Origin of the sequence: Geobacillus sp. WSUCF-018B (assembly GCF_002809985.1) — a bacterium.
Taxonomy (GTDB): domain Bacteria; phylum Bacillota; class Bacilli; order Bacillales; family Anoxybacillaceae; genus Geobacillus; species Geobacillus thermophilus.
Genome location: NZ_PIJF01000019.1, coordinates 1 through 48,313, shown reverse-complemented (window position 1 = coordinate 48,313; position 48,313 = coordinate 1). Strand labels below are relative to the sequence as shown.

At 54.2% G+C, this 48,313-nt stretch carries 56 protein-coding genes, 1 other RNA gene and 3 pseudogenes; 11 read left to right on the top strand and 49 right to left on the bottom strand.

Going from position 1 to position 48,313, the window contains the following annotated elements:
* Positions 1 to 626: 626 nt before the first annotated feature.
* The 14 genes and pseudogenes from CV944_RS07890 to CV944_RS07825 form a co-directional block, all read right to left on the bottom strand.
* Positions 627 to 995: a hypothetical protein gene (locus tag CV944_RS07890; RefSeq protein WP_233204981.1), complete on the bottom strand. Its 369-nt coding sequence runs from the start codon at positions 993 to 995 to the stop codon at positions 627 to 629.
* A gap of 190 nt (positions 996 to 1,185) precedes the next feature.
* Positions 1,186 to 1,848 (bottom strand): annotated as a pseudogene (locus CV944_RS07885) (insertion element protein); the annotation flags it as partial.
* Between the two features lie 244 nt (positions 1,849 to 2,092).
* The gene (locus tag CV944_RS07880; protein ID WP_100664031.1) at positions 2,093 to 3,805 is read right to left on the bottom strand and encodes a DHA2 family efflux MFS transporter permease subunit; all 1,713 of its coding nucleotides are present in this window, start codon (positions 3,803 to 3,805) and stop codon (positions 2,093 to 2,095) included.
* 10 nt (positions 3,806 to 3,815) lie between these two features.
* Entirely contained in the window at positions 3,816 to 4,454 is a 639-nt protein-coding gene (locus CV944_RS07875) for an HlyD family secretion protein (RefSeq protein WP_033012202.1), read from the bottom strand.
* 3 nt (positions 4,455 to 4,457) lie between these two features.
* Positions 4,458 to 4,898 carry a MarR family winged helix-turn-helix transcriptional regulator gene (locus CV944_RS07870; RefSeq protein ID WP_060787796.1) on the bottom strand — a complete coding sequence of 147 codons (441 nt, stop codon included), beginning with the start codon at positions 4,896 to 4,898 and terminating at the stop codon, positions 4,458 to 4,460.
* 201 nt (positions 4,899 to 5,099) lie between these two features.
* Positions 5,100 to 5,288, bottom strand: a non-coding RNA gene (ssrS, locus tag CV944_RS07865) — 6S RNA.
* Positions 5,289 to 5,351: 63 nt separating this feature from the next.
* Entirely contained in the window at positions 5,352 to 6,905 is a 1,554-nt protein-coding gene (locus tag CV944_RS07860; protein ID WP_094238640.1) for an acyl-CoA carboxylase subunit beta, read from the bottom strand.
* A gap of 169 nt (positions 6,906 to 7,074) precedes the next feature.
* A complete protein-coding gene (locus CV944_RS07855) occupies positions 7,075 to 7,857 on the bottom strand; it encodes an enoyl-CoA hydratase (RefSeq protein ID WP_020755509.1) in 783 nt (260 codons plus the stop codon).
* Between the two features lie 14 nt (positions 7,858 to 7,871).
* A complete protein-coding gene (locus CV944_RS07850; RefSeq protein ID WP_100664029.1) occupies positions 7,872 to 8,771 on the bottom strand; it encodes a hydroxymethylglutaryl-CoA lyase in 900 nt (299 codons plus the stop codon).
* 14 nt (positions 8,772 to 8,785) lie between these two features.
* On the bottom strand, positions 8,786 to 8,998 hold the full coding sequence (locus CV944_RS07845) for an acetyl-CoA carboxylase biotin carboxyl carrier protein subunit (RefSeq protein ID WP_014195717.1): 213 nt from the start codon (positions 8,996 to 8,998) through the stop codon (positions 8,786 to 8,788).
* A gap of 22 nt (positions 8,999 to 9,020) precedes the next feature.
* Positions 9,021 to 10,373 carry an acetyl-CoA carboxylase biotin carboxylase subunit gene (accC, locus tag CV944_RS07840; RefSeq protein WP_100664027.1) on the bottom strand — a complete coding sequence of 451 codons (1,353 nt, stop codon included), beginning with the start codon at positions 10,371 to 10,373 and terminating at the stop codon, positions 9,021 to 9,023.
* Between the two features lie 64 nt (positions 10,374 to 10,437).
* Positions 10,438 to 12,072, bottom strand: a complete 1,635-nt coding sequence (locus CV944_RS07835) for an AMP-binding protein (protein WP_021322261.1) — start codon at positions 12,070 to 12,072, stop codon at positions 10,438 to 10,440.
* Between the two features lie 59 nt (positions 12,073 to 12,131).
* Positions 12,132 to 13,274: an acyl-CoA dehydrogenase gene (locus CV944_RS07830; RefSeq protein ID WP_100664026.1), complete on the bottom strand. Its 1,143-nt coding sequence runs from the start codon at positions 13,272 to 13,274 to the stop codon at positions 12,132 to 12,134.
* 136 nt (positions 13,275 to 13,410) lie between these two features.
* Positions 13,411 to 14,037 (bottom strand): TetR/AcrR family transcriptional regulator, encoded by a 627-nt coding sequence (locus CV944_RS07825; protein ID WP_063329931.1) that lies wholly within the window; start codon positions 14,035 to 14,037, stop codon positions 13,411 to 13,413.
* 258 nt (positions 14,038 to 14,295) lie between these two features.
* On the opposite strand from CV944_RS07825, the gene CV944_RS07820 reads away from it, so the two are divergent.
* Together CV944_RS07820 and CV944_RS17850 are read left to right on the top strand one after the other, a co-directional pair.
* A complete protein-coding gene (locus CV944_RS07820) occupies positions 14,296 to 14,544 on the top strand; it encodes a hypothetical protein (RefSeq protein ID WP_013145420.1) in 249 nt (82 codons plus the stop codon).
* A 6-nt stretch (positions 14,545 to 14,550) separates the two neighbouring features.
* Positions 14,551 to 14,685: a hypothetical protein gene (locus CV944_RS17850; protein WP_255407743.1), complete on the top strand. Its 135-nt coding sequence runs from the start codon at positions 14,551 to 14,553 to the stop codon at positions 14,683 to 14,685.
* Between the two features lie 49 nt (positions 14,686 to 14,734).
* On the opposite strand, the gene CV944_RS07815 is transcribed toward CV944_RS17850, so the two are convergent.
* Positions 14,735 to 15,523, bottom strand: coding sequence for a GNAT family N-acetyltransferase (locus tag CV944_RS07815; protein WP_033005911.1), 789 nt, complete (start codon positions 15,521 to 15,523; stop codon positions 14,735 to 14,737).
* A 167-nt stretch (positions 15,524 to 15,690) separates the two neighbouring features.
* Between CV944_RS07815 and CV944_RS07810 the strand changes: the two genes are divergently transcribed.
* Entirely contained in the window at positions 15,691 to 15,948 is a 258-nt protein-coding gene (locus tag CV944_RS07810) for a DUF6154 family protein (RefSeq protein ID WP_100664025.1), read from the top strand.
* Between the two features lie 166 nt (positions 15,949 to 16,114).
* On the opposite strand, the gene ilvA is transcribed toward CV944_RS07810, so the two are convergent.
* Positions 16,115 to 17,323 carry a threonine ammonia-lyase gene (gene ilvA / locus CV944_RS07805; RefSeq protein WP_094239943.1) on the bottom strand — a complete coding sequence of 403 codons (1,209 nt, stop codon included), beginning with the start codon at positions 17,321 to 17,323 and terminating at the stop codon, positions 16,115 to 16,117.
* 412 nt (positions 17,324 to 17,735) lie between these two features.
* Here ilvA and CV944_RS07800 point away from each other — a divergent pair, with 412 nt between their 5' ends.
* The 3 genes from CV944_RS07800 (at position 17,736) to CV944_RS07790 (ending at position 21,770) form a co-directional block, all read left to right on the top strand.
* Positions 17,736 to 18,905 (top strand): alanyl-tRNA editing protein, encoded by a 1,170-nt coding sequence (locus CV944_RS07800; protein WP_100664024.1) that lies wholly within the window; start codon positions 17,736 to 17,738, stop codon positions 18,903 to 18,905.
* A 136-nt stretch (positions 18,906 to 19,041) separates the two neighbouring features.
* On the top strand, positions 19,042 to 20,304 hold the full coding sequence (locus tag CV944_RS07795; protein WP_033012220.1) for a two-component system sensor histidine kinase NtrB: 1,263 nt from the start codon (positions 19,042 to 19,044) through the stop codon (positions 20,302 to 20,304).
* Positions 20,305 to 20,402: 98 nt separating this feature from the next.
* On the top strand, positions 20,403 to 21,770 hold the full coding sequence (locus CV944_RS07790) for an MATE family efflux transporter (RefSeq protein WP_100664023.1): 1,368 nt from the start codon (positions 20,403 to 20,405) through the stop codon (positions 21,768 to 21,770).
* A gap of 173 nt (positions 21,771 to 21,943) precedes the next feature.
* On the opposite strand, the gene CV944_RS07785 is transcribed toward CV944_RS07790, so the two are convergent.
* The 7 genes from CV944_RS07785 to CV944_RS07750 form a co-directional block, all read right to left on the bottom strand.
* Positions 21,944 to 22,837 (bottom strand): DUF1028 domain-containing protein, encoded by an 894-nt coding sequence (locus CV944_RS07785; protein ID WP_100664022.1) that lies wholly within the window; start codon positions 22,835 to 22,837, stop codon positions 21,944 to 21,946.
* Between the two features lie 139 nt (positions 22,838 to 22,976).
* Positions 22,977 to 23,105 (bottom strand): YjcZ family sporulation protein, encoded by a 129-nt coding sequence (locus CV944_RS07780; protein ID WP_080729672.1) that lies wholly within the window; start codon positions 23,103 to 23,105, stop codon positions 22,977 to 22,979.
* Positions 23,106 to 23,138: 33 nt separating this feature from the next.
* Positions 23,139 to 23,237 (bottom strand): YjcZ family sporulation protein, encoded by a 99-nt coding sequence (locus CV944_RS07775; protein WP_011231081.1) that lies wholly within the window; start codon positions 23,235 to 23,237, stop codon positions 23,139 to 23,141.
* A gap of 124 nt (positions 23,238 to 23,361) precedes the next feature.
* Positions 23,362 to 24,291 (bottom strand): EamA family transporter RarD, encoded by a 930-nt coding sequence (gene rarD, locus CV944_RS07770; protein WP_100659763.1) that lies wholly within the window; start codon positions 24,289 to 24,291, stop codon positions 23,362 to 23,364.
* Positions 24,292 to 24,501: 210 nt separating this feature from the next.
* The gene (locus CV944_RS07765) at positions 24,502 to 24,591 is read right to left on the bottom strand and encodes a YjcZ family sporulation protein (RefSeq protein WP_100659767.1); all 90 of its coding nucleotides are present in this window, start codon (positions 24,589 to 24,591) and stop codon (positions 24,502 to 24,504) included.
* 92 nt (positions 24,592 to 24,683) lie between these two features.
* Positions 24,684 to 25,640 carry a magnesium transporter CorA family protein gene (locus CV944_RS07760; protein ID WP_100664021.1) on the bottom strand — a complete coding sequence of 319 codons (957 nt, stop codon included), beginning with the start codon at positions 25,638 to 25,640 and terminating at the stop codon, positions 24,684 to 24,686.
* Between the two features lie 281 nt (positions 25,641 to 25,921).
* Positions 25,922 to 26,800 carry a cation diffusion facilitator family transporter gene (locus CV944_RS07750; protein ID WP_050368652.1) on the bottom strand — a complete coding sequence of 293 codons (879 nt, stop codon included), beginning with the start codon at positions 26,798 to 26,800 and terminating at the stop codon, positions 25,922 to 25,924.
* Positions 26,801 to 26,975: 175 nt separating this feature from the next.
* Between CV944_RS07750 and CV944_RS07745 the strand changes: the two genes are divergently transcribed.
* Positions 26,976 to 27,671 carry a class I SAM-dependent methyltransferase gene (locus tag CV944_RS07745; RefSeq protein WP_233204980.1) on the top strand — a complete coding sequence of 232 codons (696 nt, stop codon included), beginning with the start codon at positions 26,976 to 26,978 and terminating at the stop codon, positions 27,669 to 27,671.
* A gap of 182 nt (positions 27,672 to 27,853) precedes the next feature.
* On the opposite strand, the gene CV944_RS07740 is transcribed toward CV944_RS07745, so the two are convergent.
* The 3 genes from CV944_RS07740 to CV944_RS07730 all read right to left on the bottom strand — a co-directional run bounded on the left by CV944_RS07740 (position 27,854) and on the right by CV944_RS07730 (position 30,118).
* Complete coding sequence (locus CV944_RS07740; protein WP_033009202.1) at positions 27,854 to 28,669, bottom strand: M15 family metallopeptidase; 816 nt, start codon at positions 28,667 to 28,669, stop codon at positions 27,854 to 27,856.
* Between the two features lie 51 nt (positions 28,670 to 28,720).
* Positions 28,721 to 29,428, bottom strand: coding sequence for a purine-nucleoside phosphorylase (gene deoD / locus CV944_RS07735; RefSeq protein WP_100664020.1), 708 nt, complete (start codon positions 29,426 to 29,428; stop codon positions 28,721 to 28,723).
* A 285-nt stretch (positions 29,429 to 29,713) separates the two neighbouring features.
* Positions 29,714 to 30,118 carry a hypothetical protein gene (locus CV944_RS07730; protein WP_033009204.1) on the bottom strand — a complete coding sequence of 135 codons (405 nt, stop codon included), beginning with the start codon at positions 30,116 to 30,118 and terminating at the stop codon, positions 29,714 to 29,716.
* 131 nt (positions 30,119 to 30,249) lie between these two features.
* On the opposite strand from CV944_RS07730, the gene CV944_RS17445 reads away from it, so the two are divergent.
* Entirely contained in the window at positions 30,250 to 30,408 is a 159-nt protein-coding gene (locus tag CV944_RS17445; RefSeq protein ID WP_017437412.1) for a hypothetical protein, read from the top strand.
* 45 nt (positions 30,409 to 30,453) lie between these two features.
* Here the strand turns inward: CV944_RS17445 and CV944_RS17440 are convergent, their stop codons facing one another.
* Both CV944_RS17440 and CV944_RS07725 read right to left on the bottom strand, forming a co-directional pair.
* Positions 30,454 to 30,615 (bottom strand): hypothetical protein, encoded by a 162-nt coding sequence (locus CV944_RS17440; RefSeq protein ID WP_162839633.1) that lies wholly within the window; start codon positions 30,613 to 30,615, stop codon positions 30,454 to 30,456.
* Positions 30,616 to 30,731: 116 nt separating this feature from the next.
* A complete protein-coding gene (locus CV944_RS07725) occupies positions 30,732 to 31,049 on the bottom strand; it encodes a hypothetical protein (protein ID WP_100664019.1) in 318 nt (105 codons plus the stop codon).
* A 157-nt stretch (positions 31,050 to 31,206) separates the two neighbouring features.
* On the opposite strand from CV944_RS07725, the gene CV944_RS07720 reads away from it, so the two are divergent.
* Complete coding sequence (locus CV944_RS07720; protein ID WP_047818307.1) at positions 31,207 to 31,491, top strand: DUF2515 family protein; 285 nt, start codon at positions 31,207 to 31,209, stop codon at positions 31,489 to 31,491.
* 50 nt (positions 31,492 to 31,541) lie between these two features.
* Here CV944_RS07720 and CV944_RS07715 read toward each other — a convergent pair whose 3' ends face one another.
* From CV944_RS07715 to CV944_RS07695, 5 genes are all read right to left on the bottom strand, one after another.
* On the bottom strand, positions 31,542 to 31,721 hold the full coding sequence (locus tag CV944_RS07715) for a YozD family protein (protein WP_033015276.1): 180 nt from the start codon (positions 31,719 to 31,721) through the stop codon (positions 31,542 to 31,544).
* Between the two features lie 238 nt (positions 31,722 to 31,959).
* Positions 31,960 to 32,604 (bottom strand): hypothetical protein, encoded by a 645-nt coding sequence (locus CV944_RS07710; RefSeq protein ID WP_100659758.1) that lies wholly within the window; start codon positions 32,602 to 32,604, stop codon positions 31,960 to 31,962.
* A 130-nt stretch (positions 32,605 to 32,734) separates the two neighbouring features.
* On the bottom strand, positions 32,735 to 32,953 hold the full coding sequence (locus tag CV944_RS07705) for a YozE family protein (protein WP_033015279.1): 219 nt from the start codon (positions 32,951 to 32,953) through the stop codon (positions 32,735 to 32,737).
* A gap of 362 nt (positions 32,954 to 33,315) precedes the next feature.
* Positions 33,316 to 34,314, bottom strand: a complete 999-nt coding sequence (bioB, locus tag CV944_RS07700) for a biotin synthase BioB (protein WP_100659757.1) — start codon at positions 34,312 to 34,314, stop codon at positions 33,316 to 33,318.
* Positions 34,315 to 34,471: 157 nt separating this feature from the next.
* The gene (locus tag CV944_RS07695) at positions 34,472 to 35,911 is read right to left on the bottom strand and encodes an NAD(P)/FAD-dependent oxidoreductase (RefSeq protein ID WP_033009207.1); all 1,440 of its coding nucleotides are present in this window, start codon (positions 35,909 to 35,911) and stop codon (positions 34,472 to 34,474) included.
* A gap of 237 nt (positions 35,912 to 36,148) precedes the next feature.
* Between CV944_RS07695 and CV944_RS07690 the strand changes: the two genes are divergently transcribed.
* Positions 36,149 to 36,745 carry a DUF502 domain-containing protein gene (locus tag CV944_RS07690; RefSeq protein ID WP_033009208.1) on the top strand — a complete coding sequence of 199 codons (597 nt, stop codon included), beginning with the start codon at positions 36,149 to 36,151 and terminating at the stop codon, positions 36,743 to 36,745.
* A 23-nt stretch (positions 36,746 to 36,768) separates the two neighbouring features.
* Here the strand turns inward: CV944_RS07690 and CV944_RS07685 are convergent, their stop codons facing one another.
* Both CV944_RS07685 and CV944_RS17435 read right to left on the bottom strand, forming a co-directional pair.
* Positions 36,769 to 37,707 (bottom strand): magnesium transporter CorA family protein, encoded by a 939-nt coding sequence (locus CV944_RS07685; protein WP_033009211.1) that lies wholly within the window; start codon positions 37,705 to 37,707, stop codon positions 36,769 to 36,771.
* Positions 37,708 to 38,017: 310 nt separating this feature from the next.
* Positions 38,018 to 38,164, bottom strand: a complete 147-nt coding sequence (locus CV944_RS17435; RefSeq protein WP_167438907.1) for a hypothetical protein — start codon at positions 38,162 to 38,164, stop codon at positions 38,018 to 38,020.
* A gap of 182 nt (positions 38,165 to 38,346) precedes the next feature.
* On the opposite strand from CV944_RS17435, the gene CV944_RS07680 reads away from it, so the two are divergent.
* A complete protein-coding gene (locus tag CV944_RS07680) occupies positions 38,347 to 38,637 on the top strand; it encodes a HesB/YadR/YfhF family protein (RefSeq protein WP_033009213.1) in 291 nt (96 codons plus the stop codon).
* 25 nt (positions 38,638 to 38,662) lie between these two features.
* Here the strand turns inward: CV944_RS07680 and CV944_RS07675 are convergent, their stop codons facing one another.
* The 14 genes and pseudogenes from CV944_RS07675 to CV944_RS07610 form a co-directional block, all read right to left on the bottom strand.
* Positions 38,663 to 39,070: a hotdog fold thioesterase gene (locus CV944_RS07675; RefSeq protein ID WP_033009215.1), complete on the bottom strand. Its 408-nt coding sequence runs from the start codon at positions 39,068 to 39,070 to the stop codon at positions 38,663 to 38,665.
* On the bottom strand, positions 39,067 to 39,384 hold the full coding sequence (locus CV944_RS07670; protein WP_033009216.1) for a hypothetical protein: 318 nt from the start codon (positions 39,382 to 39,384) through the stop codon (positions 39,067 to 39,069). The genes CV944_RS07675 and CV944_RS07670 overlap by 4 nt, the downstream gene beginning before the upstream one ends.
* Before the next feature lie 14 nt (positions 39,385 to 39,398).
* Complete coding sequence (locus CV944_RS07665) at positions 39,399 to 39,815, bottom strand: acyl-CoA thioesterase (RefSeq protein WP_033009217.1); 417 nt, start codon at positions 39,813 to 39,815, stop codon at positions 39,399 to 39,401.
* 112 nt (positions 39,816 to 39,927) lie between these two features.
* Entirely contained in the window at positions 39,928 to 40,158 is a 231-nt protein-coding gene (tlp, locus tag CV944_RS07660) for a small acid-soluble spore protein Tlp (protein WP_100659756.1), read from the bottom strand.
* 30 nt (positions 40,159 to 40,188) lie between these two features.
* Entirely contained in the window at positions 40,189 to 40,332 is a 144-nt protein-coding gene (locus CV944_RS07655) for an acid-soluble spore protein N (protein ID WP_011231056.1), read from the bottom strand.
* Between the two features lie 55 nt (positions 40,333 to 40,387).
* On the bottom strand, positions 40,388 to 40,519 hold the full coding sequence (locus CV944_RS07650) for an FbpB family small basic protein (protein ID WP_011231055.1): 132 nt from the start codon (positions 40,517 to 40,519) through the stop codon (positions 40,388 to 40,390).
* Between the two features lie 123 nt (positions 40,520 to 40,642).
* The gene (locus tag CV944_RS07645; RefSeq protein ID WP_100659755.1) at positions 40,643 to 41,170 is read right to left on the bottom strand and encodes a TlpA family protein disulfide reductase; all 528 of its coding nucleotides are present in this window, start codon (positions 41,168 to 41,170) and stop codon (positions 40,643 to 40,645) included.
* A 138-nt stretch (positions 41,171 to 41,308) separates the two neighbouring features.
* Positions 41,309 to 41,458: a hypothetical protein gene (locus CV944_RS17430; RefSeq protein WP_015374731.1), complete on the bottom strand. Its 150-nt coding sequence runs from the start codon at positions 41,456 to 41,458 to the stop codon at positions 41,309 to 41,311.
* A gap of 81 nt (positions 41,459 to 41,539) precedes the next feature.
* The gene (locus CV944_RS07640) at positions 41,540 to 42,388 is read right to left on the bottom strand and encodes a sulfurtransferase (RefSeq protein WP_033009220.1); all 849 of its coding nucleotides are present in this window, start codon (positions 42,386 to 42,388) and stop codon (positions 41,540 to 41,542) included.
* Between the two features lie 89 nt (positions 42,389 to 42,477).
* The gene (locus tag CV944_RS07635; RefSeq protein ID WP_100659754.1) at positions 42,478 to 42,744 is read right to left on the bottom strand and encodes a YpbS family protein; all 267 of its coding nucleotides are present in this window, start codon (positions 42,742 to 42,744) and stop codon (positions 42,478 to 42,480) included.
* Entirely contained in the window at positions 42,741 to 42,929 is a 189-nt protein-coding gene (locus tag CV944_RS07630) for a hypothetical protein (RefSeq protein WP_033009225.1), read from the bottom strand. The genes CV944_RS07635 and CV944_RS07630 overlap by 4 nt, the downstream gene beginning before the upstream one ends.
* Positions 42,926 to 46,675 carry a dynamin family protein gene (locus tag CV944_RS07625; RefSeq protein ID WP_100659753.1) on the bottom strand — a complete coding sequence of 1,250 codons (3,750 nt, stop codon included), beginning with the start codon at positions 46,673 to 46,675 and terminating at the stop codon, positions 42,926 to 42,928. The genes CV944_RS07630 and CV944_RS07625 overlap by 4 nt, the downstream gene beginning before the upstream one ends.
* A gap of 149 nt (positions 46,676 to 46,824) precedes the next feature.
* Positions 46,825 to 47,464, bottom strand: a pseudogene (locus CV944_RS07620) (isoprenylcysteine carboxyl methyltransferase family protein).
* A gap of 423 nt (positions 47,465 to 47,887) precedes the next feature.
* Positions 47,888 to 48,313 (bottom strand): annotated as a pseudogene (locus CV944_RS07610) (hypothetical protein); the annotation flags it as partial.

Genomic DNA, 48,313 nt, shown 5'->3' with positions numbered 1-48,313 from the left:
CAAATTCGGGAGTGTGGTATGCTTGTTCATAGAGAGCACCTCCTGGGTTTGTTTGTGTCGCTACTCACATTCTACAGGAAAGGTGCTCTTTTTTCTATACCCTTTGGATTTTATTGGATAATCAACACGCCTGAGTTAAGGCGATTCATCTCCCACTTACTCCGCTTCGCTTCGTTGAAGTGGGAGTCTTCTCGCCTAATTAAGATAAAACAAAAAAAGAAGCGGCTTCTGCTAACGGGTTCGGTTCAGAAGTACAAAATCAAAAAAAACAGTACAAATAACAGCGTAATTAGCACAAAATTCGAACTAAATTTAACAAGGTAAAAAGCACATTAAAACGCTTGGGTTTATTCCAAGCGTTTTAAACTAAAATTATATTGACTTGTTAAATCAAGACTGTTACTAAAAGGTTACTACCGTACTTCAATTACAAAGGCATAACTTGAATCTCCCTTTTCCCATCTTGCTGAAACATCATACACATAAACACCTTTTTCTTTTGGTAATAGTATCACATTATCATTTCACCAAAAGATGTACTTGACTTTTAAAGACAAACATGATAGCAATGTTGCTCAAAGAGACGTGTGGTATAAAAAGGAAAAATGCTGTTTTGATTTTCTTTATCATAATCGTCTTTCTTTGTCAAGTACACTTTGTGGTGAAGAGCCTGTTTTTATATTTGTAAGCCATCTATTTACTACTAATGTATTTTCTTTAGGCTCGTCTTTGAATTCTATTTTCAATTGGGAATTTGGTGGTACAACCACAGGTTTTAGTTCTTGATTTTTAATGAGTTCTGGCGGAGAACTTGTATCAGCACAAACAGAATTAAGTAATCCATTCCAACAATACGAACCTTGTGTCACTTCTACCTTTTTTTCTCCAACAGTTATGGTTGGTAAAGGTGGTTTAGCACTAAATAGTCCAATAACAAAATAACCACCAATGCCTAACACAATTAATACTAATAATGGAATTAAAAACTTTTTCATACACTTCCCTCCTCGTGGGTTAATTTTCCCTTTGCTAATTTTCTAAGTAATCTATATATTTAGTTTAACATAAAATACTAAAATCCTTAAAAAGGATTTCGTCAAAAAATATTGATATTTCAACAAAAATAAAAAACCAAATCGTATGGTGATTTGGTCTTATAAAATATCAAATCCCTTTCAATTATGGTTATTGCATATAAATTATTTCTTTTAAATCAAATCGTTTTTTTGCAATGCCTAATCGTTGAGCAGGTGTTCCTACTGTCTCTTTTGTTTTGTATGCTAAACAAAAATTGTAGTAAGTCCGAAGTATGGTAAGAGCCATTTGAGCATACTTTGGGTTAAAGTTTGAATAGATATAGCTTTTTCCGTCACCACGAGCTGTTGTCAATGGTCTTTCTAAAATAGATAGCCGTCTTCGAATGTGCTGGATAAAGGTATTCGTGGCGTTGTCATTCACATTTAAAACAAGATTGGCAATGTCCTTCGGTTCGAATGATGAAAGATTGGTTGTACAATCAACCCATCGAAATCCTCTGTCAATTGTCGCAAGCGGATGTTCAATCGGATTATCAGCGTATTCATAATGACTGCTGCCATCTGAAATGACTTTTTTATGAAATTGGTGTGTATGAAATAATTCTTCCAGTTTTAGAAAAGCCAATTTTCGCAAAGACTTTGTATCATAACCAGAGTTAATTCCCCAGTTGATTAAATCCACTCTTGCTTGAACAAATTCCTCACGAGCTTGTTTCCGAGATTTTGTTTTATCCGTTTGACAAAGAAAATGGTGGGCATCAGATAAGCGAATTTCTTTGGCAAATACACGATAAAGGGAAGTCATCAATGAATTTATGTCCAATTAGCATCAATTTTAACACATATTTGGAATACTGTCTGTTGGTCAGCAGTCACTTGCTAATTAAGATGCTAATTATAATGCGATTAATGGTCATAAATTAAATAAAACATTGATATATCAAGAAACAAAAGGGAGTCCATTTCATATGCGAATTGGACTCCCTTTTGTATTACTTTTTTTAATTTTGTACTCAACAACCGAACCCGTTAGGCTTCTGCGCCGCTTCCTTTGTTTACGCTGATGGCGATTTATGCTTTTTTCCCTTTAAGAAAAACGCCATCATTAACGCCAATACCGTCAAGCCGGTGGCGACGAAAAAGGCGTCGTTAATCCCTTCGACAGTCGATCTCTGCTGCACGAGCCCATACAGCAGCTGCACCACCGCTTCATCGCTCGGAATCGCCTGCTTCAGCTGGCCGACAAGGCTCATGAAAAACGGATTGTTTTCCGTCATCTCATTTCGGTACATGTCCGCATGGAATTTGGCCCGGTTGGACATGATCGTCACCAAGAACGCCGTTCCGAGCGAAGCGGCCACTTGGCGGATCGTATTGGACATCGCCGTGCCGTGGCTGTACAAATGGCGCGGCAAGGCGTTCAATCCTTCCGTCATAATCGGCATTCCGAGCATCGACATGCCGAACATGCGGAAAATATAAAGCCAAATTAACTGGCTGTACGGTGTATCCATCGTCAGCTTGCTGAATTCCCACGTCGTGACCGCGGTGATGATCAAGCCGACGATCGCCATCGCCCGCGCGCCGATGCGGTCAAACACCCAGCCGGAAATCGGCGACATGATCGCCATGACAATCGCTCCCGGTAGCAACAGCAAACCGGCATCAAGCGGCGTAAAGCCGCGCAAGTTTTGCAAATACACCGGCAGCAACACCATCGCTGCAAACATCGCCATATTGATGACCGATCCGATGACGGTCGCCAACGTAAACACTGGGTAGCGGAACACACGGAAATTGAGCACCGGATGCTCCGAGCGGAGCGAACGCCATGTGAACATGATCAAGAACAAGACGCCGATGATAAGCGACACAACGACTTCCGTCTCGCCCCATCCTTTGCTGCCGGCTTCGCTGAAGCCATACAGAACGCCGCCAAACCCGATCGTGGAGTAGACCGCCCCTTGCACGTCCAGCACCGGATTGCCCTTGCGCGGCGTATGTTTCAGCCAGGCGGAGGCAAGCACAATGTCTACAATCGCGATCGGCAAAACGACGTAAAACAACAGCCGCCATGTATAATGTTCGACAAGCCATCCGGATAACGTCGGCCCGATCGCCGGCGCGAACATCATGGCGATTCCGACCGTCCCCATGGCCACTCCGCGGCGTTCCGGCGGGAAAATCGACAGCATAATGACCATCATCAGCTGCATGATGATGCCCGCCCCGACCGCCTGCGTCAGCCGCCCTGCGAGCATGACGGCAAAGGTTGGAGCGATCGAGCAAACAAACGCGCCGATGGCGAAAAACGACATGCCAGACAAAAACAGCCGTTTCGCTGGAAACTTCGCGATTAAAAACGGGCTGATCGGGATGAGCACCCCGTTGACGAGCATATATCCTGTCACGAGCCATTGAATCGTCGACGTTTCCACGTTGAAATCTTGCATCATATGGGGCAAGGCGACGTTGATCAATGTTTGGTTCAAGATGGCGACAAACGCGCCCAGCATGACCGTCGCCACAACTTTTCCGCGGCTGCCGATATCCCCGAGGCCGCCTTGCCCGGCTGGAGCGGCCGGGCGCCCATCCGTTTCTGCCGCTGGCTCTGCTTTCGTTTCCGCTAACGGTTGAGCGTTGGCTTTCGCCGCTTCATCCGCCGCCTTCCCTGCAGCTGAAGCCGGTTTGCGGCGGCGCAGCGCGATGTTGACCGCCGCCAAAACCAAAACGGCAAACACAATATAACCAATGACAAATGTTGTCATGTCCCATCACCTACTTATGGATGCGGACGGTGACGTTCATGCCCGGCACAAGTCCGGCTCCGCTGTAATTGTCAATGGAAATCGTGACCGGAATCACTTGGGTCACTTTCGTGTAGTTGCCGGTCGCATTGGAGCTCGGCAGCAGGCTGAACGTATTCGCTGTCGCATTGCCAATCTTTTCGACTTTGCCGCTGAATTTGCGGTCCGGATACGCATCGACATAAATATCGACGTCTTGCCCGACTTTCACGTCTTCAATATCGGTCTCTTCAATGTTCGCCGTCACCCACAAATCGTTCAAATCAAACCCTCGGGCAAGCGGCGTCCCCGCGGCGACAAACGAGTCTTTGACCGCGTTTTGCTGCACGATGGTCATCCGATGAGGCACTGTCACCGGCACCGTCGTTTTGCCGTCAAACACCTCACCGATTTCTTCCCCGGCTGAGAACGTTTTTCCCGTGTCGCCCCGCCAGGATGTCAGTTTTCCGGACAGCGGCGCCGCAACCGAGATGACCTGGCCGTCGATGCGGGCGTTGTCTGTTTTAATGTAATTCGTCGCTTCGTTCACATAGTAGTAAGCGGCAAAGCCGCCGCCGACAAGCAAAATGAGCACAATGATGTTCAGCGCCACCAATCGTTTCACGTTCACTGTCTATTCCTCCCCGAGTAAAATCGCTTTAATTTTTTCATGAAGATGCAAAAACTGTTCAATCTCCTCTGGAGAGACGAGTTCTTGAATGCGGCGAAGCCGCCGGCGCAGCACCGACTGCTCGCCAAACGCTTCCGACACTGTCTCTTTTCCTTTTTCCGTCAAACTCAAAATGACCGCGCGCCGATCTTGCTTCGACGGCTCGCGGACAACAAGGCCGGCGCCGACGAGCCGATCGACCGTGCCGCTGACGTTGCTGTTGCTTAAATTTAATTTTTCCGCCAAGTCATTCAGGCGAATATGTTCTGTTTTCAACAGCGTATACAAGACGATCAGCTGCACCTCCGTCACTCCGACGCGAGCCGCGTCCTCGCGGATGAGGCGGTAAAGCGCCTTTTGCGTCCGGAAGACGGCGTACATGATGTCCCGGCTGATTCCTTCCATTCATCCCCCCTCCTTGCTTCATCTTTCTTGTTGGAATAGTTTCAATACGAATTATTTCTGCGCGAAATATGATTATAACATGAAAACGAGGAAAATCAACTATATTGTTTCATTGTCTTGGCAAAAACATACGCAACGAAAAAGAGTCCAACCGGATGTTTTGCATCCAGTTGGACTCTTTTGCCAACTCCTCATTCGTGAATCCGCGCCGCTGTTGCCGTTGGCTGAATGCAGTTTCTCAACCACGCTCCACCAGGTGGGTGTTCGCAGAAGCGTTCCTGCCGTCCTCCATCACGAATATTGAGGCATGACATTCCCGCTTCAATGTAGAACTCCCTTTTGATTGCCATCGGTTGAAACTTCATTCTACAACGCACAACGCAGCAACGGATTGGTGATTATTATGATACATGATCGGCCGTCCCTTGGCAAGAGGGACAGCCATCCATTTTTTCAAACTGGATACACCCCATGCTTCCGCTCAGAAAAGACGATATACTTGGACATATACGCGTCAAATCGGCGGATGAGCTCGTTGCGCAAATCGTTCGGCGCGACAATTCCGTCAACGACCAATTCGGAAGCGAGCCGATAAATATCGATGTCGCGCCGGTATTCCTCGCGTTTTTGTTCGACAAACGCCGCACGCTCTTCCGGCGGCAGCTCGGCGATTTTGTTCGCATAAACGGCGTTGACGGCCGCCTCCGGCCCCATGACGGCGATTTGCGCGTTCGGAAGCGCGAGGCAGCAGTCCGGTTCAAACGCCGGGCCGGCCATGGCATACAACCCGGCGCCGTACGCTTTGCGGACGATGACCGAGATCTTCGGTACGGTGGCTTCCGACATGGCGGCGATCATTTTCGCTCCATGGCGGATGATGCCGGCCCGCTCGACCTTCGTGCCGATCATAAAGCCAGGGACGTCGGCCAAAAACAGAAGCGGGATATGGAACGCGTCGCAAAGCGTGATGAATTTCGCCGCTTTATCAGCCGAATCGTGGAACAAGACACCGCCTTTGACGCGCGGCTGGTTGGCGATGATGCCGATCGGCTGGCCGTTAAGGCGCGCCAGTCCCGTAATGATTTCCGGCGCAAACAGTTTTTTGATTTCGCAAAACGATCCTTCGTCAATGATTCGCTCAATCAAATCATACATGTTGAACGGCGCATTTTGGTTTTCCGGCAAAATGTCTTCGATCGTTTTGTCGAACGATTTCGGCGGCTTCGCCTCGACCACCGGCGGTTTTTCGCCGTAATGGGACGGAAAATATGACAAATAACGGCGCGCATAGGCAATCGCTTCTTCTTCGGTTTTCACGAGCACGTCGCCGCAGCCGGAGACGGTGCAATGCATGCGAGCGCCGCCCATCTCTTCGAGCGTGACTTTTTCCCCAATCACCATTTCCGCCATGCGCGGCGAGCCCAAGTACATCGAGGCGTTGCCCTCGACCATGATGACGATGTCGCAAAACGCCGGAATATAAGCGCCGCCGGCTGCTGACGGGCCAAACAACAGGCACACTTGCGGCACTTTGCCGGACAGCTTCACCTCATTGTAAAAAATGCGCCCTGCCCCGCGCCGGCCGGGAAACATTTCGAGTTGGTCCGTAATGCGTGCGCCGGCCGAGTCCACCAAATAAATGATCGGGCAGCGCAGTTTTTCCGCCGTTTCTTGAATGCGGATGATTTTTTCGACCGTGCGCGCTCCCCACGAGCCAGCTTTGACGGTCGAATCGTTCGCCATCACGCAGACGGTGCGGCCATTGATTTTGCCGATCCCGGTCACCACCCCGTCAGCCGGCAGGCCATCCGCCAAACAGTTGGCAAACAAGCCGTCTTCCACTTCCAAGCCATCGTCAAGCAGCAAATTCAGCCGCTCGCGGACAAACAATTTCCCTTGGGCCGCATTTTTTTCATGATATTTTGGCGCCCCGCCTTTCTTGATTTCCGCCGCTCTTTTCTCCAGCTCCGCTGCGAGCGAGTCTTGCTGATTGGCTGTTTCCTTCATCTCTTTGTTTCCCCTCCTTGTTTTGATAGATCTTGCTGTTCCATCCCGCGTGTTCGGCCGGGAGCACGGTTGGGGCCGTTTTTGGCTGTCGTGCCAATGTCGGTGCAGAACAAGCGCTCCGTGCGGCTTTTTCCTTATCCAAACAGCCTCATCCTTCCCAAGCGCAGGCTTACTCCCCTTTGTACACCGGCTTCCGCTTTTCTTTAAACGCCTGCAGACCTTCCAGACGGTCTTTCGTTGGGATTGTCGCCTCATAGGCGAGCTGCTCAATTGCGAGGCCCGTCTCCAAATCAACGTTGAATACGCTTTGGATCGCCCGTTTCGCCTGGCGGACGGCTATCGGCGCATTGTCAGCGATTTGCTGCGCCAATTCAAGCGCCCGATCCATGAGCTCGGCGCGCGGCACGGCGTATTCGACAAGGCCGATTCGCTCGGCTTCCTGCGCTGTAATCCGTTTGGCGGCAAAAATCAACTCTTTCGCTTTGCCGAGACCGACAAGGCGCGGCAGCCGCTGCGTCCCCCCCGCTCCCGGAATGATGCCGAGCGACGTTTCCGTCAGCCCGAGCTGGATATCGTCGGCGGCAAACCGGATGTCGCAGGCGAGCGCCAGCTCAAGCCCCCCGCCAAAGGCCGAGCCGTTTAACGCGGCAATGACCGGCTGCGGCACTTTCTCGACCTCGTTGATCGTTTTGCTGATTAAAGCGACGGCCTGACGGACTTCGGTTTCGTTCATCCCTGCCCGCTCTTTCAAATCGGCTCCGGCGCAAAACACTTTGTCTCCGGCCCCGGTCAACATGACGACGCGCACGTCTTTTTGAAATTTGATTTCTTGCAAAAGCGCACCAAGCTCCAACAAAAGCGCTCTAGAAAGCGCGTTGGCTGCTTCCGGGCGATTTAATGTCACAATGGCGATGCCGTTTTCTTGTGTTTCAAACGATACAAGTGCGCTCACGTTTTCTCCCCCCCTTATGATCCAACCGTTTGCAAATACCGGCTCGAAAGCGGGCGGCCGATTTTGTCGCGGATAAACAACGCCGCTTTCGTCAGCTGCTCGACATCGATGCCGGTTTCAATCCCCATGCCGTGAAGCATATATACTAAATCATCAGTGGCGACGTTTCCCGACGCTCCGGGAGCGTACGGACAGCCGCCAAGGCCGCCAAGCGAGCTGTCAAACGTCGTAATGCCCATCTCCATCGACACCAAAATGTTGGCAAGCGCCGTTCCTCTTGTATCATGGAAATGCATGGCAATCCGTCCGGCCGGAAAGCGGCGAAGCACCTCAGCAAGCACGTCCTCCACTTGCTTGGGCGTCGCGACGCCGATCGTATCGCCAAGCGACAGTTCGTCAACCCCCATCGCCAACAACCGATCCGCCACCATCAGCACTTGATCGACGGCAACTGCCCCTTCATACGGGCAGCCAAAGACGGTGGAAACGTAGCCGCGCACCGTTTTGCCTGCTTGTTTTGCCGTTTGCACGACCGCTTCCAGCACCGGAAATGTGGCAGCGATCGTTTTGTTAATATTTTTTTGGTTGTGCGTTTCGCTCGCTGACATAAAGACGCCGACTTCGTCAATCCCCGCGGCCAACGCCCGCTCAAGCCCTCTTTCGTTCGGCACGAGCGCCGCATACGTGACGCCGGCTTTTCGGCCGATGCCGGCTGCGACCTCAGCGGCATCGGCGAGCTGCGGGATCCATTTCGGATGGACGAAGGAAGTCACCTCAATGTACGACAGCCCCGTTTCGGACAACAAGTTGATCCACGCGATTTTATCGGCGGTCGCGATCGGCGCTACTTCGTTTTGCAGGCCGTCGCGCGGGCCGACTTCTTTGATCGTCACCTTCGCCGGCCATCGGCTCATGCTCTGCTCCCCCTTTATTCAATCTCGACAAGCACGTCGCCTTCGTTTACGAAATCTCCTTCCTGCACGTGGATGTGCTTCACGACGCCGGACGCCTCAGCCGCAATCGGAATCTCCATTTTCATCGATTCTAAAATGATGACATCTTGGCCTTCTTCTACATGATCCCCGACAGCCACCAACAATTTCCATACACTTCCAGCCATTGTTGCCGTTACTTGGGTCATCGTGTCTTCCTCCGTTTCTGCTTCATTTTGCTTTTGCTGGCTTCCAATGCTTCGAAAGGAAATCGGTCGTCGTATCCCCCGCTTGAAACGCCGGATGGGACAGCACGGCCTCAAGCAGCGGAATGTTCGTTTTAATCCCTTCCACGCGACAGTGTCGAAGCGCTTCGAGCAAGCGTTCAATCGCCGTTTGCCGATCCGGTCCTTTGGCGATTAGTTTGGCGATCATCGGATCATAAAACGGCGTAACCGCGGCGCCGCTTTGAACCGCCGTTTCATGACGAATCCATTCGCCTTGTGGGGCGGAAAACGCCGTAATGCGGCCGGGCGACGGGTAAAACGTGTTCGGGTCTTCGGCATAAATGCGCACTTCAATGGCGTGTCCATCGCGGCGGATGTCTTCCTGCTGATAACGAAGCGGCTCGCCGGCGGCGATGCGCAGCTGCTCTTCGACAATGTCGATGCCGGTGATTTCTTCCGTCACCGGATGTTCAACTTGCAGGCGTGTGTTCATCTCCAGAAAATAAAAGTTTTTTTGATCATCGACAAGAAACTCGATCGTGCCGGCGTTCGCATAGCCGATATGGCGCGCGGCCCGCACGGCTGCTTCGCCCATTTTCCGCCGTGTTTCCTCATCCAAAAACGGCGACGGCGCCTCTTCGACCACCTTTTGATGGCGGCGTTGGATCGAACATTCACGCTCCCATAAGTAAACACAGTTGCCATTTTGGTCGGCAAGAAGCTGAATTTCAATATGGCGCGGGCGTTCAATATATTTTTCAATGTACATCGTCCCGTCGCCGAAAAACGAAGCCGCCCGTTTTTGGCTTCCTTCAAACGCCTGGCGCAGCTCGGCTTCGTCGCGGGCGATATGCATGCCGATGCCGCCGCCGCCGGCTGACGCCTTCAGCATGACTGGATACCCAATCGAAGCCGCCGCTTTGGCCGCTTCATCGGCGCTATCAAGCGCAAAGGAGACGCCTGGGACGATCGGCACGCCGGCTTGTTCCATCGTCCGCCGCGCTTCGATTTTGCTGCCCATCGCCGCGATGACGTCCGCCTTCGGACCGATGAAGACGATTCCTTCTTCCTCGCAGCGGCGGGCAAACGCTGGATTTTCCGACAACAGCCCGTAGCCGGGATGGATCGCCTCCGCTTTCGCCGTTTTGGCAACCTCTATGATTTTTTCGATATTTAAATAGCTTTCCGCGACGCGCGGCTTGCCGATCAAATACGCCTCATCCGCGAGCGAGACGTGGAGCGAATCCGCATCCGCTTCGGAATAGACGGCGACGGTCCGGATGCCGAGCTTTTGGCACGTGCGGATGATGCGGACGGCGATTTCGCCGCGGTTGGCAATCAATACTTTCGAAAACATCGTCTCACCCTTTCACGAAAACTGAGAATGCCGCCGGGCGGACGAAACCGCCCGGCACGGCGGTTTACGTCGTCAAGCCGAGGCGCTGTTTCGCCATTTCCCGCAGTTTAAATTTTTGGATTTTCCCGGACGCCGTCATCGGGTACGAATCAGTAAACTCAATGTAGCGCGGGATTTTATGACGGGAAATGTGGCCGCGGCAAAACTCGCGAATCTCCTCAGCCGTCGCCGTTTCGCCGTCTTTTAAGATGATCCACGCCATCACTTCTTCCCCGTATACTTCATCCGGCACGCCAACGACTTGGACGTCCAAAATTTTCGGATGTTTGTATAAAAACTCTTCGATTTCACGCGGATAAATGTTTTCGCCGCCGCGGATGATCATATCTTTCAGACGGCCGGTGATGCGGAAGTAACCGTTTTCATCCATCACCGCCAAGTCGCCGGTATGGAGCCAGCCGTCTTCATCGATCGCTTCGCGCGTCGCTTCCGAGTTGTTGTAATATCCTTTCATGACATGATAGCCGCGCGTGCACAGCTCCCCTTGCACACCGGGCGGCACTTCCTTGTTCGTTCCCGGCTCGACGATTTTCACCTCGACGCCCGGCAAGGCGCGGCCAACCGTTTCGACACGCAGCTCAAGCGGATCGTCGGTGCGCGTTTGCGTGATGACTGGGGACGCTTCGGTCTGCCCGTAGGCGATGGTAATGTCTTTCATCCCCATTTTCTCGATGACCGCCTTCATCACTTCGACCGGGCAAGGGGAGCCAGCCATAATGCCCGTGCGCAGCGATGACAAATCGTATTTGGCAAAATCCGGGTCGTTGAGCTCGGCGATGAACATCGTCGGCACGCCGTGAAGCGCCGTGCACCGCTCCGCCTCGACCGTCTCCAGCACCCGCTTCGGATGAAACTCCTGCACAGGCACCATCGTCGCCCCGACCGTCACGCATGCAAGCGTGCTCATGACGCAGCCGAAACAATGGAAAAACGGCACCGGAATGCACAATCGATCGCCTTCGCCAAGCCCCATGCATTGCGCGACTTGGTGGGCGTTGTTGACGATGTTGTAATGCGTCAACATCACCCCTTTCGGGAATCCAGTCGTCCCGGACGTGTATTGCATGTTGATCACATCGTGCGGATCAAGGCTTTCCATCTGCGCATCGAGCTCTTCTTCCGTCACGTCATGCGCCATCGCCAAAATGTCGTTCCAAGTGAACATGCCCGGGTACCGTTTGTCGCCAAGAAAGACCACGTTTTTCAGCTTCGGCAGCCGTTTCGATTGCAGCTGTCCGGGCGCTGATGTGCGCAACTCGGGAACGATTTCGTACAAAATATCGATGTATGACGAATCGCGGTATTGCTCGATCAAAAACAGTGTTGTCGAGTCGGACTGCCGAAGCAAATACTCAAGCTCCGCCGCGCGGTAGTTCGTATTGACCGTCACGAGGACGGCTCCCATTTTGCCGGTCGCAAATTGGCAGGCGATCCATTCCGGAACGTTCGTCGCCCAAATGGCGACATGCTCCCCTTTTTCGATGCCAAGCCGCATCAATCCGCGCGCGACAAGCCGGCAGTAGTCGTTAAACTGCCGGTACGTCAGACGCAAGCCGCGGTCGGCGTACACAACCGCTTCATGATCCGCGTATTGCCTGGCGCGCTCCTCCAATAACTTCCCGATCGTCACCGTCAGCATCGACCGTCTCCTCCCCTTTGTCCGAATTCATTGTTATGGATATGCAGGCATTTCCGCTTTTAGCATCCCAGTTGGCGGGCGATGACGAGACGCTGGATTTCCGATGTGCCTTCGCCGATTTCCATGAGCTTGACGTCGCGCAAGTGGCGTTCGACTCCGTATTCTTTCATATAGCCGTAGCCGCCATGGATTTGGATCGCCTGGTTGCAGACGCGAAACCCCATTTCCGAGGCGAACAGCTTAGCGAACGATGCTTCTTTTGTAAACGGTTTCCCTTGATCCTTCAGCCAGGCTGCTTTGTACACCATGTTGCGGGCAAGCTCAATTTCCATCGCCATATCAGCGAGCTTAAACTGGATCGCTTGAAACTTGGAAATCGACTGACCGAACTGGACGCGCTCTTTTGCGTATTGAAGCGCTTTCTCAAACGCCGCTTGCGCAATGCCGACCGCCAGCGCGGCGATCGAGATGCGCCCGCCATCAAGCGTGTACAAAAACTGTTTAAACCCTTTTTGCGGGTCGCCTAAGACGTTTTCTTTCGGCACGCGGACGTTCTCAAAGACAAGCTCGCACGTATTGGACGCGCGCACGCCCATTTTGTCGTAATTCGAACGAATCGTAAATCCTGGGGAGTCCGTTGGCACGATGAGAGCGGTGATGATGTTTTTGCCGCGCGCATCTTTGCCCGTCACAGCTGTGACAATGACTTGCCGCGCGTATTGGGCGTTTGTGATCCAACATTTTTCGCCGTTGATGACATACTCATCGCCGTCCAGCACCGCGGTCGTGCGCGTGCCGCCGGCGTCTGATCCGGCGTTCGGCTCCGTGAGCCCAAAAGCGCCAAGCGTCTCGCCTTTCGCCATCGGCACAAGCCATTTTTGCTTCTGTTCTTCCGTCCCGAAGTAGTAAATCGGGCTCGCTCCGAGCGACACAGCGGCCGCATAGCTCAACCCAGTGCCGCCGCAGGCGCGGCCGATTTCCTCAACGGCGATGGCGTACGAAATCGTATCGCCCCCAGCGCCGCCGTACTCTTCCGGAAACGGCAGGCCCAACAACCCCAACTCGCCCATTTTGCGAAAGACATCGAGCGGAAAATGCGCTTCTTCATCCCATTTCGCCGCGTATGGGGCAATTTCCTTCTCAGCAAAGTCGAGAACCATTTCTTTAATCATTTGTTGTTCTTTCGTCAATGAAAAATCCATGTTCTCCCTCTCCCCCATAGAAAATGTTCTATCATTTGAACCGACTAGTCGGTTTTAGTAAGAAAACGAGTGTAAACGGTTTTGATTTTTGAAGCGTTTTCAAAACCGACTAGTTGGTCTGTATACGATCAACAACTTATTCGGCGGCCGGCCGCAACAAAAACCGCGCCGCCGCTGGGTTTTCTGGTGTGCGGAGCACCGCATGCAAAATGAAATCGGCAAAATACGCCGCGATCTCCTCAATGGACAACGGACCATCCGGATTGTACCATTTGTATGTCCAATTGACCATGCCGATAATGGACATGCCAGTAATCTCCACCGACAGCTCCGGACGAAACTCGCCGGCTTCAATCCCCTCGCGAATGACTCGAAAAATGATTTGCTTGAACTCTTCGCGCTTTTCATTGATCGGTTCAGCGTATTCCGGTTTTAAGTACGTGCTTTCCTGGTAAAACACGGTGATGTGTGGTTTATATAAATGAAACACTTTGACAAACGACTGCACGATGGCGTACAAGCGCTCGGTCGGCGTCGAACAGCTTTCATACGCTTCCTGCGCCTTCGTCAGCGCATACGTGATAAAGACGTCATGGATATGATACAAAAGCTCATCTTTGGATTTAAAATTATGGTAAAAACCGCCTTTGGATGTGTCGCTTTCGGCAACGATGCGGTCGACCGTCACGCCATGGTAGCCATATTTCTCAAACAAATGAAGAGCGGTGTCGATAATGCGGTCTCGAAGCGGTTTCTCTGCCATAACAGTCTCCTTCGCCTGAACTGTAAAACATTTCGAAAAAAGCAAAATCTTCTTCTTGTTTATTAAGATACTCGACAGTTGCAGCCATTGTCAACAAAAATCGTTCCGGCGCCCGAAAAATGGAGGCGTCTTTCGCCGCACATCGTCCGATCGGCTGCGCGAGCCCTATCCCCTAGCCGCACGAACTGAAACAAAACAGATGACCTATACATAACCACGGCCGTTTTTCCAAAAGATAAAAACCGGAGGTGGCTTCCATTGGAACCGATGCTATGCCCAAACTGCAAAACGAACCGGACGCGGTTTCATCTCATTGAGCAGCACCCGCGTGCGGTCAAGCTCGATCCGCACACCGGCGACATCGAGCACGAATACACAAACGAAGCGCTCGAACCGTTCCATCTCCCATACCGCGGCCCGAGCTACCGCGTCCAATGCGGCGTCTGCGGGCTGATCGAAGATGCGGACATGTTCATTCAGCGCGCTAAATCGTCTCCATTGAGGTGATTCGATATGGCGAACAAAAAACAAACACCTTCTTCCATCGTAGACCAAAAACAGCTCGTCAACGACAAGGCAAAAGCGATGCAAGAGCGCGGCGGCGAGCACATTCGCCGCGTCACGCCCAACGGCGCAGACGGACAATAACCGCCAGCCTGCTTTTGTACACAAGCAAGCTGGCGGGACTTCCGCCCTTCTAACGGTACATCGCCCACAATCCGATATCGCGAAAACCAAGGCGATGGTAAATGCGGCCAGCGTCTGGATTGTCATAAAACAAGCACGGCATCTTCCCTTCAGCGAGCAAATCGCAAACGAGCTTCGCCACGATGGTGCTGGCATACCCTTTCCCTCGATGCTCCTGATCCGTGCAGACGCCGACGATCATCGCCGACAATGAGTTTTCCGCTGATGTCGATGCGGCGGCCACCATTCGGCCGTCTTGTTCAATGTAGTACGTTCTAGCTGAATTGGTTTCCATCCCTTTCACTAGCATATCGCGGGACGACGGCCTCGTTTCAAATTCGGCAATGCGGCGCCGCAAGTCGAGAATCCGGTCGACATCGGCCAATTCGGCTTTTTTGACGGCGAACGCCCCCATTTCTTGACGGGCGTATTCATCCGTCCGACACTCGCAAAAGTAAAGCGTTCGCTTCTCCCCAAGCGGCAGCCGCTCTTCGAACTGCCTGGCAATGTCCGCCTTGCCGGACAGCTGGATGGACGATGATGGGGCTGTCTCGCGGATGAGACGAGCAAAGCCATCGGCATCAAAATCGCCAGGCGCGTACGGAATGTAGGAATCGTAATAACGGAGCAGCACCGCCTTCAGCGAGCCGGCATCGTCAAACTGCCCCCAAACGTCTTGGAAATCGGCGTCATAGCCAAACGACTCAATATCGCCGATGATAAATAAATTGAACGACGGATCTTGCCGCAAAAACGAAAATACTTGTTGATCGTCTTCGGCCGTTAACCGGCGAATCATAGAATTCCCCCGCTTTTCGAATGATATTTTTTCCATTATACTATGAATCATCCCTGTTGCCAATGGCATTTGTGGCGTCAAACCGAGAGGACTGCCGATGCCCCTAAGTCTGCATCGGCCAACTGCAAAGAAAGGAGGAAGCCCGCTCTCAAAAAAGCGAGGCGACGATGCCGATGAAGTTTACTGACGATCTGTACGAATACTATAAAGATCGACTGACCGGAGATGAAGAAGACGCCGAAGCGGTGGCGATGTCGATTTTGGATGAACTCGACCGCCGCGATGTGCTCAAGCTGATCGGTGAGATGACTGATGAAGAGCTGCTCGGCATGTTCGGCTTGTATGTCCTGGAAAGCTTGAAAGCGAAAATGGCCCGCGAAGGCCTCGGCGCGATGCGGCCGCAAGATGCGCCGCGCGTGCATTGACAAAACAAAACGGCTGTCCTCCATGTCATAAAGAACAGCCGCTATGTTGGGCAAATGATGGTTTCGTATTCATGTGGCAGCCCTGTGAACATGATTTCGAAGACGGCTTTTCCACTGTTTGCTTAACAGACAGTGGCGAAACACAAACCGTTTTCCCATCGCGCGCTCATCGGTAAAACTGTACATCGTAGCCTTCTTTCAACAACACTTGGTAGATTTGCTGAATGTGGTCTTCGTTTTTTGTCTCGAGCGAAAAGTGAATTTCCGCCTGACCTGGCAGCACCTTGGCGCCGATGCGCTGATGGTGAATCGACATCACGTTTGCCTCAAGCTCCGCAATAATGCGCAGCAGCTTGTTCAACTGACCCGGCTTGTCGGAGATGACCGTTGTAAACGTCACAAACCGGCCCGCTTCGACAAGCCCCCGCTCAATGATGCGGGAAATGAGCGTCACATCGACGTTGCCGCCGCTTAAAATGGCGGCGACTTTTTTGCCGCGAAACGGCAGCTTTTGATACAACAATGCCGCCAACGGACAAGCTGCCGCCCCTTCGATTAACAGCTTGTTCCGCTCGAGCACATACAGCATCGTCCGCGAAATTTCCGCCTCTTTCACGCATACAACGCCATCGACGTATTGCTCAATGTATTGGTACGTAATATTGCCCGGCTTTTTCACGGCAATCCCATCGGCGATCGTATTCGATGCGGCAATGGAGACGGGCTGTTTATGGCGTATGGCCGCCGTCATGCCGGGGCAAGCCGATGACTCAACGCCGTACACTTCAACCGACGGCTTCAGCTGTTTTAACGTAAGCGCCACCCCCGCAAGCAACCCGCCGCCGCCGACCGGACAAAGAACGACATCGACGTCGGGAAGCTGCTCGATCAGCTCTAAGCCGATCGTCCCTTGGCCGGCCATCACCGCCAAGTCGTCAAACGGATGAACAAATGTCATCCCCCGTTCACGTTGCAACTCTAATGCATATTCCAAAGACTCGTCAAACACATCGCCGTACAGCACGACTTCCGCCCCGTAGCTTTTCGTCGCTTCAATTTTGCTGAGCGGCGCCCCTTTCGGCATGACAATCGTGCAAGGAATGCCGAGCATGCCGCTTGCGTAGGCGACCCCTTGGGCGTGGTTGCCGGCCGAGGCGGCGATGACGCCGCGCGCCCTTTCTTCTTCCGTGAGCGACATAATTTTATTGAATGAGCCTCTCACCTTAAACGAACCTGTTTTTTGCAAATTTTCCAGTTTCATATACACCTCATTGCCGGACAGCCGGCTGAACGTCTGCGAATGCTCAAGCGGCGTTTGGTGGACGATGCCTTTCATTTTCGCTCGCGCTTGTTCAATGTCTGTTAACGTCAACATCATCAAACCACCCTTTCCGATCGGGCGACCGGTTCTTGTTCACCCCGCTTTATTATATACAAAACATTTCATCACCGACAAATGTTGCTTTTCTTTAGTTGGTTTTGGATTATTTTTAGCATATAGTTTTGTTGCATAAAATCATGTTCAACAAACATCGCTGCAACCCGCTTCCTTTGTCAAACCGTTTGAACGTTGGACTTGTCCCAAAACATCAGAGTGTTTCTAGGGGAAGAGCTGTCTATGGTCTGTTCTTTTTCTTTTGTGAATATTGTTTATTTAGAACATTGTTCTATAGATTTGGCCAATTGCCAACGGGAAAAAGCGGCCAAAAAGATCGGCGATAGGCAAACGCGAGGGAATTTGCTAATATGAAAGAAAAGCATTCGGAAGACGAAAGGATGAAACGGTTGTGACGAAAAAGTTGTACTATACGGCGCCGGATGTTGACGTGTGGACGACAACGGTGACAAGCGTCCGCCAAGACGGCGAAACATACATTGTCACCTTGGCGGAAACAGCGTTTTACCCGGAAGGCGGTGGCCAACCGTCTGACGCCGGCACGATCGCCGGCTTGCCGGTGCTCGATGTGTTTGACGAAAACGGGGAAGTGTATCACCGCCTTCCTGCCCACCCGGGAATGGGCGCCGTTTCATGCGTCCTTGATAGGAAACGGCGCCGCGATCATACACAACAGCATAGCGGCCAACATGTATTATCCGCTGTACTCGTTGAACAGCTCGGCGCCGAAACAGTCGGTTTTCACCTTGGGCGCGAGGTCGTCACAATCGACATCACGGCGGGTGCGCTGACGGAAGCAGACATGCTGGCAGTGGAAAACCGGGCCAACGAACTCATTTACGCGAATCTCCCGGTCGAGACGTATTGGGTGACGCCGGAAGAAGCAGAACGGATGCCGTTTCGCAAGCGTCCCGATGTCCAAGGTTCTGTCCGTGTTGTCGAGATGAAAGGGATCGATTTGTCGGCGTGCTGCGGCACCCATGTGAAACGCACGGGCGAAATCGGCGTGATCAAATTGCTGAAAGCAGAGCGCCATCGCGGCATGACGCGTCTTTCCTTTCTTTGCGGCGGCCGGGCGCTTGCCGACTACCAGCAAACCCACCGCGTCGTGCAGGCGGCAGCAGGTCGGTTCGGGACAAGCCGCGATCAGCTGCTCGACGTGATCGCAAAATGGGAACAAGAGAAAAAAGAATGGGAAAAACGGCTGCGCCAATACGAGGCAATCGTCTTTGCCGTCGAATCCGAACGGGCCGCCGCCGAATCAGGACGTGCAGTGATTGGCCGTTACGACCAATATGGGGCAAAAGAACTGCAAATGATCGCCCGTCTGATCGCCGACCGTTATGGCAAAACCGCGCTTCTCGCCTCCACCTCCGATTGGCGCGCCGTGATCGCCAAAGCACCGTCTTCCTTGCTCCATGCAGGGAACTGGCTGAAAGAACAAGCCACCCTGTTTGGCGGCAAAGGGGGCGGCAACGAGCGGCAGGGGCAAGCTGCTTTTCCGTCCCTTGAGGCGCTTAGCCAGTTCCTTTCCCGCGTGGAAACGGCAGGCATCGATTGACGGCTCCTGCCCGCACCGCCCGGTTGCTTCGATTCGTTTCGTCCTCCCGTCGGATCGATGCGATGTCCGCCATAGCCGACGGAGGGCGGTTTTTGTAAAATGAAAAACGAAATGTGCAGCTAAGGAGTTTGAAGAGATGAACGATCGACTCGTACAATCGCAAATCGAAGAGCTCGAACGAAAGCTGCGCGCTTATGAGCGGCTCATCGAAACGCTTCCGTTTCCGTTCACCTTTGCCGATTACGAAAGTGGAATCGCCATCGAAAAAAAGCGCGGCGACGTCCGGCCGCACCTTCGCACCATTCCACCGTCCCTTGAAAAGGAAGCCAAATGGCAGTGGGATATTGACTTGTATCACGACGTACCGTTTGAAAAAGTGGAAGCCTTTTTGACGCCGCTGCTCGATCTCGTGCCGCACCATATCGTTTTTGTCGACGACAAAGGGATCATCACGCTTTGCAATTTGCAGGCGGCCATTGACACGGGCGTCGAGCGCGACGCCATCATCGGCAAACATATTCGCGAGCTGCTGAAGCTGCCTGACGAGCTGATCGCAACGCTCGAATCGCTTGAAAAAGGCGAGCCGCTCTACAATCACGAGGTGCTCGACCGATTTTACGGCATCGTCAACACCCGTTTTATTTACAACGATGACGGATCGATCAAACGAGTCATCAGTATGTTTCAGTCGCTCAATATGATGAAAGAAACGGAAAAGCTCGCCGTCGCCGGCCGCATCGCCGCCGGCATCGCCCATGAAATCCGCAATCCGCTGACGACGGTGCGCGGCTATTTGCAGCTGCTCAAAACCGAGCTGCCAGACCGGATCGCCTCGCTCGTCGAACGCCTGCTCATTCCTGAGCTTGACCGGGCAAACGGCATCATCACCGACTTTTTAAACATCGCCAAGCCGGCGGACGTGAAGATGGAAACGTTCCGGCTGCACCGTTTTTTGCGCGACGATGTCGGCGTTCTGCTGCAGAGCGAGGCGTTGCTGCACAGTGTGAACGTCCATTTTGACCTCGACGAACAACTGGACGATTACGAAATGAGCGGCGACCGCCGCCAGCTTTTGCAAGTGTTTTTAAACTTATTCCGCAACGCTGTGGAAGCCAAAGTGGCCAAAACGATGAATGTCACGGTGAGCAGCCGGAAAGTGAACCATATCGTCCAGCTTCGCTTCTGCGACGATGGGCCCGGCATTCCGCCGTCGGTCATCGACCATGTTTTCGATCCGTTTTTTTCAACGAAGGAAACGGGAACTGGGCTCGGCCTGTCGTTATCGAAAAAAATCGTCGAACTGCATCGCGGGACGATGAAAGTGCAAAGCGATGCACGCGGCACTTGTTTTTTGATCGAATTTCCGCTTTGCAGCCAACCGCCGTTTCTTTCGTCGTAAATTGCTTCCGAAGAGGGAGGCCATCCCGGCTTCGGAAACGATGAGGTTGATGATTTAGAACAATGTGTCACTTTATCATGGAAAAAGGGGGAACGATTATGACCACGCCCGCTCCGCCCAACGGCAAATGGCGGCGCCTGTTCGCCTTGTTTCTTCCCATTTTTGTTTCGCAAACGGGCCAATATGCCATGAACTTTGTCGATGTTGCCATGTCCGGCCACGCGAGCGCCGAAGATCTTGCCGGCGTCGCGATCGGCTCAAGCCTATGGGTGCCGGTGTGGACCGGCGTCGGCGGCATTTTGCTCGCCTTGTCCCCGATCGTCTCGCATCATCTCGGCGCCGGACGCCATGACTCAATCGCCCGCGCCGTCACCCAGGCGCTCTACTTGGCTGTCGCGCTTGCTGCCGCCATTGTCCTGATCGGCGCCGCTTCTGTGCCGTTGATCTTGAAACAGATGTCTTTGGATGAAAACGTTCGGCATATCGCCCTTCATTATTTGCGCGCCTTGTCGTTTGGGATCGTCCCGCTGTTTCTTTATTCTGTGCTCCGCTATTTCATCGATGCACTTGGGCAAACAAACGTAACGATGTGGATTACGCTCACCGCCTTGCCGATCAATATGCTGTTCAACTGGCTGTTGATTTACGGGCATGGCGGGTTTCCGCGCCTTGGCGGCATCGGCACCGGCTATGCGACAGCGATCACGTACGCATACTGCTTCGCGGCCGCTGCCTTTGCCGCGGTGAAATTTCGCCGTTTGTCTCCCTATCGCGTGCTCGTCCGTTTTTACCGTCCGTCATGGGCCGCATGGAGAGAGTTGCTGAAAACCGGGGTGCCGATCGGATCAGCCATCTTTTTTGAAACGAGCATTTTCGCTGCGGTGACGCTGCTTGTCGGCCGGTTTGGCGCCGAAACAGTCGCTGCCCATCAAAGCGCCCTCAACTTCGCTTCCTTGTTGTATATGATTCCGCTCAGCTTATCGATGGCGCTGACGATCGCCGTAGGCGTTGAAGCTGGGGCCAACCGTTATGAAGCGGCCAAACAATATTGCCTGATCGGCATCACCCTCGCCTTGGCCGTCGCTGCCGCCGCTGCATTGTTTCTTTCCATCTTCCGCGGCGATGTTGCTCGACTGTATACAAACGATCCGACAGTGGCGGCGTTGACGGGGAAATTTTTGCTCTATGCGATCTTCTTTCAAGTTTCCGATGCCATCGCCGCTCCCATCCAAGGAGCGCTGCGGGGCTATAAAGAGGTGAACGCCGTTTTTTGGTCCGCTCTTCTCGCCTATTGGGGCGTTGGCCTTCCGCTTGGCTGCGCGCTCGCTCTCTTGACTGCCGCCGGGGCGTTCGGCTATTGGATCGGCCTGATCGCCGGATTGGCAACGGGCGCGCTGTTTCTCAGCTTTCGCCTGCGGGCCGTTTGGCGCAGACATGACAGCGGGCGTGCGCCGCTCGCCTCCTAAACGGCCGCTGCCCAAACACGGGCTGTTTTTCCTGAACCGAAACACCGCATAAATCGTTGTTTGCGCATATGCAGTCATAGGAAAAGGTGTCCCGCTCCTTTTGGGACACCTTTGCTTTTCATACAACGCCATTCATCCGCCCGACCAACCATGCAGTGATCGTTTTTATTTTTTTATTTTTCCCCCTGCGGCGACGGCTGCTGTTTCATATACGCGAGCACGTCAAGATCGATTTTCCCTTTTTCTAGTTCGCGTTCCTCAAAGTTTTCTGTATGTATATACGCTGTCAGCGCTTCGTGAAGCGCCTCGCTGTCGGCGGCGCGCTCTTTCGGCAAGTAGCCGAGCCGGATCAAGTGGGCAGCCGCCTCTTCCTTGACCGCGCCTTCCATTACAGCCACTTTTTCGGGGCGCGGTTTCTCAAAATAAAGCTGGCGCAGCTCATACAGGCGAATGAGCTCCTCGATCGGCCGCGGGTGGTCGTCAACGCGCAAATCGATATAGCGGTCATTGTACCCGCCATAGCCGCCCCTTTCTTTCACAACGAGCAAGGCAGCCGACTGTTGCCCGCGGCGGTCGCCCCCCGCCGCCTGACCAGCTTGAAGCGCCTTTAGCAATCGCTCGGCGAGCGGCCCTTTGGCCTGCTCGAATGTTCTTCCCATCGCCAGCACCGTTTCCTCGCCTGCTAAAATATTGCCTTGCGCTGCATAGTTCGGTCCGGTAATGCCGCCCGCCCACGGGTAACATTTTTTTCCGGTGAACGTTGCTGCCCGTCCTTTCGCATCCACGATGCCGACCTGGCGCAAATCGCGCTCGCTGTCATCGGCAACGAGCAACTCAAGCGTTTCTTGCGCCGTTTTCCCTTGTTCCATCCATTCGAGGCCGCGTGGGCCGTATGACGTGTTGGCATATGACTGCGTCGCCACAGCGCCGACGCCCGCTTTCGCCCACGGCACGACCGCGCCGACGCCTAAAAATTTCGATTGAACAGCGATGCCAAGCTCCCCGGTCGCCGGATCAAACGCGACGATCGAAAACGTCGCGACGATGTCTTTTGCAATATGTGTCATTTCCCCGTCCTCCATATGCTTTCCATTTTCTCATCGTTTATGATTTCTCCACTTCCTTTCGTTGTTCCTGCCTGTTCACAAAAAAAGCGGGGGAAACAGCCGTTGCCCGGCCGTCTCCCCCCGCATGCCCATCATCCGCCTAGCACCATGTCGCCCCGACGATAATGAGCAAAATAAACAAGACGACGATCAGCACGAAACCGTAGCCGCCATAACCCGGGTAGCCGAAGCCAAAGCCGCCCCAGCCGCCATAAAAGCCGCATGTCATATTCGTCACCTCCTTGCTAGCAAGTAGGGTTCGTTAGTACACCCAACCACCGATACATGCGCATCCGACAATAATCAACAAGATGAACAGAACGACGATCAACGCGAATCCGCCGCCGTAAGCTGCACCCATTTGCCAGCACCTCCTTTGTTTTTGTACTAGTAGACTATTCACAAACCAGGAAAATGGTTAGGTGTTTCGGCAAAAATAGGTATTTGCCGTAAAAACAAAAAAACGGCCCGTTCTCGGACCGCTTTTATGCTTTAAGCGAGCTTCGCTTCCATTTTTTTCGCCCTGACGCCTGCTTGATTTGAACAGCAGAAAACAAAATAAGCGCCGCCCAGATGCAGCTAAACGCATAAAAATGCGCTTTCGTAAACGGCTCGCCGAACAAAAAGACGCCAAGGAGAAGGCTGATCGTCGGCGAAATGTATTGCAAAAAACCAAGTGTTGTCATCGACACACGCTTCGCCCCTTTGGCGAAATACAAAAGCGGCACGGCCGTCGCTGGCCCGGCTCCAGCCAACAGCGCCCATTGCCACCATTCGGCCGTCTTGACGAGGGCTGGCGTTTCGTTGTACACCCATAATAAGTAAACGGCTGAAAGCGGCATGACGGCCATTGTTTCAAGCGTCAAGCCAATGGACGAGTCAACGCTGGCCAGTTTTTTCACTAAGCCGTAAAACCCGAACGTCAATGCGAGCGATATGGCGACCCACGGAAACGCGCCATATTCCGCCGTCATCGCCGCCACGCCGGCGGCGGCCAGAAGAACAGCGGTCCACTGCCCTACGCTCAGCCGCTCGCGCAGTACGATCATCCCAAGCGCCACACTGACAAGCGGGTTGATATAATAGCCGAGGCTCGTTTCAACAACATGATGATGATTCACCGCCCATATGTAGACAAACCAGTTGGCGCTGATGAGCACGGCAGCAGCGGCGATCCCCCATGCCTTAGCCGGCCGACGGCGCATCGCCCGAAGCTCCCGGCGGAAGGCGTCAGGCTGCCCAGTCGCTGCCAAAAGGATGGCCATAAACACGAACGACCAAACGATGCGGTGCGCCAAAATCTCAAGCGCCGAGCGCGCCTCAAGCAGTTTCCAATAGAGTGGCAGCACTCCCCACAACAAGTATGAGGCGGCGGTGTACAAAACCCCTTGCTTTTCTTCACTGAAATGCCCCATATGATGTTCTCCTTTTCCCTAATCGCTTCCGTTCCATTATACCGCCGCCGCCTCATTTTATCTATAAAAAAACACGACCGCGTCATCCGGCGTGTTTTTGTGAACAAAACGAGGGGAAACCGACGCAAAACGGGATGCGCCCGCCCCCTTTCACCGTCTTGCCTAGCCGCACTGTTTGACCCGTCTTCCCCTTCTTTTCCGTCCGGCTTCCTACCAGGCGACACATACACAACCGACAATAATCAACAAAATGAACAAAACAATGATGAGCGCATAACCGCTGCTGACCAAACTGCTCATGGCGGACACCTCCTTGATCCCGTTGACGGGACCATCATATGCGTCCGCCCGCCCAAACGACCGGGCCAACGCCCATTTTTGCAAGCTGGCGCCTATTTTTCTTTCGTCCCAGTCTCCCCCCACCAACCTTTGCGCTTAAAATACAGGGCAATGAGGACGGCGACGGTCGCCATCAGCAGCAGGGCGAACGGATACCCGTACCGCCATTTCAGCTCGGGCATAAACGAAAAATTCATGCCGTAGACACCGGCAATAAACGTCATCGGCAAAAATATGACGCTCACCAATGTCAACGTTTTCATAATGACGTTCATATGATCGGATTTGAGCGACAGTTGCAAATCGAAAATGGCGGACAATGATTCCTTAAATGCGTCGAGCGCCGCCGGCACGCGGGCGAAACGGGAGGCCACCTCATCGATGTATGGATTCGTTTCCGCGTTGATGTACGGCAGCTCGGCATGGCGGATCGTTTTGATCGCCTCTTCCTGCGCTTCGGCCACTTGCCGCAGCTCATGAAGATGGGTTTTCATCCGGTAAATTTCACGCCCGATTTCATTGGCGAACGGCGTCGCAAACACTTGCCGCTCAAGCGCCTGAATGCGGTCGGCGATTTGGTCGATCACCTGCAAAAAGCGAGTGACGGCTAAGTCCAGGAAATGGTAAAGAACATATCCAGGGTACAGCGCCTGATCGCGATGATCCAACAGCCGTTCTTTCACATGGCCGATAAACGGGTCATCTTCATCCATATAACTGATGATATGCCGCTCGGCGGCAAGCAGGCGAATGTTCGCCATTCGGCCGGACGGACGGATGATAAACAACGATACAAAAAGGAATCCTTCGTACTCATCGACCAGTGGAATGTCTGTTCCACCTATAAGCCGTTTTCGGGCGAGCGGATGAATCGACAGCGAGGAGAGGAGCCGTTCCAAATCCGGCTTGGCGGCGGCGGTGAAATGAAACCAGCACGACTGGCCGCCCGCCGGCGCATGCCGTTCGTATATTCCGCCAAGCGGCAAGCGGGGGCTCGGATGGATGGCCATACACGAGTCTCCTTTCTAACTGATGCGTTTATTCGTATTGTTTGCCGTTTGCCGAAAAACTACTCCTCGCCGGCCGCCGAAAAAACGGCCGGAACATCGGCGCAGCAACGCCGCCCCGTGCCCGCCGAAAGCCGCTTTTGTTCGCCGAATGGAACGATGCCTTAACAAAGCAGGAGCGTCCATCGGACGGCAGCATTCGAAAAAAAGGAGGACCATCCCTCCCTCTTGATCGGCAGGCGGTTGGGGCGCGACGGCCGCGCCCCCGTTTGCTTGGCCTCCGCTCAGCGCACCGCTTCCGGCTCCACATGAACGTGCGTCGCCCGGATGTTATGCCGTTTTTTCATTAAACGCTCGACCTCGTCGGCAATTTCATGGCTTTTCACTACCGTCAACTGCGAATCGACGCGGATGGTTACTTCGAGCACAACGTCATTGCCGAGCATGCGCGCCTTAATATCCGCGACATCGCGCACCCCGCTGACCGCAGCGATTTCTTGCCGGTAAATGGCGAGCTTTCTTTCATCAAACCCGTCGGTCAACGCATGGGCCGTTTCCATAAACACCTCCCACGCCGTCTTGCAAATGAGCGCACCAATGACGAGCGCCGCCAACGGGTCAAGCCATGCCCACTCAAGATGCGCGCCGACAATCCCAAGCGCGGCGCCAATGCTGACGAGTGCATCCGATAAGTTGTCTTTCGCTACGGCCGCCAGCGCCATGCTGTTCGTCCGCCGCGCCAGCCGCACATTGATGACATAGATGATGAACATCACTGCTGCTGAAGCAAGGGCGACCGCTGCCGCCAGCCAATCGGGGGCGGCCTCCCTCCCGCCGCCAAGAAGCGTGCGGGCACCGTCTGTAATCACATCAATACCGATGGACATCATGAAAAAGGCGGCCAACAGCGACGAAATGTTCTCCGCCCGCGAATGTCCGTACGGATGATTGCGGTCGCGCGGTTTTTTGGCAATTTTCATGCCGATATAGACAGCGACGGAAGCCATCACATCGCTCAAATTGTTCCATCCGTCCGCTTTCACTCCGTCCGATCCGGCTGCCGCCCCGGCCAAAAGCTTGCCGGCTGCCAGCAGAAGATAGATAAAGAGGCTTAACAACACCCCAGCCTCCGCCCGTTGTTTCCGTTCCACTCCATTCACCAACCTAGCGTTCTCGTTCTTGCACGTATCAGTGTACCAGCTTGATAGCGGTTGGGTCTATAGCAACAAAATTGCTTTTTTTCATGAGTATAGGGACAAGCCAATTTTTTTGCTCAAAGACAAAAAACGGCTCTCTGGCATATGATAAACCAACTGAGTGAAAAAGGAGAATGCCATGATGACGTATTTGGACTGGTTGGCGGACATGGGGATTGACGGCGCCCACCCCGGCGGTTTTGAGTTGACAAAACAAATCTTACGTAAACTTAATATTGACCGCTCAACCGCCGTGCTTGACGTCGGCTGCGGCACAGGGCAGACAGCGGCGTATATCGCTAGACAGTACGGCGCGGACGTGACGGCCATCGATCTCCATCCCAAAATGATCGCCAAGGCGAAGCAGCGTTTCGGTGCCATGGCGGTTCCGGTTCGCCTGCACCAGGCTTCGGTCGAATCGCTGCCGTTTCCCGCCGGCACGTTTGATCTTGTCCTTTCCGAATCGGTGCTCGCCTTTGTTTCACTGCCTGCTGCCCTTGCTGAAATCTGCCGCGTGCTGAAGAAAGGGGGCACGTTCATCGGCATCGAAGCATGCCATAAGCGGCTCACCGCCGCCGAGCAGCAGCGGATCGCCGCGTTCTACGGCTTCAAGCGGCTGATGACGCCCGGCGAATGGAAAAAAACGCTTGAACAAAACGGATTCCGCTGCCGCCATTTCTTTTACAAAACGGCGGCGGAGGCGGCGGGCGAAGGGGCGCCGGCCGTCATCGTCTTCCCGACGACGCCGGAGATGGCAAGCATGTGGCAGAAGCATCAGCAGCTGACAGCGCAATTTGCCGACCGGCTCGGGTACTGCGTGTTTTGGTGTGAGACATAGGGGCTGCAACAAACGAACACGGGTGCTGACTCAAAAGCCCCTTTTTGATGAAATGGAACCGAAAGTATGTAAAAAAGAGACCACCTCTGAAACCCTTGGTTTTACCGGGTTTTTCGTGGTGGTCTGTTTTTCCATGCTGCCCTAGATAGAAGCATTGCCGCTCTTTTGGGCCAGCCCCGTCTTTACACTTTTTTTACCGCTTGAAAATATTCTTCCATTGTCATGCCGCGCTCTTTCATCACGGCGGCGGCCTTCCGCCCGACATAGCGAAGATGCCACGGCTCATACTTGTAGCCGGTCACCGCTTCCTTCCCTTTCGGATAGCGGATGATAAACCCGTATTCGTGCGCGTGGGCGGCGACCCACTGTCCTTCTTTTGTCGCCCCGAACGCCTCGGTCAGCTGGCAGCCGATCGACCGGCTGCTAATGTCGACTGCAAGCCCCGTCTGGTGTTCGCTTTGTCCCGGGTGGGCGACGGCCTGGACGGCTTTTTTCTCCCCTTTTTGCCGCACCTCCTCCGCAAAAATCGCCTTCTGCCGCTCATACGACCGGTAAGCGGACACCGCGACAAGCTCGATGCCATCGCGGCGGGCGGCGGCAAACATTTCTTCGAGCGCGGCGGCCGCCTCGGCCCGCATACGCCGCTTTTCTGCATTCGGGTCGGCAAACGAAAACGGCACGCGCGGCACAACCAAATCGGCCGGCTTGTAACCGGACGGAAGCGACTGCTCTTTATTGACGAGCACCAAAATGTTGTCCGGATTCATAATGACCTTTTGGCCGTTTCGCACCTCGATGACGTTCCAATATTTCGCTTCAAGCTGCAAATCCGGGTCAACCGGCCGGTTGAGTTCCTCTCGTTCATGAACGCTGGGCGGCGCCGTATGTTCCGCCGGCTGCCCGGGCGAGCCGGCCGCGCCGCCGTCACCGCTTCCTCCCGTTTGGCAGCCAACGAGCAACAGGCACATAAGCGCCGCCGTTTGCCAACGCTGATTCATTCATCTTCCCCTTTTCTGTTTCCCGGGGCGCACCGAACAGCCGCCGCATCATCAGCTGCTGCGAACCGCCGCTTCGAGCGCCACCTCGATCATTTCGTTAAACGTCGTTTGCCGTTCTTCGGCTGTCGTCTCCTCGCCGGTTAAAATATGGTCGCTGACCGTCAGCACCGACAGCGCCCGGCAGCCGAATTTGGCCGCCAACGTATAGAGCGCCGCCGTTTCCATCTCGACGGCCAATACGCCGTAGCGCGCCCACGTTTCCCAGTTTGGTTCGTCGTTGTAAAACATGTCGGCGGTAAAGACGTTGCCGACTTTGAGCGCCAATCCTTTTTCCGTTCCAACGTCGTATGCCGTCCGCAGCAAGTGGAAATCCGCCGTCGGCGCATAATCGCGGCCGCGGAAAATGAGACGGTTCATGTTGGAATCGGTGGATGCGCCGATCGCCAAAATGACGTCACGCACGCGCACATCCGGTTGAATGGCGCCGCATGTTCCGACGCGGATGAGCGTCTTTACTCCATAGCTTTGGATCAATTCGTTGACATAAATCGAAATGGACGGCACTCCCATCCCCGTCCCTTGGACGGAGACGCGATGCCCTTTGTATGTCCCCGTAAATCCGAACATGCCGCGCACTTCATTGTAGCACACCGCCCCTTCCAAAAACGTCTCGGCAATGTATTTGGCGCGCAGCGGGTCGCCCGGCAGCAAAATGCGTTCGGCGATGTCCCCTTGTTTGGCTCCGATATGTACGCTCAAACTCGATTCCTCCTTATGACTTCGAACGGTTATGGTTCGGCCATGCCCTTGTTTATCATATCATATGTTTGCGGAAAATGGCAGTCTTGCCTCGAGTAGCTTGAGCGAAAGGCGGGCATACTATTCGTGCCCACACGGCGGGAAAGGAGGAAAGACGGTGAAAAAGAAACTTGAGCAGGCGGTGGAGTACGCCAACAAAACGAATCCATCCTCAAAAGCGAACAACCAGCCGTCAACGTCCAAAAAAGAAAAAACAAAATTTTAAGGGAGAGCTGCTCTCCCTTTTTAAGACGTTTTCGAACGATAATCGTCGCGATAGCGGCGCGCAAGATACCTTTCGTTGATATACAGCACCTTTTTGTCTTTGCTGCGCGTATATTTTTTCTCGCGCCCGCGCCGCCTGGCGAGCAGCCAGCAGGCGAACAAATAAAGCGGCAGGACAAGCTGCGTTGTTCCGGCAAATACATACCAAAATCCATCGATGTCGGCCAAATCACGCAAGTAGACGCCGATGCCGCTCAGCCGATAATAGGCAACCGCAACAATGGCCGCAATGATGACGATATTGGCCGCATGGAGAACAGGAACGTTTCTCCAGCGAAACAAAACGCGCTCCACCTGCTCTTTGAGCCAAAGCGACGCGGCGATCGAGACGACGCACAGCAACAGCGCCAGCGCCAATGCGGCCATATTCCGTCCCCCTCCCAGTTCCCTTCAGTCTCCGCTCCGCCCGCCCGGCGCCGCCTGCAAACATTTTCCGTCGATGAACCGCCCTTTTGCCGCATACACTAACGACAACGACAGTTCAAGGAGGGAAAACGATGGGCAAAAAGCATCGCAACCGCATCAACGGGCAGAAAAAGAACAACCATATTCCAAAAGAGGCGTTGATCGCCGAAGACGCAGCGCACGCCAAGGAATACTCGGCCGCCGGCGGCCGGAAAAACGGCCCGGGCCATCACGACAATCCCGAATCGTAACAAACCCGGAGAAACCCTTGTGCCGCACAAGGGTTTCTATTTCGATCAGGGCTCCGACGGCTCGACTTCGTCCCACGCCAGTGTGACGACTTTCGTATAGTCTCCGCGCTCAATTTCCTCTTCCGTCGCCTTTTCGTTCAACACTTCATCATCGTCAATTCCCGGCGCTACCGTCGGCGTGTCGCGCCGTTGTCTTTGCTCTTCCATCTGATCCGCCCCCTTTCCTTTCTTATCCGTTCCCTAAACGGCCGGGCTTTATTCGATGTTATTGCTATTATACCATCCCCAATCGGTTGAAGGCGACTGTATTTTTGAATATTCCGTCAACAGACAAGCTGGCGTTCCACCCGTTTCCAGCCATCCGGGCAGAGGCGGTAGTACGTCTGTCCTTTCCGCCCTTCGTCGATCAAGACAATATCGCCGGTCCCCATAAACCGGGCTTGGCAGTTTTTCGGCATCAAATCAGCCACGTTAAACATTCGGTACAAAATCGACAGCGCCTCATGATGATCGGCGGCCGTCACGGTCAACCGGCATACTTGACGGTATCCTTTCGTTTCCCCGAAGCGCGGCGTTTGGAAAATGACCGCCTCATACGCGCGTTTGGCCAGCCACACCTTTTTCTCCCATAAGCGAACCATTGTTTTCCTCTCCCTTCCCCCAATAAATCGAACGTTTGTATCTTATACTATTGGTGATCATGCTTGTCGAATCCTTCAGCAAACTAGCAAACCTTTTGTCGAAATAGCTCCGGTCTTTTGACAAAATTCGCCCGATGTGGAAAGGAGGGACAGCCGGATGCCGATTCGCCCGCTCACCGTGCTGCGCCGCCCGCTCGAATACGTTTACCGCTCATTTTTATACCGTCATCCCGTTCGCATTGCCGATGCTCGTTTGTTCTGCCGCCTTTCCGACCGCCTTTCCGTTTCAAGGTGCGAACGCCCGAGCGACGACGAGGCGGCGGCCGTTGCTATGATTCGGCAGAAAACGGCGGAGCATAACCTCAACAACATCACGCGCACAGCCGCCTATTTCACGTTTTTTGAACGCCACCCAGAAGTGACGAGCGGCATTTGGCCATGATGAAAGCGGCCGCCATCGCGGCGGCCGAGTAATTGTAAAAACGACGACGGTTACTCGTCGTCGACATCAATCTCTTCGTCGATAATGCATTTTTCCAGCAAATAGTCAAACGTAATATCCGCGAGCTCTTCCAGTTCCTCCTGCGTCGGCACAAAGCCGCGGCGGATGAGCTGTTGGTAAAAAAATTCGGCGATCTCCTCCGTATCAATAATCACTTCAATCTCCTTCACTCCATCTCGCCCCCCTTTGTAATGTTGTATGTCGCCGCCTTCCGTTTTATGTCAAAAATCATGTTGTACTACTTTTTCCGCTTCCTTCATACCATATGTACCAATAAAACAAAAAAATACGGAGGCGGAACAAAATGGACAAGCTGACGATTGCAGATAAAATAATGGAAAAAATTGTTAACAGAATGGCTGCGTTCGTCCTCTTCGCCGGCATTCCCTACTTTCTCTTTGTTCTTTGTCAGTTCCTATTATGGTAGTTTACAATCGTTTGCAACCGTTGAACAACCGTTTCCATCATTCGTTTGTATTGGTCATCGCCGAACCATTCATACAGCGCTTTGTAGTCATTGTACATATCAAGCAGGTCGTCAACCGACGGCCCACTCTTTTCGCCGCCGGCGGGCGGCAGCGCGATCAAGGCCTTCATCGGCGCGGCGATCACGATATCTTGCACGAGCGTGACGGACGTTTCGTCCCCATCGGCCAGCGGAATCATATCTTCGAGATGGACTTCAATTTCCCAGCCGTCCGTCAGCCGTTTCAATTCATAAATCGTCTCTTCCCATCCTTCCCCATAATAGCGGTAAATTTCTGTCCGCACTCCAACGACTTTGAACAATTGGCCGCCATAATCGCGGACGCGGACAATTTCGCCAAGGAAAAACGGCAGCTCAATTTCAATTTCTTCGGCAATCCACAAATCGCCGGTAAATTCAGACAACAACACGAGCGTCTGCTCAGCAAACAGGCTATGGCCATGGTTGATTTCGTACAAAAACGTGCCGTCTACTTGCTGAATATCGGTGACGGTTCCGACTGTTCCGTACAATGTATTGACGACGATATCGCCGACAGAAAATTTCGGGCGTTTCGGCGCGCTCATTGGCATCTCCCACCCTTGTTGAACAAATGGTTAGTATAGTATATGCATGCATACAAGGGTGGACACCTTTGCCAGCGCGGAAAAACGATTGAAAGCGCTGTCAATATTCGGAGCAAAACCCTCTTCCATGTTATGCTTCGTGTAAAAACTGCTCCCATAGTTCATCAAAGAGAACCATGCTTTCCAAATAATCGCCATGCACCTCCAAATACCCGCTGAGCTCCTCGTAGTCGGCCGATCCTTTTGGAAAGCTGTGGTCATCGTACGCCCCGTTCGCAAACCGGACGATTGGATCTTCTTCACACCCGTGGCGGAAGCGCAATAAGTAACGATAAAACGATCTTGCCATGTTTCCCCATCCTCTTCCTTTCTCTTTGTTGCTATTATAATGAGCTTTTTTCTGTTTGTGAAGCTTTTTTTGCCGCTTGTATTGCCATCGTACGCGCCACGTTCGCGTTTCATGCCAACCATCGGGCCGCTGTTTCCATAAAATCCCCGTCCTTCTAGAGGCCGTTTCCAATGACCGATCCCGGACTAGCCATATGAAAAAGGGCTGACCCAAAAGAGCGGTAATGCTCCTATCTGGGGCGACATAGAAAAATAGACCACCACGAAAAACCCGGTAAAACCGAGGATTTCAGAGGTGGTCTCTTTCACATACTTCGGTTACATTTCATCAAAAAGGGACTTTTGAGTCAGCCCCGTCAACCGTTACACCACCCCGGCGGGCGGTGCTGGGGCAAATTCAATTTCAAATCCGAGATCTTCAAGCATTTGATAATCGGCCGCCTTTTCCTGCCCGGCCGTCGTCAAATAGTCGCCGACAAAAATCGAGTTGGCGGCATACAGCCCGAGCGGCTGAAGGGAGCGCAAGTTCACTTCGCGTCCGCCGGCGATGCGGATTTCTTTCGTTGGATTCATATACCGGAACAGCGCCAACACTTTCAAGCAATAGCGCGGGTTTAGCTCGTTCGTGCCGGCCAGCGGCGTTCCGTCGATCGCATGCAAAAAGTTGACCGGAATGGAATCCGCGTCGAGCGCCCGCAGGCTGCGCGCCATCTCAACGACATCCCGCTTTGTTTCCTTCATGCCGACAATGACGCCGGAACACGGCGAAAGACCCGCTTCTTTCACCGTTTCCACCGTCCGCACCCGGTCGTCGTATGTATGGGACGTCGTAATGTTCGGGTGGTGCTGTTTTGACGTGTTAATATTATGGTTATAGCGGTCCACGCCCGCCTCCTTCAGCCGCGCCGCCTGCTCCGGCTTTAAGATCCCAAGGCAGGCGCACACTTTCAGCCCGAACCGCTCTTTAATTTCCTTGACCGCGGACACAACGGTGTCGATCTCTTTATCGCTCGGCCCCCGGCCGCTGGCGACGATGCAGTACGTCCCAATGCGCAAACGGTGTGCTTCTTCCGCGCCGCGCAACAACGTCTCTTTGTCGACCATTTTATACGTTTTCACCGGCGCCGTCGATACGGCGGACTGCGAACAGTAGCCGCAGTTTTCCGGACAGAGGCCGGATTTGGCGTTGATGATCATGTTCAGCTTCACTTTGTTTCCATAATAGGCGGAGCGAATCCGGTACGCCCCTTGCAGCAAAAGGAGCAACTCCTCATCCGGACAATCCAATATCGCCAATGCTTCCTCATCGGTCAGCTCGTGGCCTCCCAACACTTGCTCGGCCAACACCAGCCAGTTTGCCATCTCTCCTCTCCCCTTTCCATATCATTACATTTATCGTAACGGACCAGCCGCATATTTGTCAACTATATTTTCATTTCAGTTTACTTTTTAATCCGTCCCCAGGCAGACAGCAAAAAAACAGGCCCCCGTTTGAAGGGGCCTGCCCTCGGTTCCTCACCTAATGCGTCAATTTCTCGACGATGTCGCGGGCGATCCAGACGCCGCAGGCGCTCGCCTGCGCAAGGCCGCGCGTAATGCCGGCGCCGTCGCCGCCGACATACAGCCCGGCGATTTCGGTTTCAAAGCGGTCGTTCAGTTTCGGACGCGCCGAATAAAACTTCGCTTCCACCCCATAAAAGAGCGTATGCTCAGAGGCAAGCCCCGGAGTGACGTGGTTGAGCGCCTCCGTCATTTCGATCAAGCTTTTCATCGTGTTGTACGGCAAAACGAGGCCTAAATCGCCCGGCACCGCTTCTTTTAGCGTCGGTTCGATGAACCCTTCTTTGATCCGCTTTTCCGTCGATCGCCGTCCTTTTAAAATGTCGCCATATTTTTGCACGATGATGCCGCCGTTGGACAAGGCGTTCGCCAGCCGGGAAATTTCATGGGCGTATTCGTTCGGCTTGTCAAACGGATCGGAAAACTTATGTGAAACAAGAAGGGCAAAGTTCGTGTTGTTGCTGCCAAGTTTCGGGTCTTTGTAGGCGTGTCCGTTGGCGAGCATAATGCCGGAATGGTTTTCGACGACAACATGTCCGGACGGATTGCTGCAAAACGTCCGCACTTGCGTCCCGACCGACGTATTGAAAATAAACTTCCCCTCATACAAATGTTCGTTGATTTCCTGCATGACGATGTTCGATGTCTCGACGCGCACCCCAATGTCCACTTGGTTGTTGATCATCCGCAAGCGGCGTTTGCGCAGCACTTTGCTCAGCCAAACCGAGCCGTCGCGCCCCGGGGCGATGACGACTTTTTCCGCCGTCAGCGTTTCGCCGTTTTTCAGCACTACTCCTTTGACAACATGGCCGCTTTCCGTCCGCTCCGTCAAAATATCGTCCACTTCCGTCTGAAAGCGCATCGCAATCCGCTCGCGCAAATACTCAAAAATGCTTTTTAAAATTTCTAAGTTTTGCTCCGTGCCCAAATGGCGGACATAGGCGCGCAGCAGCTTCAGCCCGGCGGCATACGCGCGCCGCTCAATCTCTTTCACTTTGTCGGTCATCGGGTCGGTGATCGATGTCGTCGCCCCATGTTTTAAGTTGATCTCATCCACATAACGGATGAGGTCAAGCACGGTTGAGGCAGGCAAATAATCGGTCATCCAACCGCCGAATTCGCTCGTGATGTTGAATTTGCCATCCGAGTACGCTCCGGCCCCGCCGAACCCGTTCGTAATCGAACAGGCCGGCACGCAGCCGGCATAGTCTTTTTTGCCGGCCGGCGGCGGGCATTTCTCAATTTTTTTCTGCAAAATCGGACAGTTGCGCCGGTATATATCATGCCCTTTATCAATCAAAAGCACGTTCGCTCCAGGCAGTTTCAGCGTCAGTTCGTAACAGGTGAAAATGCCAGCCGGCCCGGCGCCGACCACGATGACATCGTAATGGTTGTTCATTGCGCCATCCCCCACTTTTCGTATTCCACTTGGAAAGTATACGGAATACGAGGCGGTTCGTCAAGGTAAAATACGAACTTTTTTACCGTTTGCACTTATAAATGTTCGAGATTTTAAAAGCGTTGTCGGCAAAAAGAAAAACTGGTATGGTAGGAAAGGAGCAGCTTCCCGCTTGTTTCCGTCGATCGAAGTGGGGAGCTCCGCGCCAAAGAGAATGAAGGAAAGGGGAGCAAACGGATGCGCTTTTTGGCCAAAAATTTCCTAAACGGCATGTTGACGATCGTGCCGATTTTCGTAGCGGTCTATGTGTGCTACAAAGTATTCACCGTTTTGGACGGATTGCTCGGTCAATACGTCCGCCCGCACCTGGACGGCCGCTACGTCCCCGGCCTTGGTTTGCTCGCAACGGTTGCGCTCATCACGGTCTGCGGCTGGCTGTCGACGCAATACGTGAGCGGCCGCCTCATTCGACTGATCGACCGGTTGCTTGAAAGCATTCCCTTCATGAAAACCGTTTATTCGGTCGCCAAAGATACGATCGCCTCTTTGATCGGGGAAAAACGGTCGTTTTCCAAAGTCGTGCTCGTCACGCTGCCGGAAAGCGGCTGGAAATGCCTCGGCTTCATTACGATGGATGACGTCGGCGCCTGGCACGATCCGCTGGCCGATTATGTGGCCGTCTATGTTCCGCAGACGTTTCAAGTTGCGGGGCTGACGCTCCTCGTTCCAAAAGAACAAGTTGAAGTCATCGACATGGCGCCGGAAGAGGCGATGAAGTTTATCCTCTCCGGCGGAGTGGCGGCAAGAACGCAAAAACGGCTGCCCGAACAATAGGGCAGCCGTTGTTCCGCCGGCCGTCAAAAGTATCGCTTTTTCCAAAAGATGTACGCCGTCGCCGCTGACAGTGAACCGGCGAGCGCCATCGCGATCAAAAAGGCGTACGGAGAGTGTTGGTACGGAATCGGTACGTTCATACCGTAGAAGCTCGCCACCATCGTCGGCAGCGAAATGACGATCGTAATGGCGGTCAAAAACTTCATCACAATGTTTAAGTTGTTCGAGATGACCGAAGCGAACGCATCCATCATGCCGCTTAAAATGCTGCTGTATACTTCAGCCATTTCAATCGCCTGCTTGTTTTCAATAATGACGTCTTGCAGCAAATCTTGGTCATCTTCGTACATGCGCAAATAGTTGAGGCGCATAAGCCGCTCCATGACGATGTTGTTCGCCTTGAGCGACGTCATAAAGTAGACTAAGCTTTTTTCCATGCTAAGGAGCGAAAACAGCTCTTTGTTTTTCATCGACTGGTGCAGCTCTTTTTCAATTTCGCTCGTCCGCCGGTTGATTTGCTTCAAGTAGCGCAAATAATACGTGGAAATCATGTACAGCATTTGCAACGCAAACCGCGTCTTCATAAACGTGTAAAAGTTTTTGATTTTGTTTTTGGAGAATTCTTCAAAAATCGGATTCTCCTGCAAACAAACCGTAATAAAACACGTGTTCGTAATGATCATGCCGATCGGAATCGTCTCGTAAATCGGGCCGTCCACTTCATCATGGGCGACAATCGGAATGTCGACGATAATGAGCACATGGTTGTCTTCCTTTTCGACGCGCGACCGCTCCTCATCATCCAACGCGTCTTTGATCGAATCGATCGGAATGTCCAAATGGTGGGCGATGTAGCGAATTTCGTCCTCGGTCGGAGCGACGAGATTGATCCAGCAGCCGTTTTCGATCCGGTCAATTTCGCGCATTTTGCCGCTCGCATCGGACAAATACATTTTCATCATCTGGCATCCTTCCTCCTTTTCATGCGAGGAAGGCGGCGCCTCTTCCTTTCCGTCCGGAGCCCGTTTTCGTATAATGAGCAGCGGGCGGAAAAAGGAACAGGCCGCGTTCCCCGCTATATTCCGGTTCCGGTTCGTTCGGGCTCGAACTACTCATATACGAAAACGCCACTCCTTTCGAAAAAGATGTCCCTCAAGTAATGATAACGCGGACCGGCCTGTTTGTATAGTAGTTGCCATGAAAAAAAGCAGCCTACTGGCTACTTTATTCAAGAAAGCGGCGCCATGTTCAACCATTGCCTGCCGCGGCCCGTTATTCGCTTGACGGCGTCGTGTTGAAAAAGTCAGGCGATTGTTTGTCTGTTTGCCGGCGGTCCGAACGGTGCGGTTGTGGTTTGCCCGTTTTTCCCATCACGCCATCCGATTCGTAGCTGAGCGGGAACATCCGTTTTTTGCCCACCGTCCTCACCCCCTTTGCCTTTACTGTTTGCCGCCAGCCGCCATTTTACTCAAGCTGCTCCGGAGGAGGACGACGCCACTTTGTGGAAACGCTTTGTCCTGAAATTGTCAGCCAATGTTCACACAATCATTTTACCGGCTGTTTTCCATTCGCTTATAATATACAAGTGAGGAGGGGAAGCCATGAACATCATCATTACCAAAAAAGCGTTTGATTGGTACAAGCGGGAGCTCGGGCTGAAGCCAGGCGATGCGATCCGCTTTTTCGCCCGCTACGGGGGATGCAGCACCGTGCAAAAAGGGTTTTCGCTCGGCATGGCGAAAGACGAGCCGGCAGGAGAGCCAGCGGCGCAGACAACGGTTGACGGCGTGACGTTTTTTGTCGAAGACAGCGACCAATGGTATTTTGACGGCCGCGATTTGACGGTTGATTTGGACGAAAAAAGCGGCGAACCGGTGTTTTTGCTCCATTAACCAGCGAAAAAAGCTAGCCGTGACGCTAGCTTTTTCGAATAATGGCGATCGTGCAGCGGGAAATGGAAACAAGCCGCCCTTGTTCATCGGTGATGCGCACATCCCAAACCATCGTTGTCCGGCCGCGGTGCAGCACCGTTCCCGTCGCTGTCACCGTCCCGCTGCGGACGGGGCGGACATGGTTGGCGTTAATTTCCAGGCCGACGACTTGTTCCGTCTTCGAATCAACCAGCACGTACGACCCGATGCTCGCCACCGTCTCAGCCAAGGCAACCGACGCTCCGCCGTGCAACAGCCCGGCCGGCTGATGCGTGCGATGGTCGACCGGCATCGTCGCCACGACGCGCCCTTCGCCAAGCTCGATGATATCGATGCCGAGCGTCTCGATTAACGTATGTTTCGCCATTTCTTTTACAGCAGCCAAATCGATCATGACTCCTTCTTCCCCCGTTTCGTGAATCGTTCCAGCTCATGAAGCCGGCCTTCTTGCCGCAAAATGCGCACCTGCGTCTCCCCAAGCAAATCGAAATGCGGAAACTCGTTGCGCCGGTCCATCCACTCTTCCTTCAGCCCGTATTGCCTCCCCCAGGCGGCAAGTTTTTCGACATCGGCGCAGCCGACTTTCGTCACCGTCGTGCAGTGCGGAAACCGTTCATCATGCCAATAATGGGTCAAAAAGGCGATTTCGCCGCGCTTCACTTTTTCTTTCCATGCCGCAAGCTCCTGCCGGCGAATGCCAAACGCCATCGCACCGCTCCCCTTTATCGTTTCGCCCGCTCATACGCTTCATGCCACTCGGGAAAATATTTGCGGATGACGATCGGCCGAAACGTATCGCGCTTGACGCAAACGTGCTGCGATTTGCCGGTCACGGCCACCTCGCCGTCCGGGGCAACAATTTCGTAGCCGTACGTGACGCGGATGCCGTCGTAAGCGTCAATCCATGTGCGGACGGTCGCCGTTTCCCCATAACGAAGCGGCTTTTTGTACGACACTTGCAAATCGACAACAGGCGAAATGATGCCTTCTTTCTCCATGTCGGCATAATGAAAGCCAAGCTGTTTGATCAATTCCGTACGCCCGACTTCCATCCAAACTAAATAGTTCGCGTGGTAGACGACGCCCATTTGGTCTGTTTCCGCATAACGCACTTCAATTTGTTTTTCTGCCACTTTCATGTTCGTTCTCCCTCCATTTTTTGCCGGGCTTCTCCTTTATGTTACCATTTGTCCGTCCGGCCGCTCAAGCGGCAACCCAAAAAACAAAGCCGCCCGCATCGGGGCAGCTTTGTCATGATTGGTAGCCGTGCTCCCGTGCAGCGGCTTCGTCTTTAATTTCCGCGCGCATGGCCGTGATCGCTTCTTCGCGGCGGCGGTTTTTCTCGCGAATTTTCTCCCGCTCTTCCGGGGAAGCAAACTGCATCGTTTCTTCGGCTTTTTCAATATTTTCAATGGTGTTTTGCACCATCTCTTGCAGCTTCTCAACATTGTCGCTGCGGTCATCCGGTTTCGGACGCGGCATATAGGCTTCCTCCTTTACAAGATTTTCCAGCTACTCACCCTTCGTTTGGATGACTTGAGCATGCTGGCCGGATTGATCTTGCATTTGTTTGCCTTTGTTTCCTCCAGCGGCGCGAGGCTGTGTTCCGATATGGTTGGGAACAAAATGTTTGCGGCTTCCTTTCGGATTGCTCATCATCTTCGCCTCCTCGCCATCTAGTCTGTCCGCCCGGAGGACCGCTATGCATGGGTTATTCTGCTTTCTTGAGCATCCGCTCTTCCAGCTTTTTCTCGATTTTCTCGAGCGCTTCCCGGTCGTTCAACAATTGCCGTTTGTTCTCGCTGATCAATTCTTGGAGAGTCATTTTGCGGGATCGTCTCATCGCTATCAACCTCCCCTCATTTATATTGTAATCTTATTCATGCCCAAAAAAGATAAAAATTATGACAACTTTTCGAAAAATAATGAACCATGAAAAAAAGCGCCTTCCGTCAAAACTGTTCGGTCAACGAAAGAGCGCTGTCTTCTTTTCGAGTTGCGCGGCGGTCACCGGGCCGATGATTTTTTGCCGGATGACGCCGTTTGGGTCGATGATATACGTCGTCGGAATCGTCTGGATTCGGTATCGGTGAAGCGCCTCGCCGCGCACATCCAAGGCGACGGGCAACGTCAGTTTTTTGTCTTTCGCAAATCGCTCCGCATTATCGAGCGTATCTTGCGTCGTCAAATGGACGGCAAGCAACATGACTTCGCGGCCGTACTGCTTGTAAAACGCCTCAAGCTCCGGCATTTCCTTTTTGCACGGCGGACACCACGACGTCCAAAAGTTGAGGACAACCGCTTTGCCGCGCAAATCAGACAGCCGGACGGCTTTGCCGCCAAGCGTCGGCAGCGTCAAATCAGGGGCCGTCTGGCCGATGCCCGGGCCGCTTTCTATTTCGTCTGTTTCCTGTTCGTTCCCGGCAGCCATCGCATTCCAAAGACCATAGCCGGCAACGGCCAAAAACAATAGGACGACGAACCATTTCCGCACGCATTTCCCTCCCTGCCGGCCGGCGCCCTTTCTTCCATCCAGCGCCCTCCGCCGCTCTGTCCATCATTATAGCACATACGTTTGTGTTTGCCAACGTTGACGTCTAAGGACGAAAAAACGAGGGACGAGCCCTCGTCATTAACGGATGTTTTTATGGTCGTTTTTCAGTTTCTCGGCTTCCACCTCGGCGTACGAAGCAAACTCGCTCGTCCATTCATTGAAGCCGTTTTTCTTTTTGGCGTTGTTGTTCCGTTGGGCGTTGGCGTTGCCAAGTTTGGTCCGTCCCATGCACTCGCCTCCTTTTTGTTTCAACGGTTCACACATAGTATGCGCTGCCGGAGAAAAACGATGCGCGAAACAATTTCGAAACTAGGCGTCCGAGGACGGGTGGTCCGTTTCAACCGGATGATCGGGATAGGAAATCCAGTCGCTGAAGCTGCCGACATACAGTCGGACGTTGCGGTAGCCGGCTTCTTTTAGGGCGAGCACGTTTGGACAAGCGGTGACGCCGGAGCCGCAATAGACGATAATGGAGGCTTCGCGGTCAAGGCCGGCGAACCGGTCCGCTTGTTCAGCCGCGCTTTTCCAGTAGCCGCCTTCCGTCACCCCGTCTTTCCAAAATCGGTGCACCGCCCCGGGAATGCGGCCGGCCCGGCGGTCGATCGGCTCCTCCAACCCGGCATACCGCTTCCACTCGCGGGAATCAATGAGCACCGCTGCACGGTCGCGAACGGCGGCTCGCACATCCTCGACCGTCGCGAGCCATGATCGGTCCGGACGCGGCTGAAACCGCCGCGGCGGCACAGCTGAAATGGCGCGCGTCACCGGATTTCCTTTTCGTTTCCATTCGCTGTAGTTGCCATCCAACACGTATGCGCGCGCATGGCCGAAATACCGGAGCAGCCACCAACAGCGCGCGGCCATGGCCCCGTCTTGGTCATCGTAGGCGATGACCGTCGTCGTGTCGTCAATGCCGGCCCGGCTAAACACGTCCGCCGCTTGGGCGGCTGATGGAAGCGGATGGCGGCCTCCGTGCTCTCCGACCGGGCCCGACAAGTCGCGCTCTAAGTCCATATACACCGCTCCGGGAATATGGTCTTCCCGGTAAAGAGACGCCCCTTTAGCCGGATCGCCAAGCCAAAACCGGCAATCAACAATGCGGATGGTTTCATCGGACAAATGCGCCAACAGCCATTCGTGGGAAACGAGAGACGCCATTGTTTCTCCCCCCTCTTTCGTTTTCATCAGCCCGGCCTGCTTACAGGCCGGCAGCCGGGCAGCCAATGCCAACGCTTTGGCTGTGTGCGTTACTTCTCTTCAAGCCGGCGCACGTAGTCGCGCACCATCTCTGGCGTTACATAGCGGCGCGCCGGCACGAGGCCGCCGGCGGCCAGCTCGTTCATTGGTTTCGTCACTTCATTGATCGCCTCGACCGTAAACGGCTCGCCGCGGCGGCACCGTTCAACCGCCTCATCGATGCGCCGCTCGCGCTCGAGCTCAAGGGCGGCAAACCGCTTTAAGATGGCGTGCTGTTTGTTGACATGGGCGGTGATGGCGTGATGTACTTCGCTCAATGGGATTCTTCCTTTCCTTCTTCTTTTTCCATCAAACGCCGGACGTTCGGTTTTGGCGTCCAGCAGTTGAACCGATAGTTTGGCTTCGTCTCATAGCCGAGCCGGCGGCAATACGTATACAGCCTGCCGTCCCGTTTTTCAATGCCGTAATGAACGCATGTCGCACAGGCGTGAAACCGGCTCATCGGCGCGCCCCCTTGCCCTCTTCCGGCAAAAGGCGGCCAAGCGCCGCTTCAATCCGACTGAGCGCCTCATGGTCGGCCGCCTCCGCAAGCGCCGCCATTAAGCCGTCCATATAGCTGTCGACTTGATCGGCGAGCGCGGCCGACAGCGCAGCAATCGCCGCCTCGTATTGCCCGGCGTACGCATCAAGCAGCCGCTCTTTTTGTTCGGCTAAATAGCGGCCGACCGGTTCGGCGAGCGCCGCTTCGATTTCTTCCTTCATCCGCCGTTTTTCATCACGTTCAAAAAACGACTTCGCGTTTTTATATAACGAAAGCGCCTTGTGAAACCGCGCCCGGTCGACATCGCCAAGAGCGTCGACAAACTCCGGCGCCGAGAAGGCGAACGCCTCCGGCGGCGTGAGCGCGAGCGCTTCGTCAAACCGGCGGAGCTCGCCGCAAAGGCGATGAAACTGTTCGGCGAGCCGCTTGTGCAAAAACGATTCGATGCGCAGGCTCGTCGCCCGCAGCTCTTGCGCCAAATCAAAGCCGACCGATGCGAGCAGTTCGTCGAGGCAACGCTCGAGCGCCCGACGCGCCGGGCCTTGGTCGTCGCGGAGCACCGCCGGATTGAACGCCTCTTTGAACGTATCGTTCAAGCGGAAGAAGACGCGCTGTTTCACGTAATACAAAAGCTCGTCGGCTTCTTGGCTGAGCGCCTGGCGGCCGTAGGCGTCGCCGGCGGCGGCGAGCACGGCGTGCATCTGTGCACGCGCCGCTTCAAGCGATTGGCGTTTCGCCGCTTTTTCCGCCTCGCTCTGCCCGGCCGCCCGCGCGTATTCCGCCGCCGCCTGCCGCGCCCGCCCAAGCTCGGCATAAGCGCTTTGGACGGCCACCTCCGCAAGCTCTTCTGTCAAAAAGCGGAAAAAGTCCGCTTCAAAGGCGGGCAGGCCGGAGTCTGTCAAGGTGCCGCACGGCCCGGGGTTCGTCCCCGTTTTTTCCGCCAGCGCCAGGCGGCTTGAGAGCGCATAAAGGCGCGGGAAGCGGATGCCAAAGCGAGCGAGTTCGCCATTCATATAGGAAACGACCGCATCAAGCTCCTCTTTCGACTGGGCCAAATCAGCCGCATTGATGATGAAAAACATTTTATCAAGCGAAAACGCATCTTTGACGCGCCCGAGCTGCAGCAAAAACTCCCGGTCTGCCTTCGAGAACGCGTGGTTGTAATACGTGACAAACAGCAGCGCATCGGCGTGCTTCATATAATGGAACGCCACCCCGGTATGGCGGGCGTTTAATGAATCGACGCCCGGCGTATCGACAAGCGTCACCCCTTGGCGGGTGAGCGGGCAATCGGCATACAACACGACTTCATCAAGGAAACACGACACCGCCTCATCGGCGACATATGCCTCAAGCTCCGCAAATCCGATCGACAGCCTCGTCCCGAACCGGTTTTTCATCCGCTCATATCCGGCGGCGGCAGCCGCCAAAAAGGCGAGATGCGGCTTTTGCGCCGGACGCTCAGCCCCGGATTCGGCAAGGCGGGCGCAATGGCGGAGCGCTTCATCCCACGACTTCGCCTCGCAGCCGAACTGGCGAAGCGAGGCTTGCACATCAGCCCATATTTGCGCCTCGTCCTTCACTTTGACAACCGCCGTTCCGTGCGGATGCTCCCGGTCGGGCGGAGCGATTTTGCTGATGGCGGCCGTCGTCGGGTTCGGCGAAGACGGCAAAAGCGGCTCCCCAAGCAAGGCGTTGGCCAGCGACGATTTGCCGGCGCTGAAGGCGCCGAACAACGCGACCGTAAAGGCCCGCTCGCGAAGCCGGCGCGCCTTGTCGCGCAACGGGCCGACGAACCGGCGCAACAAATCGGTCCGCTCGAGCCAGGCGGCCGCCTCCTCGAGCCGATCAGCCGCCTCATCGCTCCGTTGCTTTCCACTCGCCGCCAAAGCGCGCCGCCCGTCCGCGCTCTCTTCTGCCGCTCCTTCCACCGCTTCCCGACTGAGCGCTTGCTCTTGGGCGGCGGGATGATTCACAGCCGGTTCCGTTGTTGCTGGCCGCTCTGCCGCTTGCGCATGGCGCACTTTCTGGAAATGAGGCGGCGCCGTCAGCGCAGCGAGGCGCTCTTCATCGAGCACAACCTCATCGCCCGAAGCGGCAATCAACCGCTCGAGCGCGCGTTGGCGCTCCTCCTCTTCCGCTTTCAAGCCGGCAAGGCGGGCGATGAGCTCCGCTTTTTCGCGTGCTGCCGAAAGCCGGCCTTCTAGCGCTTTCGCTTGAGCAGCCGCCCGCTCGGCAATTTGCGCCGCGAGCCCGGCAAACAAGGCGAGCGCCGCGTCGCGGTATCGTTTTTTCAGCGCCATCGCCACCTCATCCGTATAGTTTAATAGCGCCGCACCGCTTGCTTCCGCCCCCTGCCTGACAAGGCTTGAAAGCAGCGTCTGATCCCAATCCGCCGTCCATTGCTGGCACTGGCCGAGCCAGGCGCCGTCGGCGTGCCACTCGTTCCCGAACCGGAGAAGAAGCTGGCGGACATGCCACTCGATTTGCGCCGCCGCCTGCGCTTTGACGCTTTCGTAAAACGCCTCAAGCCGCCGCTCGCGTTCTTGCTCCGTTTTGGTCTTTGCAAACAGCAGGCCCACTTTGAAATTCGGCTGCATCGCCTGCAAGTACGCTTCCGCCCGCTCCCTCGTCTCAAACGGCATTAAATAGGCATTTTGCAGCACGCGGTCAAGCTCAGCGCGAAACGCTTCCTCCGCCCGCGCCCGCGCCGTTTGCCAATCAGCAAGCTCAGCTTCCAAGCGCCCGAGCTCCTGCATGGCCTCGGCTTCACTGCCAGCCCCGCCAAGCGCCTCGAGGCGCGCTTTAAACTCCTGCTCAAGCAGCTCATGCCGCGCGCGAAGCTGTTCAAGATGGCGGGCGGCAATCCGCCTCAATCCCGCTTCTGCGCCGCGAAGAAGCCATTCGTCTTTGTCAGCAACCAAGCGGCGCAAACAAGCCGTCAACTCCTGCCACTCATTCTCTGGATGGGCTGGGTCTTTTAATGATAGGAAAAACAAGCGGGCCGCTTCGACCCCCCAACGCCGGAACGCCTCGGCCGCCGAAGCGCGAAACGCCGCAAACGGCAGTTCGTCCTCGCGATGTTTGTCGATTTGGTTCACCACTAAATACACGATTTTTCCTTCATCTGTTAATTGTTTCGTAAATTGAAAGTTTAGCTCCGCCTGTACATGGTTGTAATCCATGACATAAAAGACGACGTCCGCCAAATGAAGCGCCGACTCGGTGGCCAGCCGGTGGGCGTCATCGGTCGAATCGATGCCCGGCGTGTCCAAGATGGCTACTCCCGGGGGGATGGCGCCCGTTTCGCGGCTGATTTCGATCCACTCAATCGTCTCCCCGTCCCGGCATTGGGCGCGGATCAGCTCCGGATCGTACGGCGGCTCATATTCAACCGGCGGATCATCATGATAAAAGACGCGCACGCAGTCCGGACCGGCTTTCACTTTCACAAGATTGGCACTCGTCGGAATCGGACTCGACGGCAGCAGCGGCTCGCCGAGCAACGCGTTGATCAAACTTGATTTTCCGGCGGAAAAATGGCCGCAAAAGGCGATGACCAGCTCGCCGGCTGCCGTTTTTTCGATCAGCTGCTTCACTTTATCGGCATTTTCGTTGTCGCCGGCTTGCTGAAGCCGGTCGTGCATATTCATCATTTTCGCCAGCCACGGCCGCAATGGCGGCCGCTCGATCACAATATTCCCCATGACCAAAACCCCTTTGTTTCCGTCAATGTCATTTACATTCATTTTACTGTATTTCGCCCCGTTTCCCAATAGGAAAACAAAAAAATCCCGCCGGTTCGTTCAGCGGGATGAATGTTTTTCCCCGGCCCACAGCCGGCGAGCCATTGGCGTCAATGGGACCGTTTCACAGCCGGCTGTCTTTGTTTTGCTTGCGCACTGCCGGAAACGCACGCCCGTTCTCCCCGCAGCGGCGGCACGAAGCGCGGCCGCAACCAAAAGGCCTCACGGTAATCGGTGAGCGCAGCCAACGCCCTCTCTTCTGTCGAGATGCGGACGGACAACATGAGAGCGTTTTAGGAGCGAAAACAAAAGAGCGGTCATATGCGCTTGAAACAACAGCGGCAGCAACGCAATCTCCAACGCGACAACGGCATAGTTCGGGTGGCGGATCCATCGATACGGCCCTTTTTTTACAACAGGGCGGTTGGGCACAATCAAAATTTTCGTATTCCAAAAGCGGCCGAGCGACAAAATCGTCCACACCCGCAGCCCTTGCACCGCTAAAAAAAGCGGGAACAAAAGCGGCCAACCCCGAGAGGGACGCGCGCCTTTTCGCAACGCCTCGAGAACGAGCGAGACGAGAAACGATACATGCATCAACAAGATCCAAGGATAATGGCGGCGGCCAAATTCTTGGGCTCCGAGCGCTTTTACATACCGTTCGTTCCGTTTCGCGAGGCGGAGCTCCACTAGGCGCATCAAGACGACAGCCCAAAACATAAACGCAAACCGCATCACCCTTCCCTCCATTGAAGCAGCACCATCTCCGCGCTAAAGCCCGGGCCAAGGGCGACAAGCAGGCCGTACCCGGGCGCGTGCGGATGCCGCTGTTGTCAAACGCTTGCAAAAGCCGCTCGACGCGCGCCATTCGCCCGGAAAACAGGCTGGAAACATGCTGCTTCACCTCGTCTTGGGCGGCCGTATACGGCATCGTGGCTGTGCCGACGGATAAAAGAACCGGCATACAAACACCTCGGTCTGTTCCTCTTTTTCTATTAGGATGCGCAACAGGCCGGTCAGTATACAGCGGAAAGTGCATGGGTGCACCCATTTTTTCAAGAACAGCTGATGGATCCTTTGGTTGTGGCATGCAAAAACAGGCGCGGACAAAGCCGGCCTGTTTTTTCCAGGAAAGCGGTTATAAGCGAGGATGTACATCGAGATGTTTGTTGGTTACTTCGCTTTGAGTGCGCGGATTTCGCTTTCATGCTCAAGCAAGTGCAAGGCGAGGGATTGAAGCACGAGCTCTTGCCGGGCTTGTCCGGCAATGACTTCATTGACTTTTTGTTGCGTTTCTGTGAGGGTTTGTTTCATTGCCGGAATTTCACGGAGCGTTTCTAACGTTTCCACGACAGCTTGGCGAATAAACGGCAATTCGGCAACGTCTTCCTTTGTCGCCATCGTTTGTTCCATGCGCCCAATCCGGCTGTCGAGCGCCGCAATGTCGTCTCTGTTAGCCGCCACGGTCTCTTCGAGTTGCCCGATGCGCCCATCCAGCGYTGCGACATCCTCTTTCGTTGCCATCGTCCGCTCGATGGTCCCGATGCGCTCATCCAGCGTTGCGACATCCTCTTTCGTTGCCATCGTCCGCTCGATGGT

Bases quoted from the DNA above. Each gene is read 5' to 3' on its own strand.
- CV944_RS07725 (WP_100664019.1), bottom strand. From the start codon at position 31,049: ATGGTTCGCTTATGGGAGAAAAAGGTGTGGCTGGCCAAACGCGCGTAT.
- CV944_RS07835 (WP_021322261.1), bottom strand. From the start codon at position 12,072: ATGCTGACGGTGACGATCGGGAAGTTATTGGAGGAGCGCGCCAGGCAA.
- CV944_RS07625 (WP_100659753.1), bottom strand. From the start codon at position 46,675: ATGGGGAATATTGTGATCGAGCGGCCGCCATTGCGGCCGTGGCTGGCG.
- CV944_RS07775 (WP_011231081.1), bottom strand. From the start codon at position 23,237: ATGGGTGCAGCTTACGGCGGCGGATTCGCGTTGATCGTCGTTCTGTTC.
- CV944_RS07640 (WP_033009220.1), bottom strand. From the start codon at position 42,388: ATGGCGTCTCTCGTTTCCCACGAATGGCTGTTGGCGCATTTGTCCGAT.
- CV944_RS07795 (WP_033012220.1), top strand. From the start codon at position 19,042: ATGAACGATCGACTCGTACAATCGCAAATCGAAGAGCTCGAACGAAAG.
- CV944_RS17445 (WP_017437412.1), top strand. From the start codon at position 30,250: ATGGGCAAAAAGCATCGCAACCGCATCAACGGGCAGAAAAAGAACAAC.
- CV944_RS07870 (WP_060787796.1), bottom strand. From the start codon at position 4,898: ATGGAAGGAATCAGCCGGGACATCATGTACGCCGTCTTCCGGACGCAA.
- CV944_RS07745 (WP_233204980.1), top strand. From the start codon at position 26,976: ATGACGTATTTGGACTGGTTGGCGGACATGGGGATTGACGGCGCCCAC.
- CV944_RS07740 (WP_033009202.1), bottom strand. From the start codon at position 28,669: ATGAATCAGCGTTGGCAAACGGCGGCGCTTATGTGCCTGTTGCTCGTT.
- CV944_RS07845 (WP_014195717.1), bottom strand. From the start codon at position 8,998: ATGACCCAAGTAACGGCAACAATGGCTGGAAGTGTATGGAAATTGTTG.
- accC (WP_100664027.1), bottom strand. From the start codon at position 10,373: ATGTTTTCGAAAGTATTGATTGCCAACCGCGGCGAAATCGCCGTCCGC.
- CV944_RS07890 (WP_233204981.1), bottom strand. From the start codon at position 995: ATGAAAAAGTTTTTAATTCCATTATTAGTATTAATTGTGTTAGGCATT.
- rarD (WP_100659763.1), bottom strand. From the start codon at position 24,291: ATGGGGCATTTCAGTGAAGAAAAGCAAGGGGTTTTGTACACCGCCGCC.
- CV944_RS07665 (WP_033009217.1), bottom strand. From the start codon at position 39,815: ATGAAAGTGGCAGAAAAACAAATTGAAGTGCGTTATGCGGAAACAGAC.
- CV944_RS17440 (WP_162839633.1), bottom strand. From the start codon at position 30,615: ATGGAAGAGCAAAGACAACGGCGCGACACGCCGACGGTAGCGCCGGGA.
- CV944_RS07815 (WP_033005911.1), bottom strand. From the start codon at position 15,523: ATGATTCGCCGGTTAACGGCCGAAGACGATCAACAAGTATTTTCGTTT.
- ilvA (WP_094239943.1), bottom strand. From the start codon at position 17,323: ATGTTGACGTTAACAGACATTGAACAAGCGCGAGCGAAAATGAAAGGC.
- CV944_RS07675 (WP_033009215.1), bottom strand. From the start codon at position 39,070: ATGATCGATTTGGCTGCTGTAAAAGAAATGGCGAAACATACGTTAATC.
- CV944_RS07765 (WP_100659767.1), bottom strand. From the start codon at position 24,591: ATGAGCAGTTTGGTCAGCAGCGGTTATGCGCTCATCATTGTTTTGTTC.
- CV944_RS07830 (WP_100664026.1), bottom strand. From the start codon at position 13,274: ATGGATTTTTCATTGACGAAAGAACAACAAATGATTAAAGAAATGGTT.
- CV944_RS07860 (WP_094238640.1), bottom strand. From the start codon at position 6,905: ATGAAGGAAACAGCCAATCAGCAAGACTCGCTCGCAGCGGAGCTGGAG.
- CV944_RS07825 (WP_063329931.1), bottom strand. From the start codon at position 14,037: ATGGCAGAGAAACCGCTTCGAGACCGCATTATCGACACCGCTCTTCAT.
- CV944_RS07705 (WP_033015279.1), bottom strand. From the start codon at position 32,953: ATGGCAAGATCGTTTTATCGTTACTTATTGCGCTTCCGCCACGGGTGT.
- CV944_RS17430 (WP_015374731.1), bottom strand. From the start codon at position 41,458: ATGGGACGGACCAAACTTGGCAACGCCAACGCCCAACGGAACAACAAC.
- CV944_RS07695 (WP_033009207.1), bottom strand. From the start codon at position 35,911: ATGAACAACCATTACGATGTCATCGTGGTCGGCGCCGGGCCGGCTGGC.
- CV944_RS07690 (WP_033009208.1), top strand. From the start codon at position 36,149: ATGCGCTTTTTGGCCAAAAATTTCCTAAACGGCATGTTGACGATCGTG.
- CV944_RS07630 (WP_033009225.1), bottom strand. From the start codon at position 42,929: ATGAGCCGGTTTCACGCCTGTGCGACATGCGTTCATTACGGCATTGAA.
- CV944_RS07670 (WP_033009216.1), bottom strand. From the start codon at position 39,384: ATGGCGTTTGGCATTCGCCGGCAGGAGCTTGCGGCATGGAAAGAAAAA.
- CV944_RS07720 (WP_047818307.1), top strand. From the start codon at position 31,207: ATGCCGATTCGCCCGCTCACCGTGCTGCGCCGCCCGCTCGAATACGTT.
- CV944_RS07655 (WP_011231056.1), bottom strand. From the start codon at position 40,332: ATGAGCAATCCGAAAGGAAGCCGCAAACATTTTGTTCCCAACCATATC.
- bioB (WP_100659757.1), bottom strand. From the start codon at position 34,314: ATGGCAAACTGGCTGGTGTTGGCCGAGCAAGTGTTGGGAGGCCACGAG.
- CV944_RS07880 (WP_100664031.1), bottom strand. From the start codon at position 3,805: ATGACAACATTTGTCATTGGTTATATTGTGTTTGCCGTTTTGGTTTTG.
- CV944_RS17850 (WP_255407743.1), top strand. From the start codon at position 14,551: ATGGCGAACAAAAAACAAACACCTTCTTCCATCGTAGACCAAAAACAG.
- CV944_RS07850 (WP_100664029.1), bottom strand. From the start codon at position 8,771: ATGAGCCGATGGCCGGCGAAGGTGACGATCAAAGAAGTCGGCCCGCGC.
- CV944_RS07785 (WP_100664022.1), bottom strand. From the start codon at position 22,837: ATGACACATATTGCAAAAGACATCGTCGCGACGTTTTCGATCGTCGCG.
- CV944_RS07810 (WP_100664025.1), top strand. From the start codon at position 15,691: ATGCCGATGAAGTTTACTGACGATCTGTACGAATACTATAAAGATCGA.
- CV944_RS07790 (WP_100664023.1), top strand. From the start codon at position 20,403: ATGACCACGCCCGCTCCGCCCAACGGCAAATGGCGGCGCCTGTTCGCC.
- CV944_RS07650 (WP_011231055.1), bottom strand. From the start codon at position 40,519: ATGAGACGATCCCGCAAAATGACTCTCCAAGAATTGATCAGCGAGAAC.
- CV944_RS07760 (WP_100664021.1), bottom strand. From the start codon at position 25,640: ATGGCCATCCATCCGAGCCCCCGCTTGCCGCTTGGCGGAATATACGAA.
- CV944_RS07680 (WP_033009213.1), top strand. From the start codon at position 38,347: ATGAACATCATCATTACCAAAAAAGCGTTTGATTGGTACAAGCGGGAG.
- CV944_RS07685 (WP_033009211.1), bottom strand. From the start codon at position 37,707: ATGATGAAAATGTATTTGTCCGATGCGAGCGGCAAAATGCGCGAAATT.
- tlp (WP_100659756.1), bottom strand. From the start codon at position 40,158: ATGCCGCGTCCGAAACCGGATGACCGCAGCGACAATGTTGAGAAGCTG.
- CV944_RS07780 (WP_080729672.1), bottom strand. From the start codon at position 23,105: ATGACATGCGGCTTTTATGGCGGCTGGGGCGGCTTTGGCTTCGGCTAC.
- CV944_RS07730 (WP_033009204.1), bottom strand. From the start codon at position 30,118: ATGGCCGCATTGGCGCTGGCGCTGTTGCTGTGCGTCGTCTCGATCGCC.
- CV944_RS07710 (WP_100659758.1), bottom strand. From the start codon at position 32,604: ATGAGCGCGCCGAAACGCCCGAAATTTTCTGTCGGCGATATCGTCGTC.